The organism is Leptolyngbya sp. AS-A5 (assembly GCF_039962495.1).
GTDB lineage: Bacteria > Cyanobacteriota > Cyanobacteriia > Leptolyngbyales > Leptolyngbyaceae > Leptolyngbya.
In genome coordinates this window covers 1-57671 of record NZ_JAMPLL010000016.1, presented here as the reverse complement: position 1 = coordinate 57671, position 57671 = coordinate 1, and the positions used below count along the sequence as shown (strand labels likewise).

General features: G+C 48.6%; 45 protein-coding genes, 1 tRNA gene and 2 pseudogenes (1 of these 48 running past the window's edge). 24 read left to right on the top strand and 24 right to left on the bottom strand.

Annotated features, from left to right (window positions below; translation table 11 throughout):
• On the bottom strand, nucleotides 1-2312 hold the 5' portion of the coding sequence (gene topA / locus NC980_RS17445; RefSeq protein ID WP_190376461.1) for a type I DNA topoisomerase. 400 nt of this gene lie to the left of the window's left edge; 2312 of the gene's 2712 nt are visible here — the first part of the coding sequence; the start codon lies at nucleotides 2310-2312; the stop codon falls past the left edge of the window.
• A 498-nt stretch (nucleotides 2313-2810) separates the two neighbouring features.
• Between topA and NC980_RS17440 the strand changes: the two genes are divergently transcribed.
• Nucleotides 2811-4397 (top strand): NAD(P)H-quinone oxidoreductase subunit N, encoded by a 1587-nt coding sequence (locus tag NC980_RS17440; RefSeq protein ID WP_190376460.1) that lies wholly within the window; start codon nucleotides 2811-2813, stop codon nucleotides 4395-4397.
• Nucleotides 4398-4501: 104 nt separating this feature from the next.
• Here NC980_RS17440 and NC980_RS17435 read toward each other — a convergent pair whose 3' ends face one another.
• The gene (locus NC980_RS17435) at nucleotides 4502-6301 is read right to left on the bottom strand and encodes an ATP-binding protein (protein WP_190376459.1); all 1800 of its coding nucleotides are present in this window, start codon (nucleotides 6299-6301) and stop codon (nucleotides 4502-4504) included.
• A gap of 23 nt (nucleotides 6302-6324) precedes the next feature.
• Nucleotides 6325-7140 carry an alpha/beta fold hydrolase gene (locus tag NC980_RS17430; protein ID WP_190376458.1) on the bottom strand — a complete coding sequence of 272 codons (816 nt, stop codon included), beginning with the start codon at nucleotides 7138-7140 and terminating at the stop codon, nucleotides 6325-6327.
• Nucleotides 7141-7555: 415 nt separating this feature from the next.
• Here NC980_RS17430 and NC980_RS17425 point away from each other — a divergent pair, with 415 nt between their 5' ends.
• The 3 genes and pseudogenes from NC980_RS17425 (at nucleotide 7556) to NC980_RS17415 (ending at nucleotide 9910) form a co-directional block, all read left to right on the top strand.
• The gene (locus tag NC980_RS17425; RefSeq protein WP_190376457.1) at nucleotides 7556-8005 is read left to right on the top strand and encodes a DUF6328 family protein; all 450 of its coding nucleotides are present in this window, start codon (nucleotides 7556-7558) and stop codon (nucleotides 8003-8005) included.
• A 134-nt stretch (nucleotides 8006-8139) separates the two neighbouring features.
• A pseudogene (locus tag NC980_RS17420) lies at nucleotides 8140-9021 on the top strand (alpha/beta hydrolase); the annotation flags it as partial.
• Between the two features lie 379 nt (nucleotides 9022-9400).
• Nucleotides 9401-9910 (top strand): nuclear transport factor 2 family protein, encoded by a 510-nt coding sequence (locus tag NC980_RS17415; RefSeq protein ID WP_199298478.1) that lies wholly within the window; start codon nucleotides 9401-9403, stop codon nucleotides 9908-9910.
• Between the two features lie 77 nt (nucleotides 9911-9987).
• Here NC980_RS17415 and NC980_RS17410 read toward each other — a convergent pair whose 3' ends face one another.
• Complete coding sequence (locus NC980_RS17410; protein ID WP_199298477.1) at nucleotides 9988-10977, bottom strand: chlorophyllase; 990 nt, start codon at nucleotides 10975-10977, stop codon at nucleotides 9988-9990.
• Nucleotides 10978-11133: 156 nt separating this feature from the next.
• Nucleotides 11134-13389 (bottom strand): glycoside hydrolase family 3 C-terminal domain-containing protein, encoded by a 2256-nt coding sequence (locus NC980_RS17405; protein WP_199298476.1) that lies wholly within the window; start codon nucleotides 13387-13389, stop codon nucleotides 11134-11136.
• Nucleotides 13390-13648: 259 nt separating this feature from the next.
• On the opposite strand from NC980_RS17405, the gene NC980_RS17400 reads away from it, so the two are divergent.
• The 3 genes from NC980_RS17400 (at nucleotide 13649) to NC980_RS17390 (ending at nucleotide 17943) form a co-directional block, all read left to right on the top strand.
• A complete protein-coding gene (locus NC980_RS17400; RefSeq protein ID WP_190376454.1) occupies nucleotides 13649-14110 on the top strand; it encodes a cupin domain-containing protein in 462 nt (153 codons plus the stop codon).
• Between the two features lie 315 nt (nucleotides 14111-14425).
• The gene (locus NC980_RS17395) at nucleotides 14426-16159 is read left to right on the top strand and encodes an ABC transporter ATP-binding protein (RefSeq protein ID WP_190376503.1); all 1734 of its coding nucleotides are present in this window, start codon (nucleotides 14426-14428) and stop codon (nucleotides 16157-16159) included.
• A complete protein-coding gene (locus NC980_RS17390) occupies nucleotides 16156-17943 on the top strand; it encodes an ABC transporter ATP-binding protein (RefSeq protein WP_190376453.1) in 1788 nt (595 codons plus the stop codon). The genes NC980_RS17395 and NC980_RS17390 overlap by 4 nt, the downstream gene beginning before the upstream one ends.
• Nucleotides 17944-18000: 57 nt before the next feature.
• On the opposite strand, the gene NC980_RS17385 is transcribed toward NC980_RS17390, so the two are convergent.
• The 5 genes from NC980_RS17385 to menA form a co-directional block, all read right to left on the bottom strand.
• Nucleotides 18001-18082: transfer RNA gene (locus NC980_RS17385), tRNA-Leu, on the bottom strand.
• A gap of 62 nt (nucleotides 18083-18144) precedes the next feature.
• The gene (locus NC980_RS17380) at nucleotides 18145-18477 is read right to left on the bottom strand and encodes a hypothetical protein (RefSeq protein WP_190376452.1); all 333 of its coding nucleotides are present in this window, start codon (nucleotides 18475-18477) and stop codon (nucleotides 18145-18147) included.
• An 80-nt stretch (nucleotides 18478-18557) separates the two neighbouring features.
• Entirely contained in the window at nucleotides 18558-19862 is a 1305-nt protein-coding gene (locus NC980_RS17375; RefSeq protein WP_190376451.1) for a 2-succinylbenzoate--CoA ligase, read from the bottom strand.
• The gene (locus NC980_RS17370) at nucleotides 19838-20794 is read right to left on the bottom strand and encodes an o-succinylbenzoate synthase (RefSeq protein ID WP_190376450.1); all 957 of its coding nucleotides are present in this window, start codon (nucleotides 20792-20794) and stop codon (nucleotides 19838-19840) included. The genes NC980_RS17375 and NC980_RS17370 overlap by 25 nt, the downstream gene beginning before the upstream one ends.
• Nucleotides 20794-21693 carry a 2-carboxy-1,4-naphthoquinone phytyltransferase gene (gene menA, locus NC980_RS17365; RefSeq protein WP_190376449.1) on the bottom strand — a complete coding sequence of 300 codons (900 nt, stop codon included), beginning with the start codon at nucleotides 21691-21693 and terminating at the stop codon, nucleotides 20794-20796. Before menA ends, NC980_RS17370 begins: the two co-directional genes overlap by 1 nt.
• 253 nt (nucleotides 21694-21946) lie before the next feature.
• Between menA and NC980_RS17360 the strand changes: the two genes are divergently transcribed.
• The 7 genes from NC980_RS17360 (at nucleotide 21947) to NC980_RS17330 (ending at nucleotide 25769) form a co-directional block, all read left to right on the top strand.
• The gene (locus NC980_RS17360) at nucleotides 21947-22681 is read left to right on the top strand and encodes a phycocyanobilin:ferredoxin oxidoreductase (protein ID WP_190376448.1); all 735 of its coding nucleotides are present in this window, start codon (nucleotides 21947-21949) and stop codon (nucleotides 22679-22681) included.
• Between the two features lie 52 nt (nucleotides 22682-22733).
• The gene (locus NC980_RS17355; protein WP_190376447.1) at nucleotides 22734-23216 is read left to right on the top strand and encodes a hypothetical protein; all 483 of its coding nucleotides are present in this window, start codon (nucleotides 22734-22736) and stop codon (nucleotides 23214-23216) included.
• Nucleotides 23217-23322: 106 nt separating this feature from the next.
• Nucleotides 23323-23517 (top strand): photosystem II reaction center protein PsbH, encoded by a 195-nt coding sequence (gene psbH, locus NC980_RS17350; RefSeq protein ID WP_059000601.1) that lies wholly within the window; start codon nucleotides 23323-23325, stop codon nucleotides 23515-23517.
• A 135-nt stretch (nucleotides 23518-23652) separates the two neighbouring features.
• A complete protein-coding gene (locus tag NC980_RS17345; RefSeq protein ID WP_190376446.1) occupies nucleotides 23653-23949 on the top strand; it encodes a TatA/E family twin arginine-targeting protein translocase in 297 nt (98 codons plus the stop codon).
• Between the two features lie 6 nt (nucleotides 23950-23955).
• Nucleotides 23956-24573 carry an aminoacyl-tRNA hydrolase gene (gene pth, locus NC980_RS17340; protein WP_190376445.1) on the top strand — a complete coding sequence of 206 codons (618 nt, stop codon included), beginning with the start codon at nucleotides 23956-23958 and terminating at the stop codon, nucleotides 24571-24573.
• Nucleotides 24574-24581: 8 nt separating this feature from the next.
• Nucleotides 24582-24845, top strand: coding sequence for a DUF3146 family protein (locus tag NC980_RS17335; RefSeq protein WP_190376502.1), 264 nt, complete (start codon nucleotides 24582-24584; stop codon nucleotides 24843-24845).
• 93 nt (nucleotides 24846-24938) lie between these two features.
• A complete protein-coding gene (locus tag NC980_RS17330; RefSeq protein WP_190376444.1) occupies nucleotides 24939-25769 on the top strand; it encodes a slipin family protein in 831 nt (276 codons plus the stop codon).
• A gap of 98 nt (nucleotides 25770-25867) precedes the next feature.
• On the opposite strand, the gene NC980_RS17325 is transcribed toward NC980_RS17330, so the two are convergent.
• The 10 genes from NC980_RS17325 to NC980_RS17280 all read right to left on the bottom strand — a co-directional run bounded on the left by NC980_RS17325 (nucleotide 25868) and on the right by NC980_RS17280 (nucleotide 38024).
• Nucleotides 25868-26596 (bottom strand): glutathione peroxidase, encoded by a 729-nt coding sequence (locus NC980_RS17325; RefSeq protein WP_190376443.1) that lies wholly within the window; start codon nucleotides 26594-26596, stop codon nucleotides 25868-25870.
• A gap of 170 nt (nucleotides 26597-26766) precedes the next feature.
• Nucleotides 26767-27654 carry an alpha/beta hydrolase gene (locus NC980_RS17320; protein ID WP_190376442.1) on the bottom strand — a complete coding sequence of 296 codons (888 nt, stop codon included), beginning with the start codon at nucleotides 27652-27654 and terminating at the stop codon, nucleotides 26767-26769.
• A gap of 153 nt (nucleotides 27655-27807) precedes the next feature.
• Nucleotides 27808-28158 (bottom strand): DUF1815 family protein, encoded by a 351-nt coding sequence (locus tag NC980_RS17315; RefSeq protein ID WP_190376441.1) that lies wholly within the window; start codon nucleotides 28156-28158, stop codon nucleotides 27808-27810.
• Nucleotides 28159-28595: 437 nt separating this feature from the next.
• Nucleotides 28596-28808 carry a DUF2839 domain-containing protein gene (locus NC980_RS17310; RefSeq protein WP_190376440.1) on the bottom strand — a complete coding sequence of 71 codons (213 nt, stop codon included), beginning with the start codon at nucleotides 28806-28808 and terminating at the stop codon, nucleotides 28596-28598.
• 32 nt (nucleotides 28809-28840) lie between these two features.
• Nucleotides 28841-30364 carry an ATP-dependent DNA helicase gene (locus NC980_RS17305; protein WP_190376439.1) on the bottom strand — a complete coding sequence of 508 codons (1524 nt, stop codon included), beginning with the start codon at nucleotides 30362-30364 and terminating at the stop codon, nucleotides 28841-28843.
• 104 nt (nucleotides 30365-30468) lie between these two features.
• Nucleotides 30469-31359 (bottom strand): hypothetical protein, encoded by an 891-nt coding sequence (locus NC980_RS17300; protein ID WP_199298475.1) that lies wholly within the window; start codon nucleotides 31357-31359, stop codon nucleotides 30469-30471.
• 76 nt (nucleotides 31360-31435) lie between these two features.
• Nucleotides 31436-32038, bottom strand: a complete 603-nt coding sequence (locus tag NC980_RS17295) for a DUF1517 domain-containing protein (protein ID WP_190376438.1) — start codon at nucleotides 32036-32038, stop codon at nucleotides 31436-31438.
• A 287-nt stretch (nucleotides 32039-32325) separates the two neighbouring features.
• Nucleotides 32326-34467 carry a TonB-dependent receptor gene (locus NC980_RS17290; RefSeq protein ID WP_190376437.1) on the bottom strand — a complete coding sequence of 714 codons (2142 nt, stop codon included), beginning with the start codon at nucleotides 34465-34467 and terminating at the stop codon, nucleotides 32326-32328.
• Between the two features lie 285 nt (nucleotides 34468-34752).
• Nucleotides 34753-35469, bottom strand: a complete 717-nt coding sequence (locus NC980_RS17285) for a hypothetical protein (RefSeq protein ID WP_190376436.1) — start codon at nucleotides 35467-35469, stop codon at nucleotides 34753-34755.
• Between the two features lie 407 nt (nucleotides 35470-35876).
• Complete coding sequence (locus NC980_RS17280) at nucleotides 35877-38024, bottom strand: polyribonucleotide nucleotidyltransferase (protein WP_190376435.1); 2148 nt, start codon at nucleotides 38022-38024, stop codon at nucleotides 35877-35879.
• A 399-nt stretch (nucleotides 38025-38423) separates the two neighbouring features.
• Between NC980_RS17280 and NC980_RS17275 the strand changes: the two genes are divergently transcribed.
• The 4 genes from NC980_RS17275 to tpiA all read left to right on the top strand — a co-directional run bounded on the left by NC980_RS17275 (nucleotide 38424) and on the right by tpiA (nucleotide 45775).
• A complete protein-coding gene (locus tag NC980_RS17275) occupies nucleotides 38424-41483 on the top strand; it encodes a DEAD/DEAH box helicase (RefSeq protein WP_190376434.1) in 3060 nt (1019 codons plus the stop codon).
• Between the two features lie 4 nt (nucleotides 41484-41487).
• Nucleotides 41488-42294 carry an SWIM zinc finger family protein gene (locus NC980_RS17270; protein ID WP_190376433.1) on the top strand — a complete coding sequence of 269 codons (807 nt, stop codon included), beginning with the start codon at nucleotides 41488-41490 and terminating at the stop codon, nucleotides 42292-42294.
• Between the two features lie 381 nt (nucleotides 42295-42675).
• On the top strand, nucleotides 42676-44952 hold the full coding sequence (locus NC980_RS17265; RefSeq protein WP_190376432.1) for an FG-GAP-like repeat-containing protein: 2277 nt from the start codon (nucleotides 42676-42678) through the stop codon (nucleotides 44950-44952).
• Nucleotides 44953-45049: 97 nt separating this feature from the next.
• Nucleotides 45050-45775 carry a triose-phosphate isomerase gene (gene tpiA, locus NC980_RS17260; RefSeq protein WP_190376431.1) on the top strand — a complete coding sequence of 242 codons (726 nt, stop codon included), beginning with the start codon at nucleotides 45050-45052 and terminating at the stop codon, nucleotides 45773-45775.
• 154 nt (nucleotides 45776-45929) lie between these two features.
• Here the strand turns inward: tpiA and NC980_RS17255 are convergent, their stop codons facing one another.
• Entirely contained in the window at nucleotides 45930-49001 is a 3072-nt protein-coding gene (locus tag NC980_RS17255) for a plasmid replication protein, CyRepA1 family (RefSeq protein ID WP_190376430.1), read from the bottom strand.
• A 258-nt stretch (nucleotides 49002-49259) separates the two neighbouring features.
• On the opposite strand from NC980_RS17255, the gene NC980_RS17250 reads away from it, so the two are divergent.
• From NC980_RS17250 to msrA, 3 genes are all read left to right on the top strand, one after another.
• On the top strand, nucleotides 49260-49460 hold the full coding sequence (locus NC980_RS17250) for a hypothetical protein (protein WP_190376429.1): 201 nt from the start codon (nucleotides 49260-49262) through the stop codon (nucleotides 49458-49460).
• Between the two features lie 237 nt (nucleotides 49461-49697).
• A complete protein-coding gene (locus NC980_RS17245; protein ID WP_190376428.1) occupies nucleotides 49698-50777 on the top strand; it encodes a hypothetical protein in 1080 nt (359 codons plus the stop codon).
• A gap of 91 nt (nucleotides 50778-50868) precedes the next feature.
• Nucleotides 50869-51513, top strand: a complete 645-nt coding sequence (gene msrA / locus NC980_RS17240; RefSeq protein ID WP_190376427.1) for a peptide-methionine (S)-S-oxide reductase MsrA — start codon at nucleotides 50869-50871, stop codon at nucleotides 51511-51513.
• Here the strand turns inward: msrA and NC980_RS17235 are convergent.
• The 3 genes from NC980_RS17235 to NC980_RS17225 all read right to left on the bottom strand — a co-directional run bounded on the left by NC980_RS17235 (nucleotide 51498) and on the right by NC980_RS17225 (nucleotide 54110).
• Nucleotides 51498-53177 (bottom strand): MBL fold metallo-hydrolase, encoded by a 1680-nt coding sequence (locus tag NC980_RS17235; RefSeq protein ID WP_190376426.1) that lies wholly within the window; start codon nucleotides 53175-53177, stop codon nucleotides 51498-51500. The two genes, msrA and NC980_RS17235, sit on opposite strands and share 16 nt — an antisense overlap.
• 93 nt (nucleotides 53178-53270) lie before the next feature.
• Complete coding sequence (locus NC980_RS17230; RefSeq protein WP_277881347.1) at nucleotides 53271-53393, bottom strand: hypothetical protein; 123 nt, start codon at nucleotides 53391-53393, stop codon at nucleotides 53271-53273.
• Between the two features lie 231 nt (nucleotides 53394-53624).
• Nucleotides 53625-54110, bottom strand: coding sequence for a hypothetical protein (locus NC980_RS17225; protein WP_190376425.1), 486 nt, complete (start codon nucleotides 54108-54110; stop codon nucleotides 53625-53627).
• Between the two features lie 300 nt (nucleotides 54111-54410).
• Between NC980_RS17225 and mgtE the strand changes: the two genes are divergently transcribed.
• From mgtE to NC980_RS17210, 3 genes and pseudogenes are all read left to right on the top strand, one after another.
• Nucleotides 54411-55763: a magnesium transporter gene (gene mgtE / locus NC980_RS17220; RefSeq protein ID WP_190376424.1), complete on the top strand. Its 1353-nt coding sequence runs from the start codon at nucleotides 54411-54413 to the stop codon at nucleotides 55761-55763.
• A gap of 32 nt (nucleotides 55764-55795) precedes the next feature.
• Nucleotides 55796-56977, top strand: a complete 1182-nt coding sequence (locus NC980_RS17215; protein WP_190376423.1) for a DNA double-strand break repair nuclease NurA — start codon at nucleotides 55796-55798, stop codon at nucleotides 56975-56977.
• Nucleotides 56978-57009: 32 nt separating this feature from the next.
• Nucleotides 57010-57471: pseudogene (locus tag NC980_RS17210) on the top strand (DUF29 domain-containing protein).
• Nucleotides 57472-57671: the final 200 nt, after the last annotated feature.

Genomic DNA, 57671 nt, shown 5'->3' with positions numbered 1-57671 from the left:
TCGAGCGTAATCGTCGTTACATCATCGCCGGCTTTGAGCGATCGATAATCTTTTTTCGGTTTACCTTCTTCGTCTTTGCCCAAATCATGCACGATGTAGGGACCAAAACGACCGATCGCGGCTTGAATTTTCCGTTCCGTTTCTGGGTGAACCCCTAACGTTCTCGGCAAAGACAGCAATCCGACTGCCATCTCTAAGGTTACGTCTTCGGGCTTCACTTTTGGCGGGATCGAAACGTTCTTAGGTTTCGGATTCTCGTCGGTTTTGTCGCCAAGCTGAATGTAATGACCATAAGGCCCAAGCTTGACGTAAATTGGCTCTCCAGATTCGGGATGATACCCTAGCACTTTCGGTCCTTTTAGCAAGACCTCGACCTGTTCGGGGTTGAGATCCGCAGGTGGCATATCTTTCGGCAAATTGATGTTTCCGTTCTCGGATTCGATGTAGGCTCCGGTGCGGCTAATCCGAATTTTTGTTTCTAGATCGTCAAGATGAATCGTTCGGGCTTCTTTGGGATCAATATTACTGTCGCGCTCTTTGACCTGAGTTTCAAGCCCGTGATCCCCAAGATAAAACTGCTTCAAGTACGGCAGCCAATCGACTTCGCCCGAAGCAATGTCATCTAAGGCTTGCTCCATTTTGGACGTAAACCGCAGATCTACAATGTCCGGGAAATGCTTTTCGAGCAGATCTACGACCGCAAACGCTGTAAAGGTTGGAACGAGAGTATTGCCGACCAGTTGAGCGTATCCTTTGCGCTCGTCGGTAATCGTACCAATAATGCTGGCGTAGGTCGAAGGTCGTCCAATCCCTTCACTTTCTAGCGTTTTGACTAAAGAAGCTTCGGTAAAACGGGCGGGCGGTTGGGTTTCATGCCCGATCGCTTCTAACTGATTGCACTTGGGATGGTCGCCAGCCCGCATCGGCGGCAGGATGATTTCTTGGTTCTCGATCGCAGCATTCGGATCGTCTGATCCCTCCACATACGCCCGGAAGAATCCTGGAAAATCAATCCGCTTACCGCTCGCTCTAAATCCGGCATCTTCGACCTGAATCTGTGCCGTTACTTGAGTTTGGCGTGCTTCTGCCATCTGAGTCGCAACGGTTCGCTTCCAAATCAAGTCGTACAGTTTTAATTCGCGATCCCTTAGCCCACTTTCTCTCGGAGTGCGGAAGGTACTTCCCGCAGGACGGATCGCTTCGTGTGCCTCCTGCGCGCCTTTGCTCTTAGTGGTGTATTGGCGCGGTTGGGGACTGAGGTAATCGGTTCCGTACATTGCTTCAACACAACTGCGGGCGGCTGCGATCGCTTGCTGCGATAAATGCACCGAGTCCGTTCGCATATAAGTAATGTAGCCTTGCTCGTACAGGCTCTGCGCCGTCCGCATCGTATCCCGCGCCGATAAGCCTAATTTACGGTTCGCTTCTTGTTGCAGCGTCGAAGTCGTAAACGGAGGCGAAGGTTTCCGCGTGACGGGACGTTCTTCTAAATCCGAAACCGTCCAAACCTTGCCGTCTAATCGGGCTTGTAAGGCTCTTGCTTCTTCTTCGCTCAACAATACGACGTTTCGACCTGCGACAATTTGTCCGGTCGATTCATCGAAATCCGCACCCGTCGCAATTTTGCGTCCCGCTAATGTAACGAGCTTCGCTTCAAATTCTTGTTTTGGAGCGGCATCCACCGCCAGCAGCGCTTTTAAATCCCAATACGTCCCTTTGCGGAAGGCGCGACGTTGACGCTCCCGATTCACTAGCAACCGCACCGCGACCGACTGCACCCGACCGGCTGATAGGCCATAGGCAATCTTCTTCCAGAGCAGCGGCGACAGCGTGTAGCCGACCAAGCGATCGAGAATCCGGCGCGTTTCCTGAGCGCGGACTAATCTCACATCAATATCGCGGCAGTTATCGATCGCGCTCTTGATTGCGTCTTCGGTGATTTCGTGAAAGACCATGCGCTTGACGGGCACTTTCGGCTTGAGAAGCTGAAGCAAATGCCAGCTAATACTTTCACCCTCGCGATCTTCGTCAGTCGCCAGCACCAATTCATCCGCCTCTTTCAGCGCATCTTTTAAGGTCTTGACGACTTTCGATTTATCCTTTGGAATAAGATAAATTGGCTCAAAGCCTGCCTCAATATTGACACCAAGTTCCCGCACCCGTTTATCGGTAATCGAATCGGGGACATCGCTCGTGGATTGAGGGAGATCGCGCACATGTCCCATCGATGCCTCAACGCGGTAGCCGCGAGGCAAGTAGTTGCGAATGGTGCGGGCTTTCGTCGGAGATTCGACAATGACAAGAGTTGGCATGAGTCTGTCTAACTAGAAATCGCTGTTCAACAAGAATCAGGGCGTATTGATACCAATATCACTCACTTTGATCGATCGTGGGGTACGGAAAACCACGCTTGAGGCGTATAGCAGCCGTGATGCCACTCGCTTCTAACTTATAACCATACCCAACTGCTCAATTTGATTCACCCAAAAATGATCAAATCCAGAAGAAATAGACCAGTCGAAATAACTGTCACAAACACCTAAGTCTATGACTGTAGACGATCGACGATCAATCGTCTATCTTTTGGCAGAAATTCATTCTGAGGGCAGTTGCTTGATCAATATAGATCACACTTGATAGGTGCATCATAACGATCCCAATTACAAGATGCACCAGAGAAGCGAGATTCAACGAGAACGAGGCAGCCGTTGCACGATAGAATCCCTAGAAGGCGAAGTATTCGCTTGACTCAAATGAAAGTGCGCCTAGCATAAATTTTTGTTAATTCCTGCTCCTACGGACTTCGTGCTATGGATTTTGCTTCTCTCGTGGCTCAGCTCAATGCTGGGACGATCCTTCCAGAAGTGATCGTGATCACTACCATCATGGTCGTCATTGTGGGCGACTTAATTGTAGGGCGACAAAATTCCTCAAAATGGACACCCTATTTTGCGATCGGCGGGCTGCTGACGGCGGTAGGGTCATTGTTCACGCTTTGGGATAGCCCCACCCCGATCGGGTTTCTGGGTGAATTTAATAGCGATGACTTGAGCATCGTGCTTCGGGGGATCGTTGCGCTCTCGGCAGCCGTCACGATTCTGATGTCAGTGCGCTATGTCGAGCAGTCGGGAACCGCACTGGCTGAATTCCTCACGATTCTGCTTACGGCTACGCTAGGCGGAATGTTCCTCTGTGGCTCGGATGAATTGGTTTCGGTGTATGTCTCGCTAGAAACGCTCAGTATCTCGTCTTATTTATTGACGGGCTACACCAAACGCGATCCGCGATCGAACGAAGCCGCGCTGAAATATCTCTTGATCGGCGCATCGAGTTCGGCGATTTTTCTCTACGGGGCATCCCTGCTGTACGGGCTGTCGGGTGGTGAAACTCAACTCTTGGCGATCGCCCAAAAAATCTCAGTTGCAGGATTAGACCAGTCGATCGGGCTGGTAATTGCGCTGGTGTTTGCTATTGCGGGCATTGCCTTCAAAATTGCAGCCGTTCCATTCCACCAGTGGACACCAGATGTGTATGAGGGTTCGCCAACTCCGGTGGTTGCGTTCCTGTCAGTCGGATCAAAAGCAGCTGGATTCGGTTTGGCGATTCGCTTGCTGGTGACGGCGTTCCCCCAAGTCACGGATCAGTGGCATTTGGTGATGACGACGCTAGCGATTTTGAGCATGGTGCTTGGAAACGTGGTCGCTCTGGCGCAAACCAGCATGAAGCGACTGCTGGCGTATTCGTCGATCGGTCAAGCAGGCTTTGTGATGATCGGGTTAGTCATCGGCTCAGATGCTGGTTATGCCAGTATGCTGTTCTATCTGATGATTTATCTGTTTATGAACTTGGGTGCGTTCACCTGCATCATCCTGTTCACGCTACGGACTGGAACCGACCAAATCAGCGAATATTCGGGCTTGTATCAGAAAGACCCGCTGCTGACTTTGGCGTTGAGCGTGTGTCTGCTTTCGCTCGGTGGCATTCCTCCCTTGGCAGGCTTCTTCGGGAAGCTGTATTTATTCTGGGCAGGTTGGCAAGCGGGAGCTTATACGCTGGTGATTTTGGGCTTGGTGACGAGCGTGATCTCAATTTACTACTACATCCGAGTGGTGAAGATGATGGTCGTGAAAGAGCCGCAGGAAATGTCGGAAGTGGTCAAAAACTATCCGCCGATCGTCTGGAATCTGCCTGGGCTGCGTCCGCTGCAAATCGGTTTGATTCTGACCCTGATTGCGACTTCGATCGCTGGGATTCTCTCGAATCCTCTGTTTACGCTGGCAAATGATTCGGTAGTAAAATCACCGCTCTTGCAGCAAGCAGAAGTGAAGAGCCAACCGATCGCGGCACAGCCCCGTCAAGAGACGGCTGAACTACCTCAAGCTAAAATTCGCGGCTAGGCTTAGGCGAAATTTAGAAAGCCGGCTGATTGAAGTCAGTCGGCTTTTTTGCTGCAAAGTAGATTTTATGCCAAATCTCTCGATCCTTGAGACGCGCCCCAGATTCAGGCTTGCTGATTCAGTGGGAATTGCAGGATGAATTTCGTAAGACGATCGCCGCTCTCAACCCAGATGATTCCACCCAGTCGAGCGACTAATTTCTTGACTAAGGATAGACCCAATCCTGTGCCGCCATGCTTCCACGGATCATGTTTGGGAATCCGATAGAACTTATCGAAGATGCGATCGTGCTCTATTGCAGGAATTTCGATCCCTGAATTGCTCACTTCAAGCAGGAAAGCAGTATTGAGATTGTCTGTTTCTAAGCGGGCTGCGATCGTAATGGTCTCGCTGGGGGGCGTATATTTGAAGGCATTGTGCAGTAACTCGGTCAGGATTCGTTCTAGACACACCGGATCTGTTGTGAAGAGGGGCAGATCATCGGGAATTGAGAGCTTTAGGTGTTGCTCTTGATCGGCGGTGTGTTGAAGAAAGGGGACAGCAACCTGATTAACCCAAGATTTGAACTGAATCGACGTGAGGTTCAAGGGTTCTGCGCCAGAATCAATTCGAGTCAAATCTAGTAGGTCATTGATCAGACTAATCTCTCGTTCACATTCCGTCTGTAGAATTTGAAAGTAGCGGCTAATCGAATTCGTTTGTGAGTTCAGCAAGCCCAACGGGCGCAAACGGATATCGAGCATTTGAATCGCCATCTTCATGCTAGAAATTGGTGTTCGCAGTTCATGAGAGACCGTACTGAGAAAATCATCCTTCAGGCGGTTCAGCCGAGCGAGTTCTTCTACCTGTACCTGAACCGCCCGATAGAGGCGTGACTGGCGTAGCGCGATCGCGCATTGATTGGCAACTTGTTGAACTAATCGGACTTCTTGCTCGTTAAACTCTGCTTCACAAGGCTTAAACAGCCAAAGATCACCTAATACTCCTTGGTCATCCATCAAGGGACAGGCAAGCACAACCAGAAACCGCTGATCGGGTCGCACTGAATCAGACGTAATATCGCAAAACTGGCTCACTTGTCCCTGTAGCAGACGTTGGAAAACTCCAGCATGAGGACTGTTTGAGAGTGACATGGTTGGTTCTTGAGCGGGTGCAAGGACGTGACTGACCTCGTAAACAATGGTTGAGGTTGTCTGATCTGCGCTGTAAATGCCCGTGTCACAGCAAAGCGTTCCTAACCCTTGTGCTAGTTCTCGCACTGCCGATCGTAGAATCTCTTGTTCATCTAAACTATCCCGCACTTTATCGGTAATGCGTTTTAGAAGCGCTTCAAACTCTAAGGCTTGCTGAAGTTGAGCCGTTCGTTGCTGAACCAACTCCTCAAGCTTTGCATTGAGTTCCAATAATTCGGTTTGTTTTCGCTCCAATTCGATTTGAGATTGCTGCAACAAAGCATTTGTCTGCTTTTGAGCACAGATTGCTACTTCTGCATCTTTTTTTGCCTGGAGCAGTTCATCCTCGTATCGATTTCGCTGGTGCATCAGGACGCAAACACAATCATTTACAGTCATATCCGCATGTTCCCGACGCACTGCATTGATCAAGATAGGAAGCGCATCTCCCTGTTTAGACTTCATGGAGATGTAGACTTCCTCTACCTTGCCGTGCAGCTTGAGCAGCGGGAAGAAATGGGTTTGATAGAAAATGCGACTAGCGATCGGCAAAATGACTTCTATCTGCTGTCCTCGTAGTTCGTCTAGCTCATAGCCGAGTAAGTGCAGCAGCGTCGCATTAACTGCCACAATTCTACTATCTTCGGTGAACGTGAGAAAGCCACAGGGTGCAATATTCAGCGCTCCATCCAAGGGGTAACTGGCTCCTAATGTCACACAATCAGATTGCATAGATCGCATAGTTAGATAGTTAGTTAGATTACATAGGTTGTTGCTAGATAGTCTTTAATCAGATCAAGGCTTTCCTGCGGGTGGCTCATATGCGGGCAATGCCCTGTCGCTTGCATGATTCGGAGTTCACTTCTATGCAAATAGCGGTGCACATACTGACCAACCTCAATCGGCGCGATCGCGTCTTCTGAACACTGTAGGATGAGGGATGGAATGCTCACTTTCAGCAAATCGCGGCGATTATCAGAAAAGAAGGTGACTTCAGCAAAACGGTGAGCAATCACGGGATCGGTTGAACAAAAACTGGTTTCAAGCTCATTAATAAGCTCAGGGCGCTCCTTATTTTGCATGATCATTGGAGCCAGAAAATTAGCCCAGCCGATGTAATTTTTCTCCATTAGGTCTAGGAGTCCCTCGATATCTGATCGATCGAATCCTCCCAAGTAATCGGGCAAGTCATTGATGTAGCAAGGAGAGGGGCAAACAAGAATCAGGCGGCTGAAGTATTGAGGCGCTTGAATCGATGCCAATATACCAATGATGCTGCTCACCGAATGCCCGACGAAAATCACATCAGTTAGATTTAGTGCCTCACAGATTTCAAGCACATCTTCAACATAGCCATTGAGGTTGCTGTAGCGCTCAATGTTGTAAGCATTCAAATCAGATTTTCCAGAGCCGACATAATCGAATAAGACTAGCTTATGAGCGTTCTCAAGGTCTGGTGTTACAAATCGCCACATATTCTGATCACACCCAAACCCATGAGCAAACAGCATTGGCTGGTCACCCTGCCCATGTATCGTTACATGATTGCGCGTAAGAATTGTTGAAGCCACATGAATCGTCCTAACACTTTGTCACCTTATCGTACTCATCTCAGGCTTTGTGTATAAAAAACGATTTAAAGCTTAACTAAACGGAAAATATTGACCATATCATCGCCGCTCTAACGGAGGGTATTGAGTAAGAAACGACACTAGTTAGACAGGAATTAAAAATCCATAGCAATTATTCTCTATGGAGCATTTGAGGTGAGCATTTGAATAGTTAGCCTCGAATGGTTAACACAGGGAGCGGTTTGAATTCGTGAAGTCTATCTACCGCAAGACACGCCAAATCATTTCTTTAATCTATTCTTAATGTACACTTTACCCTGTGAACTCGAATTTTAGGTTCGCAGCTTGCAAGCAAGAGGACAGACTCCGTACACAACAGACTACACCGCTTATTGCCCAAGATTCATTAACTCCAATGAATCCTGGTGAGCATGACGAGCAAAGCTTGAACGAGATGTTGCAGGAATTGCGAGTCTTGCAACAGGGAAGTCAGATATTGACTGGATTCCTCATCTTACTTCCGTTTAGTGAGGGATTTTCTAAGATTGCATCGTTTGAGAAGTGGGTCTATATTGTTGCGTTTATTGGCGCGATCGCGAGTCTAGTTTGCTTCAGCGCACCAGCCGCGCAGCATCGAATTCGACGACCTCTGAGGCATCGGGGGCGATTTAAGCGACTGTCGAGTCGGATCATTGTCGTAGGGACGATCGCGCTCTCGATCTCGCTGATTTCAACGACGCAATTGGTGATGAATGAAGTAGTTGGACAACCTTGGTCAACTGTTGCCACTGCCACCATCGGATTTTTAATTGGCATAATTTGGTGGCTGATGCCTCTCACTCATAAAGTGAAGAAGTCACATTAGTCAAAAACATAGGAGCTTTTATATCGCACGAAAATTCAAGCAAATTACAACTAATTTAACCCTGAGACTGATTCTGTACTAAGACAGGAATTGCACCATTGAGCTTGCACCAAATCAAGTCGGGGTTCATTTTTATGTTTATACCACCTGGATTTGGAACACGATCGCTCAAGACTTCGCTTGGTCAGATCGTGTACTACACTGCCGAAGAAAAGCTTTGGAGCCAAAACTCTGCTTCAGAACCATTGGTATTTCTCCATGCACTAGGCGGAGGTTCCTCGGCTTATGAATGGTCAAAGGTCTATCCAGCGTTTGTTGCTGACTATCGAGTTTTAGCACCAGATTTGATCGGGTGGGGGCGATCGGCGCATCCCGCTCGCAACTATCGCGTTGAGGACTATGTACAAACGATCGTCGAATTTATCAAGCAAACGTGCGATGCTCCAACTACAGTGATTGCGTCAGGACTGACCGCAGCCTTTACGGTTCGAGCCGCAGTGGAACATCCCAAATTATTTAAGTCGCTGATTCTTGTAACTGCGGCGGGATTGAATGACTTTGGACATAACTATAGTGAGAATCTGTTTGCTCAAATCATCAAAATTCCGATTCTTGATCGTTTCTTCTACAGCGCTGGAGTGGCAACTGAAGCAGGAATTCGGGGATTTTTAGAGCAACGGCAATTTGCGAACCGCGATCGCGTCTATCCCGAAATTGTTCAAGCTTACTTGCAATCTGCACAACAGCCGAACGCAGAATATGCAGCCCTTGCCTTTGTGCGCGGCGACTTAAGCTTTGATTTAGCGCAATACATTTCCAAGCTCACCACACCAACTGCTTTACTTTGGGGACAGAAGACCGAATATACCAATCCAGAGTTGGGGGAGCGATTTGCTCAGCTCAATCCGACTGCAATCCGTAGTTCTGAGACGCTTGAAGAAGGTCGGCTCACGCCGCATCTTGAACTGCCGGCGGTTGCGATCGGACTAATTCGGAAGTATCTAACACTGCTCAATTCATCAGGAGAACAGCAAATGACTCATCACATCGAAACCACTGATTTAGATTCAACCCTTCATCTGCTCCAACAAGATCTCAGTGCGGCTGATCCTGCGGTTGCCATTGCGTTGATTGAGCGCTGGGAAATGCAGCTTCAAGATACTCCTATATTTGGAAAGCTGAGTGAACTGAAGCAAGCCATTCTAGAATCACGCACAACCACGATCGCGGCACTGCTTGAAGAATTAGGTCAAGCAACCTGTGCAACTGTTGCTCAGGATCAAGGGGCTGCAAAAGTTGATCAGTTGGGACAGATGCTCACCCAAGCAGGTCGATCGCTGCACAATGAGTTGCCAACACCCTAACCTACAAAGATTTTGAAGGAGAACTTTAATCATGCAATCGAGTGAACGAATCTATCGCGACCAAGCCCAACAGGATGATTTCTTTGATGCAGATCTTACGGATGCTCGCTTAAAAGTCAATCCTCAAGCTGCTCATGCTTCATTCCACGCCAAAAGCAGCGAGAGTTTAGCAACTCGCTTTATGCAAAGCTTACAGCAGGCAGAAGCGACGAAAACAGTCGCTTCCTTAGTAGAATTGTTTGCCGAGAATGCAGACTTAAGCAATCTGGCAATGCACGAACCAATTCGGGGAAAAGAAGCAATTCGGCAGTTTTGGCAGAACTATCTATCCGTGTTCGAGCAAATCCGCTCTCACTTTACGCATACCAGCGAAGGCAGTGGGACGATCGCGCTAGAGTGGACTTCTGAAGGCACATTATCTTCTGGTGAACCGATTCGCTATCGAGGTGTGAGCATCCTCGAAACTCAAGCCGGACAAGTGCAGCATTTTCGGACGTACTATGATTCTGCTGCTTTTCTGCCACAGGGTGCAAAAGCATAAGACTGAATTTGGATTGTTAGTGTTCAACGCATAGCGTCGTCTGATGCGATCGCTATGCGTTGATTGCTTCATTACATCTATTTGGCACTGGTTACACTAACATTACTATCGTAAGTATTTCCCTGTTTGTAGACGCGATCGAAAGCAACTGGATCATTCAGCAAGTGTGCGCGTAAAAACCAAGCACTCCATCGAGCGATCGTCGTGTTCGACTGAGTTTGAGTTAGGGTGGGTCGGCTTGGATCACGGGGATTATCTTCATTGGTAATGCCATAGTGATTCGCTCCCTTAACTACAATCAGGGCTTTCGGCAGAGTTTGAATTTGCCGGTAAGTTTTTTGGGTTTCGTCTAGGGTAGACACACCATCTAGACTGCCAGCAATTAAAGCTGTCGGAATGTTTTGGTTCGCGATCATTGGAAAGGTGCCTGTGATCGGGGGCGTTCGGAAATTGGTGCCGTAAAAGATTCCTGCTTTTAGCGCTGGTGGTCGAGTAAAGCTACCCGTGCAAACGCCTGGAAAGCACCGATTTTGGATTGCGCCTAGTCCAACATACCCCCCAAACGAATGTCCTAATAGTCCTAGCCTAGTGATGTCTACTCGGTTAGCAAGGCGGGATTTAGGATTGGCATTTTCGGCAATCATTTGTTTCAGCACATCGTTAACTTGCTGTTGTTCAGATGCTAGTCCGCTTATCGTTTGTCCATTTGGAGCCGTCAGCGATCGCGTATGATTGGGAACCACAACAATGAATCCATAGCGGGCAACTTCAGTGGCGAAGGTTGAGTACGCTGATTTATCAACTAATGCGCCTTGCAGGAGTAACACGATTGGAAATTTCTTAGGGGTTGCAGGGGTACTAGGAACGTAAATATCTGCTGGATCTGGGGTTTGTTTAGAAGCTTGGAGAGCGATCGTGATAGTGCTGCGCTCTACTTGTTGAAACAGAGGAACCGGATCAGGCGCAACAGCTTTGGGAAAGGGTACAGCAGAGGCTTGCTTTGGATTAAACGGCATATTTGTGAGCAGACAGGCACAAGTCAAAGCAGCGCAAATAGACTCTCTCATAACTTTTGCTCCTAAGTAAGACCAGGTGTTTCTCTAGTTTGATAAAATTCCTCAATAAATTCCACTGATGCTCATCTAAGCAGCATCTGGCATAGATACAACCTCTCGGAAGTGTTAGCTTAACCGATCGTGACTGAAGAAGGTCACTCCCACTGCTTACCCCTGGTTAACCTCTTCGAGCATCTGTTGTAGTTGTTGCTCAGTTAGCAGACCCATAACTACCAGCTTGGCAATTGGCATATCTTCGTAGAAGCGCCTCATTGAATCAGCGGCGGCTGCATCCTCCGACATCTTTGCCCGGACGAACAATCGATTGTGAATCGGTTGCAGCATCTGTCTTATCGCCGGAGTGCTCATCCATTCCCCAAGGGAAGTGAGACGGTCATATTGGTGGGGTCGCGATCGAGTGGATGTGAGAGCCACGGTTATCTGGAGGCGGATGTCACGCGAGGATGCGCCAATCAGGATGTCGAATTCTCCACTATCTGTCACCCACGCTTTAACGTCAGGATCGTAGTAAGCAAAGGCACGCGGACTTAACTGCAACTCAACTTTCTTTTCTTCTCCCGGTTGAAGTAACACCTTCTCAAATGCTTTGAGTTCCTTGTACGGACGACATAAGCGCGGCTGTTTCGGATGCACATAGAGTTGCAAAACCTCCTGACCCGCCCGCAAACCTGTGTTCTTTACCTTGAGAGATACGGTAAGCGTATCGGTATCCTTAAAGGTCGGCTGGTTTACCTCTAGCTCCGAGTAGCTGAATGTGGTGTACGACAAACCGTGACCGAAGGGAAACAACGGCTCGATATCGCGAGCATCGTACCATCGATAACCAATGAACAGTCCTTCTGTATAGATAGCTTGCCGTCCCTGACCCGGAAAACTGAGATACGAGGGAGTATCAGCAAGCTTGATCGGGAATGTTTCCGACAGCTTACCTGAAGGGTTAACCCGTCCTAACAAAACATCCGCCACGGCTGCGCCACCCGCCTGACCGCCCAACCACCCTTCGATAATTGCAGATACCCGCGACACCCACGGCATGGTGACTGCTGCACCGTTCGTCAGCACGATCGCAACATTCGGTTGAACATCGCACACTGCCTCAATTAACTCATTGTGCGCCTGGGGTAAATCAATGTGTTCGCGATCGTATCCTTCACTCTCGAAGGACGGTGGTAGTCCGACGAAGACAACAGCAACTTTCGCTGCTTTAGCAACAGCTTGTGCTTCCCTCAAGAGCACAGAGTCGGATTGCTGGTCTTCAGTGTAGCCATCAGCGTAAGCGATCGCCTCTCGGCTTCCTATCAGACGAATTAACTCGTCGTGGGCGTTCTCTACTTTAGTGGGTACGACTTGCGAACTGCCTGATCCCTGATATCGGGGCGACTTTGCAAAGCGTCCGATTAGCGCAACTGAAGACAGTACCTCACCTGCAAGCGGCAATAAATTACGATCGTTCTTGAGCAGGACAATACTCTCTCCAGCGGCTCGGCGGGCAAGCGCATGGTGTTCCTCAGAATCAAAAGTCATGGCGGACTTACGAGCAGTATTCACCTTAAGGATAGCTTCTAGTAGCTCGCTTACAATCTCGTTGAGCTGTTCTTCAGGCAGCTGACTTGACTTCACTGCCGCAACGATCGCGCCCACGCTTGAACCTCCACCGGGCATCTGGAGATGAAGCCCCGCTTTGATACTCGCAACCCGGTCGTTGACTGCACACCAATCCGATATCACGATTCCTTTGTAGCCCCACTCCTTCCTGAGAATGTCCTGCAAGAGGTACGAGTTCTCGGAGGCGTAGGTACCGTTGACCTGATTGTAGGCTGCCATCAGCGACCAAGGATTCGCATGAGTAATTGCGATCTCAAAGGGGGTGAGATAAACCTCGCGTAACGTCCGTTCATCAACCAGACTGTTGGAGTACATACGCCCCGTTTCTTGCTCGTTTGCTACAAAGTGCTTGAGCGAAGTGCCGATTCCTTGCTCTTGTACTCCATTGATTGTTGCTGCTGCCATCAAACCACTGAGAACGGGATCTTCGGAAAAATACTCGAAGTTGCGTCCGCCCAATGGAGAGCGCTTGAGGTTGGCACCCGGCCCCAGTAACACTTGGACATCGTGCGTTTGGGCTTCGATCGCAATCGCCTTGCCAACCTCATAAGCTAGGGCAGGATTCCATGAGGATGCGATCGCGGACTCAGTAGGAAAGGCTGTTGCTGGTAAGCTACTACCGATTCCCACTTCTGTTGAACTAGGCGATTTACGTAGTCCGGTCGGGCCATCAGAAAGCCAGATCGGAGAAATATTGAGGCGCTCAATGGGTACTGTTGTCCACAAGTCCTGTCCGACAGTCAACGCCGCCTTTTCTTCCAAAGTCATGCTCTCTAGCAAGGTTTCAAGTTGGGACATGGTACACATTCTTCTAAAAGTAAACAAAACAGAACATTGCCAAAGCTTCTTGAAGACATTTTCTGTTCATATTGAAGTTTTAAAGCGACTAACCCAAAAGCTCCATAGAACATTCATAACATCTATTAGGGATGAGCGAAGAAGATTGTAAACCTGACGATATCCTTATTCCAGGGGCAAGGTTAGCAGGGAATCAGTTATTGTTTGAAATTAATGCGATCGCAACAGTTCCCAACACCCTGATACTTAGGAGTAAACCATGTCGCTTCCTCTAATTTTGCAACCTGGTGAAGGACGATCGGTACAAATTCGCACGAGCACTTGTACATTCAAAGCAACAGGCAAAGAAACTCACGGGCATTTTGGCTTGTTTGAGTTTGTGATGGAACCCGGAGCGAATGGTGCTAGCCCTCACATTCACAAAGAATTGACTGAGATGTTTTATGTTGTAGAAGGTGAGGTAGAACTGGTTTTAGGTGAGCGCCGAGTGGTTGCTGAGCCGAAAACCTTCATTCTTGTCCCGGAAAACACTCCTCACGGATTTTCTAATGCTGGGCAGACCCAAGCAACATTGCTGATTATGTTTTGTCCTGCTGATTCACGTGAGCAGTATTTTGAGGGATTAGCTGATTTGACAAAAGACGGAAGGCAACCTAGCCAAGCGGAACTACTCGACTTAATGCAACGGTTTGATCAATACCCAGTTCCTGAGAATACATAAGCTTCAAATCGAGAGAAAATTTAAGTCTGAAAGGCTGTTCAAAATAAAGTAGAAGACCCGTCGAACTGACGTTACTTTCCGTTTAGCTGCAATGCATTTAGCTGCAATACATTTAGCTAAATGTTCAGTCTATGTACAATTGAAACGTTTTTCAACAGTTGTTTGTGTTGAATTAAACAATGATGCAGCGTGTTTAACCAAAATATGCCTGCCCTAAAGCAGATGTTAGACTCGCTTTAGTTCCATAAGATCGCACAGTTCAACTGTTAAGGGTGGTGTCGTTTGACTCAACTCCGTGAAGACGAACCTTCATCAATGGCTCCACTCAGACGAGTGTTGCAAGGTTTAAAGGCGCATCGATTTGTGGCGATCGGTGCTGTTTTAAGTCTGCTGCTGTTAACTGCTGCAACTGCTATCACTCCCCAAATTTTTCGTTGGGGCATTGACCAAGGCATTGCGGCAAAGAACTTCACCGTGGTGTGGGAAAGCGCAGCCTTGATGGTGATTGCCGCGATCGCACGGGGATTGTTCAACTTTGGGCAAACCTTCTGGTCGGAAGCGACCTCGCAAGGTGTGGCGTATGATCTACGCAATCAATTGTTTACCAAGATTGAGACGCTGAGTTTTAGCTACCACGATCGCAGTCAAACTTCACAGTTAATCACTCGTGCAACTAGCGACATTGAGCAGATCCGAGTGTTGATCGGAACAAGCTTAATTCAAGTGATTGGAGCCGTGATTACGCTGGTCACGATCGCCACAATTCTGCTGGTGATGAACTGGCAGTTAGCACTGATTACACTAATCGTTGTGCCGATCGCAGCTTGGCTATTAACGCGATTCTTCAGTCGGAATGGCAGTGTGTTTCAGCGAGTACAACAGCAACTCGGTGATCTAAATGCTGTTTTGCAAGAGAATCTCCTCGGTGTGCGCGTGGTGAAAGCGTTTGTCCGAGAATCACAGGAGAAAGCGCGTTACACTGCACTAAACAATGAATTGATTGCTATCAGCATGAAGACGCTGTATGCAATTCGGAATACGTTTCCGTTGATTTTCCTGTTGAGCAATTTGATTACCGTTGCGGTTGTTGGATATGGTGGCGCACAGGTGATCAATCGACAATTTTCCATTGGTGAACTGGTTGCGTTTAATTCATATTTGCTGTTCATTCTTCAACCAATTTTGCTGATTGGATTTGCTGCACCTGCGATCGCTCAAGCAGCAGCTTCGGCACAACGAGTGTATGAAGTTCTTGATGCTGAAATTGAAATTCGCGATCGACCCAATGCGATTCCGTTTGTGAAATGTGGCGGCAGAATTACGTTTGAAAATGTCTCATTTCGCTATCCCGGCGCAACGACTGAAGCCCTGAGAGGCGTTTCCTTTGAAACGAAGCCGAATGAACTAATCGCAATTCTTGGCATGACCGGATCAGGCAAAAGTACGATCGTCAATCTACTGCCGCGATTTTATGACCCGACTAGAGGTGCCGTCAGAATCGATGGGCATGATGTGCGAGAGTTCAGCTTGACGAGTTTACGATCGCGCATTGGGATTGTGTTTCAAGAAACAACCTTGTTCGCTGGTACGCTGCGAGAAAACATTGCTTATGCCAAATCGGATGCGTCTTTATCAGAGATCGTCGAGGCTGCAAAAACCGCGCAGATTCATGATTTTATTGCAGGACTACCGGATGGATACGACACGATCGTTGGAGAGCGGGGTGTCGGACTATCCGGCGGACAGCGCCAACGGATTGCGATCGCTCGAACATTGTTAACCGACTATCGCATTTTGATCCTCGATGATAGTACCTCAGCCGTTGATGCTAAAACCGCTGCAGAAATTCAAACGGCACTCGATCGATTGATGGAGCAAAAAACTTGTACTGCATTTGTGATTGCCCAACGGATTACCACGGTGCGAAATGCCGATCGAATTTTGCTGATGGATCAAGGTGTGTTAGTCGCACAGGGAACGCACGAAGAACTAATGCGGACTAGCCCGCTCTACAGCGCAATTTTGGAATCTCAGGTGAAACGGTCATGAACAGTCCTTTAGCAACCACCGAAAAGTCAACCCGCCAGGTGTCAACATTAAGGCGGTTTTTGAACTATGCTCAGCCGTATCGTAAACAAGTTCCGATCGCATTGCTGTGTGTGTTAATCGGAGCCGCATCACAGGCAGTTGGGCCGTTTTTTATTGGATGGTCGATCGACCACTTGATCACACAAGGGAATCTTCAGGGCTTATTACTCGCTCTACTGGTACTGACACTGATTTACTTTATTGGTGTCCAAGCAATTCGTGAGCAGATTGTCCGAGTCGGTTGGATTGTGCAGCACGTCCTCGCGCAACTCCGAGAAGACATTTTCGTGAAGGTGCAAAGTCTACCGTTGAGCTACTTCGATCGTAGCGAAGCTGGAGATTTGATGAGTCGATTGTTGAATGATGTTAGCACTGTGAATCAAGCTTTCGGTCAAACCGTAGCGCAAATGCTCGGTAACTTATTTAGCTTGGTTGGCATCATCATTGCAATGTTATTGATCAATCTGCAATTGGGGCTAGTCAGTAACTTTGTTGTGCCGTTGATGATTCTAACTACAGCAGTCTTTTCACGTTGGGCACGATCGCGCTTTCGAGTCACCCGAAAAACGATCGGAGAACTATCTACTAAACTCGAAGAAGACATTAGCAGTGTGCGCGAAGCTCAAGCGTTTAATCGTGTGCAACTAAACATTGATGAATTCGTCCATCTCAATGCTGCAAATCGCGATGCGAACATTCAAGCGGTCGCAATCACCGCAGCCTTTTTACCGTCGATCGACTTTCTCAATACCTTAGCAACCGCAGGTGTACTGGCATACGGTGGCTATTTAGCGGTGAGCGGACAAGCAACAGTCGGGGTTGTGACTGCGTTCTTGATTTATGTTCAACAATTCTTCAGACCGATTCAGATTCTGAGTCAGTTTTACACCCAGGCTCAATCCGCGATCGCCGGACTCGAACGAATTTTTAGCTTACTCGATGAACCCTCACAGCTTAATGATGCTCCTGATGCGATCGAGATGCCGCCCATGCAGGGTGAAGTGCGATTTGAGAATGTTTCTTTTGGCTATACCGCAAATCAGCGCGTCTTAAATCAAGTCAATCTGCTGGCTAAACCGGGCCAAACGATCGCGCTTGTCGGTGCAACTGGAGCAGGAAAAAGCACCATCATTAACTTAATTCTTCGCTTTTACGATGTGACTGGTGGAACAGTAATGGTTGATGGCATTGATGTCAGAACTGTGACTCAAGCTAGTCTGCGTCGCCAAATTGGGATTGTTTTACAAGACACGATTTTGTTTAGCGGAACTGTTGCCGAAAATATTGCGTTTGGTCGTCCCACTGCAACTCAAGCCGAGATTGAAGCCGCCGCTCAGATTGCAAACGTGCACGAACTGATTACCACGCTGCCACAAGGATATTCAACCTATTTAGGGGAACGGGGAGCAATGCTGAGTCAAGGGCAGCGTCAGTTGATTAGTATTGCGAGAGCAGTGTTGATTCAGCCGCGAATTTTGATCCTGGATGAAGCAACGAGCAGCGTTGATACGCGCACCGAAGCACTGGTGCAGGACGCGATCGCACGACTCCTTCAAAATCGCACAAGTTTTGTGATTGCTCATCGCCTCAGTACGGTGACTCAAGCGGATCAGGTGCTAGTGGTACAAGGCGGACAGATTGTGGAAAACGGAACGCACTCGGAACTGCTGGCACAACAAGGAATTTACGCTAATCTTTATGCACTGCAACTTGGCTCAACCACTCCCACACCGACCGCTCCATAATAGTGAACGAATGTCCAACTTACGGTTAATGTACAGTACAGGTAGAGAGTTCAGAAATGCGGATGAAAGGACTTGAACCTTCACTTCTTGCGAAACCAGAACCTAAATCTGGCGCGTCTACCAATTCCGCCACATCCGCTTGCGATATTTATCATAACAGGAGAAAGGAGAATTGACTCATCCTTTCTCCCGATATTCGAGTTAAGGCATACTGCCGAGGCTGAGCGGAATAAGATTGCCCTCGATCGTAAGCCCAAGCAGAATTTGATCTCCAGAATGTATCGGTTTGCCAGTCAGGGCGCAGCGATCGTCGGTTTGGGCGGTGGCGGAGAGGGTGGCGCGAATATCGGCGGGAGAGAGTTCTGGGGTGTAGCTGCCCGATCGCTGTTGGACGTAATTCCACAAAATTTCGCGAATGAGCGCTTGATAGCCTTGGTTGCCAGAAAGTGCTTTAAGCTGCTCCTTCAACTCACGTTCTAAACGGATGCTCGTCACTTCCATTTCCGTTGTGCTGGTGCGAGTTAAGGTGTGCATGATGGTCTCCTTACATAAGTGTGGACAGGTTTATAATACAAGTGTAGTATGTGGTTTCGTCAACGGTGAAATCTTTCGGATCATTTGAGAATTGCATCGATGCGGTCGGACTGAATTTTTCCCTGAGCCGTTCGCGGAATTTGAGCAACTTTGATCCAGTGCTTCGGCTGTTTGAAGGCGGTGAGGCGCGATCGTAGAGCGGCTTTGAGTTGGTCGATCGTAATGGCTTCATCACTTGGAACGAAAATTGCCGTGACGCTTTGCCCCCAAATCGGGTCAGGTGTGCCTAAAACATAAATATCCTGGACGAGGTTTGTGGATCGAACTGCCGCTTCAACTTCAATCGGGAAAATATTTTCGCCGCCACTGATGATTTTGTTGCCGTCTCGTCCGAGCAGGTGCAAAAAGCCGCAATCGTCAAAATACCCCAAGTCATCGGGAGCGAATTTCGGCTCGGTGAGCAAATTCGGGTAGTAACCGAGCATTAAGGACTTGGCTTGAATGCTGAGCTTTTGATCGACGATCGTGATTTCAGCATGAGGCAGAACGCGCCCACAGCCTTGAATTCCACTAAGAAAATCGGCAGGTTTGAGGGTGGCAATTTGCGAAGCCGTTTCGGTCATGCCGTAGGTGGGTGCGATCGGAAAGTTCTGCGATCGGGCTTGTTGCAGCAAATCTGACCACGCAGGCGCACCCCCTAGCAAAATTGTTTTGAATCTCGCTAACCAGTCCCAGTAAGGCATCAATTGCTGAAGCTGGGTCGGAACGAGTGAGATAAAAAAGTCTTGTGGGTCGAATTGAGTCTCTAGCGTTTTCCAGGATTGAGTAATGAATGTGCCACCTGTGAGGAACGATCGCATAAATTGCATCAGTCCGCTCACATGATAAAGCGGCAGGACACAAAGGGAGTTAATCGATTCAATCTCAAAATATTGACGAAATCCTTGCACCGATGCGCTGAGCGTATCCCATGTGTGCATTGCAAATCGGATTTTGCCTGAAGTGCCACCTGTTGGAATCATGATGAGTGTTTTCATCGCCAATTTTTGCCGACTGAAATCAAAGTCCCCCACAAGTGGGGGATTTAGGGGGCTTTCCAGGGTCTCTGCAACCTCCGAAGTTCCCCAAAACAAGCTCGGTTTAACCAACTCTAAAACCTGCTGCCACTCCGTCTCACCCCAATCTGGATTACACAAAAACACTTGACACGGAACCGAGCAAGCCGCAACAAACCCCGCAAGAAACTGCACCGGATCGCGATCGCACAATAAAATCACTGGCTTCTCAATCTCCAGCAATTCCCAATACCGCAGTCGAGCCAATTCCACTAATCTCTCAACATCCGCAAAACGGAATGATTCTAATCGACTGAGAGGCTGTTCCATAGCTCCTCAAAGTTCTCACTGTTCAATTCATTAAACCAATGTGCCGTACCGTATCCCACGGCTCGATTGCTCAGTTCTGCTGCAAGCTGCAATCCCATCTGTCGCCCGATCGCCGTCTCAAAAACAGTCGAAAACACAGTATCAATTTGGTGCTTCTGACAAAATTGACGAAGCTGTGACGGAAATCCAGCGATCGCAGGCTTAATCACAAAGATTCCATGCCAGCCGCGATCGTAGCAATCTCGAAGCTGTCCAAGCGTTGCAACCGATTCATCTAATGCAATTTGAGTTCGATATTGCTGACTTAATTTCAACATAATCTCAAAATCATTTTCTCGCATTGGCTGCTCTATAAATTCGATACTGCTATAGTCATCACAAAACTCTAGCCATTGGCGTAATTCAGATTCATTCAATCCCATGTTGGCATCGAGTCTCAACGCTGTATCTTTTGGTAATTGACTGAGTAATGATGCGATCGTTGTAATTTCTGTTTCAATCGGCGCGATCGCAATCTTCAATTTAAACGTTCGATACGCCTGGTTCCAAAGTGTTTTCCAATCTTCCACCTGAGAAAGTAATCCACTGTGTTGAAGCACTTTCCCACCTTCAAAGTCCCCCACTCGTGGGGGATTTAGGGGGCTTCCCAACGCCATCAACGCAGCCGATTCAAACCCAAATTGACAAGCAGGAAGAGGAATCTCTCGAATCCAATTCAAATCGATCGCGCTTGGTGCATTCCGACAAAGCGCGATCGCATCCTCGATCGACTCCGAGCCAAACCACTCCAAGGGCGCAATCTCCCCAAACCCAACTTGCCCCGCTGCATCTTCCAATCGAATCAGAATTCCCTCTCGTACCGTCCAAACTCCATGATGCGTTTTCAACGGCTGACGGAATCGCCGACGATACGGGCGAAACTCAAACTTCATCACGGAAGCAGAAATCCTAATCCAAACAGCAAGCCGTACCAAAAATGCAATTCAACCGCAATCAATCGACAACGCAACAGTTTATGCGGGTGATCATAGTGAGCTTTAATCACTTGACATAAACGTTTTGCAACTGGAAAGCTCAGTAACGACAGCAGCGTCCAGAACGGAAACACTTTCAAAATTACAAACAAAATCGTCAATGCGTAAAAACTGCCACAAATCCAAGGCAAAAGTTCCGCCGATCGCTTTGCACCCAAGCGCACAACCGGAGATTTTTTACCGATCTCGGCATCATCTTTCACCTGATTAAAATGCGAACAAAACAGCACCAAACTCGTCGCGGTTCCCACGCCGATTGATGCCGCAAAATTCACAGTTGACCAAGCTTTCGTTTGACTGTAATAAGCTGCCGCAAATGCCAAAGGGCCAAACGCCACGAAGCACAACGGTTCACCCAAACCTTTGTAGCTCAATCGAAAGGGTGGGCCTTGATAGACATAGCCGATCGCACAACACAGCAGAATCAATCCAATCACTGTAAAATCTTGCTGCAACAGCGCGATCGACAAAATCCCCGAAAGCCCAGCCACCAAGCAAGCGTTGGCAATCCAAAAGACGAGCGGCTTATTTCCGGTCAAGTTAACGACCGAATTCGCTTTATTCACATCGACCCCAGTTTCCGAGTCGAACACATCATTACTCAGATTTTCCCAAGCCAGGATCAAGATCGCAGACACCAAAAATACGAAGAAAATTGCTGGATTGAGCGATCGAGTTTTAGCAAACGCTACCGCAGACCCAACCCAAATCGGCATAACTGCCACACTATACATGGGTGGCTTAATCGCGGCATACCATAATTTCTTTTTAGCAGGCTCCACCGATCGCAGGGTCATCCACTTGCTCCTAACTACAGCCAATGCTTGTAATAACGCACTTTTTTCAGTGTCTCACTCGGGTTTGATCAACGTGGCGATCGATTATAGAAACGTTACAGATTGTGCCAACAATTATCAAACGCTCAACCTGGAGGAGGCAGAGAAACCCTATCCCCTACCCCCGCATCTAAAAATTCCCAGTTGCAAACTGATATCCTTGGTAAAAGAGAAGAGTGAGTAACACCTTATCCTCATTCTTCATTGATTTAATATGACTTCGATTTCGCCTTCTCTACGCCAACAGCAACACCCTTTAATTCGCAATTTAGCCAACATGATCGAGCGCGTGTGGCAGCAACACTTAGATCTGTCACCCTACGACCTGCCCGAAGATTTAGGCTACGTAGAAGGACGAATGGAAGGTGAAAAACTGGTGATTGAAAATCGCTGCTATCAATCGCCGCAGTTCCGCAAACTTCATCTCGAACTGGCAAAGCTTGGAAACTCGCTGGATATCTTGCACTGTGTCATGTTTCCGCGTCCAGAGTATGCGTTACCGATGTTCGGAGCCGATCTAGTCGGCGGACGTGGCGGACAAATTAGCTTAGCGATCGCCGATCTCTCTCCAATTAGTGCCGATCGCCAACTTCCCGAAGACTATCAAACCGCACTCAACGCCGTTCCTGAAACTGAGTTTGTGCAGCGACGAGCGGTTCCAGAATGGGGTGATATCTTTTCTGATTTCTGTTTGCTGGTACGTCCGAGCAGTCCAGAAGAAGAAGCAGCATTTTTAGAGCAAGTACGATCGTATTTAGAAATTCACTGTCAAACGGCGATCGCCACTGATCCAACTCCAGAGCAAAGCGCCGAAATTCTGGCGGGACAGCGATACTACTGCACTCAGCAGCAGCAAAACGACAAAACCCGCCGAGTGCTGGAAAAAGCCTTCGGCACAGCGTGGGCAGATCGCTACATCACCACCGTTTTGTTTGACATGCCTGAGTAATGCTTCGAGGGCGCGGGGAATCTTAAACAAAGATTTCTGCGGTGCTACCACGATGTTAAAAGCTAAATCGGCTCTTTCCTGGGAATGTTCGGCTCAATCGGCTTTCGTGCCGCTCTCGTATGAGGGTGAGATCGTTGGATTTTGCCATCCGAAAAATGCAGCAGCGATCGCCAAATCGCTCAATGAAGCAGAACTGTTTCGCAAAGCCTTGTATCTTGCGTGTTATGACCTAATCGCCCGCACGGGTGGATCATCCGATCGTGTTGGCGACCTTGTGCAGCAATATTTAGCAAAGGTTGGAAGACCCCTACAAGGAAGCGCGCTGATCGCAGTCATGCTGCGGGAACGGCAAACCGATCTAGACCTGACCGAAGAAGAGTTTGCAAAATTCTGTGATTCTTACCGCCTATCTCGCGTAGAACTCCGGGGAATCTATCAAGGTGCAGAAGTAGAAAGTCATCAACTGATTCCACTATCTCGGATTCTTGGAAAGACCGTCGATGAAGTGATCGAAGCGTGGAAAGGAGAAGCGTAACTTATATCCGCTTAAACTATCCGCTTAAACTTGTCGTTAACAGTGTTACGCGAAAGTGGTAGTGTGAGTTTAGATATTTGTCGAGACTAACTTAACAAGGTGGGCTATGGCACAGCGGACTCGATTGGGAGACATCCTCAAACCTTTGAATTCAGAATACGGTAAAGTCGTTCCCGGATGGGGCACAACGCCTTTGATGGGCATTTTTATGGCGTTGTTTTTGGTCTTCCTGCTGATTATTCTGCAAATTTATAACCAAGAACTCATTCTCAACGGTTTTGATGTGGATTGGGGCGGTTAGAACGATCGCCGCATGGTTAGCATATGCGCTCCCGGATTCGTCCGGGATTTTTTTTACAAAGCGCATTAGAGACGATCGTGAAACTCGACAGAACAACCTTCTAGAATAGAAGCTACCCCTTACTCGGAGATTGTTATGAACTTTTTCGGCATTGGCTTACCGGAAATGGTCTTGATTTTGGTGGTTGCATTACTGGTGTTTGGTCCGAAAAAGCTTCCCGAAATCGGACGCAGCATGGGTAAAGCAATTCGCAGCTTCCAAGATGCTTCAAAAGAATTTGAAAACGAATTTAAGCGCGAAGCTGAGCAAATCACTACCGCTACGCCCCAATCGATGCAAGCGACCTTAGAAGAGAAACCGACGCTTGCCCCAGCGGAAACCGATCATGACAAAACCGACGAGCCAATTACCGCGACCGTCGAGAAAGATTAGAGTTTTATGTCCGAAGTGCCTCAGTTAGCTCAATTGCCTCAATTAATTGTCGGCTTGGGAAATCCCGGCAGCAAATACGAAAATACCCGCCACAATGTCGGATTTCTCGCGCTCGATCGCCTCGCCGATCGCTGGCAAATTCGCCTCTCTGAAACGAAGAAGTTTCAGGGCTTTTTTGGAGAAGGTATGAGTCCTGCGGGCAAAATTCGCTTGCTCAAACCGACCACCTACATGAACCTGTCTGGACAATCGATCCGGGCTGTAGTGGATTGGTACAAGCTCCCCCCCGAATCGGTGATGGTAATTTACGACGATATGGATTTACCCGTCGGTCGGCTGAGAATTCGTTTGTCGGGTTCGGCGGGTGGGCAAAATGGCATGAAATCGGCGATCGCTCATTTGGGAACGCAGCAGTTTCCTCGGTTGCGAATTGGTATCGGCAGTGCCAAGTCGAGCGAGAAAGATGCGGTATCTCATGTACTAGGCACTTTTGCGCCAAACGAGAAAAGCGCGATCGATGAAGTTTTGGACTTGACCGTGAGCGCGATCGAACTCAGCCTCAAGCAAGGGGTTGAAAAAGCGATGAGCCTTTATAACAATCAGATCGTAGAGCCGAAACCGTAAATCATCCAATTGTGAGCAAACGTTTACCAGAAACCACTGCCCATGTCCGCATTCTCCGTCAGTCCTGGCAGCAGGGCAGCATCGAGGGTGAAGTGCGGGCAAATGAGTATGAGTGGCAGTTTCACTGGCATTTTCGGCGCGGCTTGTTGAGTATTCAACCTTCGTTGGGGCGTGCTTTGATTAAAGAGCCGCTGGGACGATTTCTCGAAGCTAAAGACTATCAGCTTGAACCTGGTGGAGATTATTCGTTCACGATTCGAGCAGAGTTGTAGATTTATCAAATTTAAGATTCTTACGCGGGTCAAGTGGGGTACTTCGTCGATCGTGCGTGTTAGAACAAAGCTATCCCTTTAAGAAACACGATTATGGGAAGCTTTGTTACAGTCTTTTTTACAGCGTTGGTGATCCTGGCGCTGAACGGGCTGAAGGTCGATCGAGAATATCAGCGCGGCGTGATTTTCCGGTTGGGACGTGCTAAAGGCACGATGGGGCCTGGAATGTACTGGATTATTCCCTGGGTTGATCAGAAAGTTCAGGTAGATATTCGTACCAAAACCGTCAATATTGAACCGCAAGAAACGATTACCGCAGATAGCGTCACTGTTCGCGTCAATGCTGTTCTGTACTATCGAATTCTTGATCCGACTAAAGCGATCAACCGTGTCGAGAATTATGAAGTGGCAGTGTATCAAGTCGCTTTAACCAGCTTAAGAAACGTGGTCGGTCAGAATATGCTGGATGAAGTGCTACAGCATCGCGACAAGATCAATTCGCGGGTTCAAGAAATTGTGGATGAGATTACTGAGCCTTGGGGAATTGTGCTAGAGCGAGTTGAGATCAAAGATGTCGAGATTCCAGCCAGTATGCAACGGGCGATGGCAAAAGAAGCGGAAGCGACACGGGAAAAGCGATCGCGCTTGATCAAAGCTTCGGCAGAACAAGAGGCATCGCTGAAACTGGCAGAAGCTTCACAGAATATGAGCCAAAATCCGGCGGCACTGGAGCTTCGACGCTTGCAAATGTTGACGGAAATTGGGGCGGAGAATAATACGACGACGATCATAATGATGCCGTCTGATTTTATTAATGCCGCACGTCGCTTAGCAGAGCCTTCAACTTCCTCAACGAACGGGCAGGAGGCACAGCCTTTTCACCCCGAAGTTCTCTTCACACCGAAGAGAACGGATCGAGAATAGAGAAAGTTTTGAATTTGTGCAGCACTGCGCTCGGAGTTTGAGTAATTGATTATTCGTTGAACCGGTAGAAATCTCTCTACCGGTTTTTTTGTCAACGATTACGCCAGATATGCCTCTAAATCTTCAGATCCACCAACCAGTACGCCATCGACAAATACCTGCGGCACTGTAGTTGCACCCGTTACCGCTCGTAAGGTGCGAGGGCTGGCATCCCGACCCAAAATGATCTCTTCATAGTCGAGGTCATGCTCTTTCAGCATTCGTTTTGCTTTAGCGCAGAACGGACATCCAATTTTTGTGAACAGTGAGATCGCTTTTGGTTTCTCTGCGGTTTCATTAATGTACTTCAGCATCGTGTCAGCATCTGACACTTTGAATGGGTCTCCGGGTTCGTCGGGTTCGATGAACATTTTCTCGATCGTTCCATCTTTTACGAGCATCGAATAGCGCCATGATCGTTTTCCGAATCCAAGATCGCTTTTATCGACCAGCATCCCCATGCCGTCGGTAAATTCTCCATTCCCGTCAGGAATCATGCGGACGTTTTCGGCGTTCTGAGATTTGCACCATTCAGTCATCACAAACGCATCATTCACAGAGATGCAAATAATATCATCGACACCATTCGCTTTGAATACCTTTGACAGTTCGTTGTAGCCAGGAACGTGCGTTGATGAACAGGTTGGTGTGAATGCTCCTGGTAGTGAGAACACAATCACTGTCTTACCTGCAAATAATTCATGTGTTGTGATGGTGACCCATTCATTGTTTTCGCGGGTGCGGAAAGCGACATTCGGAACTTTTTGCCCGGAGCGATCGATGAACATAAGCGCTTCTCTCTTTTTAAGTTGCTTTATTTCTTTAGAAAGCGTACTCGGAATGAGTACGACTTGTCAAGCGTAGAACGATCGTTTTTGCCACAACAAATGATTTCACAAAAAAAGAACGATCGCCATAAAGTGCACGATCGTTCGCTGAATGACAATTTGCGGCAATGTTACGCCCAAGCAGGACTTCTGAGAAATTCAAGCAGTTCTCGATTCACGGTTTGCGGGACTTCCTGCTGAATCCAATGCCCACAGTGCGGGATCAATTTGAACTTAAACGGAGCCGAAATCCACTGCTCGATCCCGTCCATCAACTTCGGACTGAGAATCGAATCTTCGTCACCCCAAAGCACCAAGGTCGGAACCGAAATCGGATCGGGCGATCGCATCCAATCCCGCATCCAGTGCCCGGATAAAAATAGCTGACGATAGTAATTCATGGCAGCAGCGATCGCCCCCGGTTTTTGCAGCGCTGTTTGATACTTCTGAACCAGGTCTTGAGTAAACACTCCCTTGCGGACGGCTTGCTCTTGCAGCATATTCTGCACAAATGCTCTCATGTTCGACTGAATCAGCCACTCTGGTAAGTTAGGAACCTGAAACGCCAGCACATACCAACTCCGACGCAGTTGATCCAAGTTGCCGAGTAAATCTTTGGCGAATCGCTGCGGGTGTGGAGCGCTGAGGAGCGCCAAGCGATCGAGTGAACTCGGAAATTTCTGCGCCAATCGCCACGCGATCGCACCGCCCCAGTCGTGCCCCACCACATGAGCGCGATCGTAGCCTAAGCGATCGATCAAGCTACGAATATCTGCGCTTAAGGTATCGAGGTCGTACCCGCTCGCGGGCTTTTCTGAATCGTTATAGCCTCTGAGATCGGGAACAACTACCTTAAAATGCCGTGCTAGTGCTGGAATCTGATAGCGCCATGAATACCAAAACTCAGGAAATCCGTGCAGTAGAAGAACTAAGTCTCCCTCTCCTTGTGTCACATAATGCAATCGGATTTGGTTGGCTTCAATGAATTGATGCTGCCAATTAGAGTCAGGAACGGTCATAAGTTATCTTTATAGCAGCCCCGGATGCGATGGCACTTTGGCGTGAGGCGCAACGGGCTGCGTTAACGAATGCACCTCGCTTTCTGCCAAATTATCTCATTGAAAGCGCACCCGCAGAAACGAGGAGATCACTGACCGTTAAATGATGCTGGCTTATCGTAAGCTTTCGACAGGTGCGATCGGGCGGTAGTCGGATGGCTTAATCTGATACTTCACCAAGTTTGCTAACTCTTGAAGCTGGCTGATCGCTTCCGCGCCCTCAAGCTTCATTAATTCTCGATCGTCACGCATTTCCGTCCAGGTGATGCCATAGTCGGATACCAAGAACCGAATCAGGTGGTTATTGCCCAGACTCACCATAAACGAAGCGCTATTCATTTGACCGCCACAGGTGTAACAAGATGCCAAGTAACCCCGGTTCTCCAACACGGTTGCTAGTGCTTGGAGATTCATTACCAGATCTTGAACAAATTGACGGTGTTGCTCTGCTAGTCGTAAGAACACAATTGTCCTCCAATCACCACGATTAATTCTAAACCTTATCTTAAGAATTCAACGTTTATTTCCCTGATAATATAGCGCGATCGCGCAAATACCGAAGAAAATAGGTGTTAAATAAAATACCTTAACGAGAGTCATATTACCCGACTGAACCACTAGCTAAAGTAGCGAACGCAACAAGCCCAAGAAAGCATAGGGCTCTTAATATTTCGTACTATTGTTTAGGTAAAGTTTGAAGCTTGTTACGCTTGCTAACTTCGAGAAGTAATCAAGCCCCCTGACTGAAGCTGTCCTCATTGTAGATAGGGGATCACGCAATTGGGGGGAATTGATCCGTAGAGTTCATCGAATCAATACGAAATTCTTATTAAAGCAATAAAGGGGATCAATTGATCCCCTTTATCAACCAATAAATCGCCTTTTTCCTGTTAGAAATAAATCTAATTGGCTTGCCACCAACCCGCCGCAGGGCCAACAAATCGAACGACAATCCACGCAACTACAAGTAGGGCAATGCCAGTCCAAGCTCCGGTGGATGTCCACTTCATAAACTGCTGCGTTTGGGTTTTGGTTAGGGGCAACCAGGGCGCAATTCTGGATTCTTTACCGTAATTGTCACCCAATGATTCTTTCCGACGTTTTGCTTCTCCCATAGATTTTTATGCGTTGAGGTGTATTAATGCGATCATATCGCGTTTGATTCGTCGCCTACATCGCTGAAGAGCGTGTCATCCAGGTAGTTAATGCGGGCGAAGGGACTGAGTGCAGTTAAGACTTGGCTGCCGTAGCTGCGGTGAAGAACGCGAGTATCGAGCAATGCGACGACTCCCTGACTTTCGCGCACCGGGGAGACAGCGCGTTGAAGTTCGCTCAGGGCTTGCGGTAAGAGGTAGAGCCGAAACCAGTCTTGACGATGCTGTTTATAGTGAGCAACGCGACCTGCAACTAGAGGATGCTCTAGTGAGGGAATCGGTAACGTGGCGATCGCTAGCATTTGGGGCGCAGGTAAAACGCCTTGATGCTCCCGCCAAAATTCCCAGCCGGTGACTAAAATTCCGTTGTCCTCAAGACAGGTACGCTCGACTTGGACTCTAGAGCCAAATTCCGCTGCCAAAATTGACCCAACTTGAGATTTTAACGGTGTATCGCCGACAAGAATGACGGAAAAGGCTTGAGAAGAAATTGCGAGGAGCGATCGCAGTTCTCGCAGCAATGCTCCCTGAAATTGGGGTGTATTCGGTAAAGGAATACCTTCAGGCTGATAAAGCTGAACCAGGTCTTCTTGGCGATCGAGCGCAAATTTCAAGCAGGTTAAATCGGCTTCGAGACCGATCGAGGCTCGATAGATCGTGGCATCCGAGTCCAGGTCTAATGCTCCACCGATGAGTACAGTCGGTTGCTGTGACCAAATCGGGGCAAGCGATGAAGCTACTTCGACCGGAGCGCAGTGGAGGGAAAACTGCCCGGATTGGCGCGCGATCATTACCCAGGTCAAGCGCTCTGCTTTGTTGAACTGCTCAAAAAATCGTACCCAGTTCGGCGGCAAAGATTCGGTTAATTGCTGATGGAGATCGGTGAGAATGTCGCGTTCGGATTGCTCGAATAGATAACACTCGTAAGGGTTTGCAGGGTGCTGAAAAACAGCGCGAATCAACTGAATGCGCGCATCTCGAATCAAATCGACCTGAGCAGGACAGGCAAGCATCAGCGCTTCCCAATCAGCGGATTCGATATTAAAGGTCAGTTGCTCTCGCGTCCAGGCTTCTAGATCATCCACGCCGTCGATGATTGTGGGAATTCCGGGGGGGAATCTGCTCTCATTGTTGAGTCGATCGCTCAGCCACGCTTGTGGAGTGGTAATTAAAATCCCTTTGTAATCGGGAGAAGGAGCGCGATCGCTAACCTGAATCGGTTTTGGGTGAGTGATCCACTGATGCAGCCGGGGAACTTCAACTCTTAAAATCCGCTGCTGGATCATTTCAGGCACAACCAGAACCACAGGTTCGTGCCACATCAAAATCGGCACAAGATAGCTTAAACGGTAGCGTCCCTGAAGATCTGAGGGTGCGCCCGTTTGAATCAGGGCACTCCGACCGATACGAAGCGCCCGTGCGACCAATCGTGCCATTGTCAGATGGTGCGACCAGTACAATTCGCCTTGCTCTCTGAGAAAGGCTCGCAGTTGTTGATGGACTTCTACCTCAATCACACGCTTCGCTCACTGCGGAACTAAACCATCATTTTGACACACTGATAAAAAACCCTGTGGCGAGATAACTTGCCACAGGGTTTTTTAATTTCTAATCGTTGCGATTAACGGCGGCGACCGCTACCAAAGGAAGAACGCGATCGTGTTCCGCTACCAAATCCACCCGGACGGTTGACTCGGCTGGGTGTAGAGCGATTCGATCGGCGTAAGGTGCTGGTTCCATAGCCCGATCCGGTGGGTCGATCGTTGCTAATCCGGGGACGCGCAACACGCGGATTATTAAATCCAGGCGATCCAATGCGTCCGGTCGAGCGGAAGACCTGACGGTTGCGTTCGACCGCAGGCGGTGCTTGATAGCGCTGCTGATAGCGATTGACGGCTTGACCGTAGGAAGAGCCATATCCGCCAAATCCTGTCATCGGCACTCCGGGCTGATAGAACGGGGGCACGTAATATTGGGGACGGAAGAGGAGGCTACCGATCGCTTGACCCGCAACTGCGCCCGCAAACGGTGCCCAGAAATTCGGTTCTTGTCGCACAACGACTGTCTCCGTTCGTCCAGTTTGAGGATTGGTGACGTTTTCCGTGACGTTGTGAACGTACTCGATTTTGAAGTCTTCGGGAATATGCAGTGAAACTTGTCCGTTTTCGGATTTGAGATAGCCTTTTTGACCCGCACTTACTTCTTCTGGAGTGAGTTGAGCCAAGGGTAAATTCTCCGTTCTAAACGACGAATTGACTCCTGCAGGTGTGTCTCTCAGCAGTACGGTATATTCACCAGTCCCATCATCGAAGGTCGCTTGCTGAACGGCGAACTTTCCATCCGGTAGTTTTTGAGTAGCGCGGCTGGTTGCGGCTGGGCGATTCGATTCAGTCCGGATCGGGTCGCCGATCGACGAGCTGCCACAACCGACCGTTGTCCAGCAGAGCGCAACTGACATGGAGAGAGCAAGAAATTTTCGCATCATCGATCGCGCGAGTTTAATAGAGAACATTCGGCTTTACCTCTTTACCGTTCTAGAGTCTTTTTCTACACTATTCAGCATCCTAACGAGAGAAGGCTGTGTATTTCTAGAGGGGGATCAGTTCGGGGAAAAATTCCAGCAAATGATCGGAGTTGAGTTCGTCGCCGAGACGCGAAGGAGAAAAGTGAACTTGAATCGCTCGTAATCGCTCTTGGTAGTGCAGGTTAATGATTGCCTTGAGTCCTGTCGCCATCGCTCTAAGATCAGCAAGGTCAGTTTCGAGCTCAGGAACTTCTCCTTCTGCTGCGATCGTAATCATTACGATCAAATTCTGCGTCACGGGTAACGTCAATGGATCGGTCGTAGTTCCCGTATCGGGTTCAAGTTCGGGGGCACTGAGATAACGCTGGGCTGAATCGGTGAATAGTTCATTCACATAGTCTCCCGCTTCGCCTTCATCCGAAATCGCATCGCCTTCGTTTGCTGCCGATCGCCAATAGGTCTGATATTGCAGCAAACTCTGACAAATTTCGACCAAGCCTTCGCCTAAGACTTGCAGATCGCCTTCGGACTGGAGCGCTTTTCGACCTGCTTGGTTGAGGATACCGAGCAGTGGCGCAACTTCATCTCCTGCTAGATGCAGGAAGATGCGGCAGACCACAAAGCGATTTCTACCTGTAAATCGATTAAACCGATCACGTAAACTCATAAAAACAACCTGAATTCTATTTATAAACAAGGGACAACGTACTAAACTTTCGGAATGAGAACGTCTGTCATAAGTCAGGCGTTTCTTGCGCTTCACATTATCTTGTGCGGATGACTTTGAGGAGCCAGACCGTGTGATAGAGAGGCACTTAAGCGCAGCCGCTCATTTCTTTTTAGTTGTGACCGCCATTTTCACTCCATTAATTCTTCAATCACAGCTGTCGAGCTGATTCTCAGCACTCGCGTCTTAGTAAGGCTAGAACATTATCAAACTTAAGCCTCAACACTCTAGAAATCTGAGACTAAACCAATTCGATAGGTTAAACCCGGTTGATAGATGCGATTGACTTTTTCATAGCTGCGATCGGCAAGATTTTCGAGAAACACGGTGAGACCCAATCCACGCGTCACCGGAATCCGCAAGCCCAGATCAAAACTAATCCAAGATGGTGAAAACTCGCGGGGATTATCATTTACTAGCGTGAATAAAGCACGTCGTGCGCCGCTAAAGTAGTTGGCATATAAATTCACTTCCCAACCGTTTGAAGCATAACCGATGCCAAATCGTGCGACCGAAAACGGAATCGTACTTAACTGCAATCCTCGTTCTGCACCACTACCAATCTTGGCATCGGTGTAAGTATAGTTCACAAAGGTAGACCACTGTGGGGAAACCTGCCAGCGCAATGCTGCCTCAATGCCATTCGTATTGACCAAGCCAACATTTGTCCATTGTCCCGATTGAACGGCAATGCGATCGTTTAACCGACTACCAAAGTATGTGAACTGCGCTGCGAAGCTTTTCGCGAGTTGCACATCCAATCCAGCCGTCCAAGACGATCCGATTTCAGGCTTGAGGTCAGGATTCGGCAACCAGTTGTGAACCGTATCAAACGCATACAGTTGATCTAAGCCCGGATTGCGATGGACAGAGCCCCAACTTCCCCGGAGTGCAAGACCGGATGAGAGTGCCCAACGCGCTCCGACACTGGGATTGAGATAACTCCCAAATTCGCTAGTAAAGTTCTGGCGCAATCCAAATTCTGCCTGGAAATTGTTGGTAATCTGCCAAGTATTCAAGGCAAACAAGGCAGCTTGAATGCGATCGCGATCGAACTCTCCATTAAATCGAGCCAATTGCGGCAGTGTACTAAAAGCTTCTCCGTTGAGCAGCGAATTTTGCAGATCTACACCCCAACGCAGATTGTTCGTTTTGCTCGTTTGCCAATTGTGTTCGACTCTGGCATTCAAGCCGCGAGAGTTCAGAATGCCACGGCGAAAGAATGTGGTTTGTGTCGGTCCGTAAGTACTAAAGTAGTCTTGATTAAACGACAACGTGGTATTGAGCGTAGAGTCTTGCCTGTTTCCTAGCAGGGCTTTCCAAGCTAAGCCGACATTCACCGTGTCGTGATCTAAGCGATCGCGCTGTAATGGAAATCCAAAGTACAAGAGTCCGCGCCGACTTGTGACTGTTGAGACATCTAAGCTGACCGAGTTGCGATCGCCAAGGTCGAAACTCAGATTGCCATAGTAATTATCTTGAGTCGAATCGCCGTTAAACAGTCGCCCATCCAAGCCCCGATTCGCAGCTCCAACCGGAACACGATAATCATTGTCCGCCTTGAATCGCTGATAGCTCAATAGATAGTTCACGTCTCCGAATGAGCCAGAGTAGATGCCGCGATAGTTCGAGGAGCTAAACGATCCTAACTGAGCAAAGCCATTGAACTGTGGAAGACCAGTCCCTTTCTTTGTGACGACATTCACCACACCGCCGATCGCTTCAGAGCCGTAGAGAGTCGCGGCCGTTCCGCTCGATAGTTCGACTTGCTCGATCGCGCCTGTAGGAATTGAGTTGAGATCAGTGCCACCGTGATAGATATTGACATTTGTTCCGATCGGTCTACCGTTGAGCAGAAACACGGATTGATTGATCGAAGCCCCCCGGTAAAAGGTTCCAGTGTGAATATCCGCACCAAAGCCGACATCATTGACAGCAAATCCAGGCAATCCCCGCAAAATCTCGGCTAAACTATCCGAACTCTCACGCCGAATTTCGTTAGAGTCGATCGTATAAACCGGAGTTGAGGTTGGCTTTTGAAGCTTCTCGACTCCAATAATTTCTTCCTCTTCTTCTTCCGCAGCGGAATCTGGAGCTTGACTATCTGGAGCTTGACTCTCTTGTGCAATTTCTACGGTGTTATCACTTGTTGATGAAAAATCGAATTGCAGTAAACGAGCATCAGTCAGTGGCTTTTGAAAGTCACGCAGATTAGCAAGTGTGGATGATGGTTGTGAAATCCTAACGTTCTTTAAAGAATGATCTGAAGCGGGGTTTGCTGATGCTTCTGAACTATAGCTTAATTCTATAATCGTGCAAAACCATGCCGCGCCAGATATAAACGCGATGCCAAGTGAATGAAATTTCATCAGGATTGTGATGTGACTAGATGCTTAAGTTGCTATTTAAGCTTTGAGCTTAGTAATGCTATGTAGTCACTTGTATAGAAGGTTGTCAGGCGCGCTGTCAAACGACACCGCGTCGTAGTTCAATCGTCAGGGAGGACGATTCTTTTGCTTCTTTCTTGTCGCGTTCGTCTGTCGACGTTGCGTAGCAATCGCCATTTTCACCAGTATTGTCAACTTAATCCGAGTCGTGACAGCAGTGCGATATTACCTGTAATGGGTTGATGGAAGCATTTCGTCGGAGCGTCTCTAGCCGATCGGGACATTACGAAAAACACGGACGTTTGGAATATCCAAATCAATGCGATCGAGATCCTTCGGCACTCGCACTGTCACCGAAGCATTGACTGTCGCGCCCGGACTTAAGCTTGCCATTGTGACGAACTGACTATTCGGGGTTTGGGCACTCACTGCTGTGTATTTCTCGTTGGTGCGAGTGTTCAGCGCGTAAGCGTTGGGTAAATCGATTTCTGTGAGTCCCTGTGCGGGTTGATCGAGGCGACGAATCCGGAGTTGAATTGTGGCGAGATTGGGATTTCCAGACTGGGTGACTCGGTTTGCCGATAGAATTTCAACTTCGCCCGATTGATCTAGGGTCGGTTGGCGATAACGACCGGGTTCGACTTGTTGAAATCGATTTTGGGCAATCATCGGCGCGATCGGACGACTAATACCTTGATTGGGCGAACCTGACTGCGCTGGATTGGGTGCAGGTTCACTTTGTCGCCGCAGACTACTTGCTTGAATTGCGGCAAAGCAACTAAGAAAGAAAGCAATCACCGACAGCAAGAGGGCTAGACCCGAAGCAATGTCAGTCATCGGTGTGCCTTGATGTGAATTCACCCTAGGCGGAACCGGTAGGGGATCGGCGCGACGTGGAGAATCGAGATCTGGTTCTAAAGCTTTTCGGGGGGGAGTGTTCCGTTCTTGCACCATCATGCTCACCATCAAGGGATTGTCGCTCAATTTTATGGGTGAAACCGCATGACTCGTCCTCCCCCGTAGAAGGATCTTTTTTGCTGCGATCGGGTTTGGTGAGTTGATTGATGAGATGGCGATCGCTGTTTTAGTGCTCCAGAGAGCTATTTCAGTGATCTGGAGAGCTGTTTTAGTGCTCCGGCGAGCTGTTTCAGTGGTCGCGATCGCTATTTCAGTGCTCCGGCGAGCTGTTTTAGTGCTCCGTTGGGCTTGTACTGCTCACGAATGATCGTTCTTATCTCTTTATTGATCGTTCGTGAGCAATAAAGAGATAAGAACGATCAGCACAAAAAATCCGCAGACCTGCTCATTGTGAGCGATCGTGCGGATTCCATGTTTCGGTAATCCTACCTTGGGATCAGGAATCGTTCTTGGAATAAACAATTCCCGAACTGTTATTTCGCGGCGGCTTCCCGCGCTGCGCTGGCTTCGTCGGGATGAATGCCCAAACGAGTAAGATTGACTCGACCCCGGTTATCGATTTCGCGGACTTTCACGACCACTTCATCGCCCACCATCACCTCATCTTCAACCTTACCGACGCGATGATCGGCAAGCTGCGAAATGTGAACCATGCCTTCTTTGCCGGGGAGAAACTCGACAAATGCACCGATCGGGATAATCCGCGTCACTTTACCCGCATAGATATCGCCTGCATTCAGCTTGCGCGTCATGCCTTGGATAATCGCTTTAGCGCGTTTGGCTTTCTCGCCTTCGATTGCCGAAATTGTCACCGTACCGTCTTCAGCGATGTCAATCTTGGCTCCGGTTTCCTCGGTGATGCCTTTGATCGTCTTACCACCAGGTCCGATGATCATGCCGATTTGATCAGAATCGATCTTGATCGTCAGCAAGCGGGGTGCATACGGCGAAAGCTCTGGGCGAGGTTTGTCGATCGCTTCGAGCATTTTGTCGAGGATATGCAGACGGGCGGGTTTTGCTTTGTGAATTGCATCAGCAATCACGTTCATCGGCAACCCACTAATTTTCATATCGAGTTGCAGCGCCGTAATCCCTGTATCAGTTCCAGCGACTTTGAAGTCCATGTCGCCTAAGAAATCCTCAATCCCCTGAATATCAGTGAGGATGCGGATTTCTTCGCCTTCTTTGATTAGTCCCATTGCCGCACCACTAACGGGCTTGATAATCGGAACTCCGGCGTGCATCAGTGCCAGCGTTGATCCAGACACAGAACCCATTGAAGTGGAGCCGTTTGAAGACAAGACTTCAGACACAACTCGAATCACATAGGGAAACTGTTCTTTGGGGGGAAGAACAGGAATAAGGGCGCGTTCGGCTAATGCCCCGTGACCGACTTCACGCCGACCGGGCGATCGCATCGGTCGCGTTTCTCCTACCGAGAAGGGCGGGAAGTTGTAGTGGTGCAGATAGCGTTTCTCGGTGTCGGGGTGCAAATCGTCCATTTCTTGTTCATCGCCCGGACTGCCAAGAGTCGCGATCGATAACACTTGGGTCAGTCCGCGATTGAATACACCGCTACCGTGAACTCGCTGCGGCAGAACGCCGATTCGACAAGAAATCGGGCGAATTTCGTCGAGCTGGCGACCATCGACGCGGACGTTATCTTCGACGACTTGACGACGCATCAGCGTTTTGGTCACGTCTTTGAAGGTGTTGCTGAGGGCTTTGGCATCGGTGGATGCTGCCGCTTTGACTGGATCATCTTCGGGCAGGGCTTCGATTTCAGCGACCAGTGCGGCTTTGACTTCATCAAGTGCTGCATCGCGAACGGTTCTGTCTTTTTCTAACCGAGCAAGAATCTCTTTGACCGGAGCCGTGACGCGATCGCGGATAAAATGCTCCAGCGTTTGATCAATCACCGGCGCTGCTTCTTGCACTAACTCGATGCCGAGTGCTTCAATAAACTCACGCTGCGCTTGAATCAGATCGCGCACCGCTTCGTAGCCGAAATCGATCGCTTCGATCATGTCCGCTTCGGGCAGTTGATTTGCGCCCGCTTCGACCATAATCACGCCGTTCGGAGAGCCAGCAACGACTAAATCTAAATCACCCGACTCGATCTCTTTGTAAGTGGGGTTGATCACAAAATCATCGCCGACTAAACCCACTCGCACCGCTGCCATCGGGCCATTGAAGGGGATTTTAGCGAGCAGGACTGCGATCGAGGCTCCGGTAACGGCAAGTACATCGGGCGGCACTCGTTCATCCATTGACATCGTTGTGGCAACCACTTGAATGTCATCGCGTAACCAGGCGGGGAATAGCGGACGCAGGGGACGATCGATCAAACGACTGGTGAGAATTGCTTTTTCTGGGGGACGACCTTCGCGCTTAAGAAATCCACCGGGGATGCGCCCGGCTGCGTACAAGCGCTCTTCGTAGTCCACGAGCAAGGGCAGAAAATCGATGCCCTCTCTTGCTTTTGCACGAGTCGCAGCCACCAGAACTGCTGTATCTCCTGACTCGATTAAAACTGCTCCTCCAGCTTGGGGGGCTAACAAGCCGACTTTGAGCCGAATATCCCTACCATCAAAGGATATTGACTTCTCGAACTCTTGCATGAATTATATTTTCCTTTCTTCTCTTTTCCTACTACCGCAATCCTAACATCGATATACTTTTGCTGACCTTTTTGTTTGCAATAGAGTGGAGGGATTTTAGTTGAAGAAGTGGGGGATGGAGAGTGGGAAGTGGGTCGAGTTCATGGGGGTTTGGAGACGAAATCATCGCTGAAACGATCGCGGTAGAATGAAGCGAGGGAATTGAATTTGAAGGCAGGATTACAACTTGTTAGATTGCTTAAAGAATAGAAAGCTTTCTTGATTTTGGAGCGTAAAGATTGCGATCGATGAGATTAAATTTTGCAGCAGATTCTTACTTAGGCGGGGCGATTTCTTAGAAGATTCAGAAGTGGCTTGCCGAAAGTTGAGCTAGTTCGCTTTTATTTTGAGTAGTTTGGCATGGCAGTTTTACATGGTGGATGGTTTGCTCAAACGCCCGACTCTGAAGGGGGCTTGTTTCTGTGGGGGGAAACGTGGCGCAGGTTGGAGGCGATGCCAACTGATGCAGGCGTTCTGGCGCACCCCTACGCGATGAATCAAGCCGAACTGCTGGCGTTCTTAGAACCGTTGGGATTAAAGCTGCCGCAGATTGAACCTCCGAAACGCGGACGTAAAAGCGCAGCGAATTTAGAAAACTGGACGGTGCGATCGCTCTCGTTACCAAAGGACGGAGAAGCACCGCAGCTTTCTGCGTCTGCGATCGCGGAATGGGTGCTGTATCCCTGGAAGGTTGAGGGGCTGTGGTTGAATTCGGCTCAGGCGTTTGAGTTTCTGAATTCTTTGCCGTTGGGTGCTTTGGGAGATGATTCGTTTTTGGGTGGGGATTTACGATTTTGGTCGCATACAGCGCGGTGGGCGTTGGATTTGCTGGCGCGATCGAAGTTTTTACCGGATTTGACTCACTGGGAAGCTTTGCTGGATAGCTCAACGGATCAAGCGAGGTTGCGTCACTTTGCGCGCCAGATGCCTTCAGTTTGTCGGTTGTACCAGAATTGTGAGGAGATCGCGATCGATTTGCCGATCGAACCTCAAGATTTACTCCGAGATTTTCTCAATCAATTGATTGATGCTCAAGTTCGCAAATCAGTTACGACACCCCGGAATCCATCAATTCTACAAGCCTGGATTCAAGGACTGGGTACAAAATCATCAACGCTAGACGAAACGGAATCGAAAACGCTATCGACGGCATTATCGAATTGGAAAGCGCCACTACAGAAAACGCAAGCACAATTTCGCGCTTGCTTGAAGTTGATTCCACCTACGGAAAGCTATCAACGCTGGAAGATTGAATATCTGCTGCAAGCGATCGACGATGCAGAGTTCACCGTTAGCGCTCCGATTATCTGGCGCAATCCGGTCGAGCAACTGAATCATGAGGGACGAATGATCGATCGACCCCAAGAAACTTTGCTGATGGGATTGGGATTAGCATCACGCTTATATCCACTGATCGAACCGAGCCTGCAAGAAGCTCGGCCGCAAGCCTGTTTACTCGATCCAACTCAGGCTTATGATTTTTTGATGAATGTTGTGTGGCGCTTGCAGGATAGCGGAATTGGTGTGGTTCTGCCACCCAGTTTGGCAAATCGCGGTGGACTGGCGAATCGATTAGGATTGCGAATCAAAGCGTCAACGCCAACGAAACAGAAGAAAGGCAAGCTGGGATTACAAAGTTTATTGAATTTTGAATGGGAATTATCGATCGGCGGTCAAAGTTTGACGAAACGTGAGTTCGATCGATTAGTGGCGCAGAATTCGCCTCTGGTTGAAATTAAAGGTGAATGGGTAGAGTTAAGAGCGCAAGATATTAAATCTGCACAGTCGTTCTTCGCGGCACGAAAAGATCAGACAACGCTATCGCTGGAAGATGCACTCCGAATTAGTACCGGGGATACCCAAACGATCGAGAAACTTCCGGTTGTGAGTTTTGAAGCATCGGGCGCATTGCAAGAGTTAGTCACAACGCTAACGGGAACCGGAACGCTAGAGGAAATAGAAGCGCCCAAGGAATTTAGAGGTGAATTAAGACCGTATCAAGCTCGTGGTGTAGCCTGGCTACAGTTTCTTGAAAGATGGGGCTTGGGTGCTTGTTTAGCGGACGATATGGGATTGGGAAAAACAATCCAGTTAATCGCCTTTATTCTGTTACTGAAGCAGAACAAACAACTGGAGAACCCTATCTTATTAGTCTGTCCAACTTCGGTTCTCGGCAACTGGGAGCGAGAAGTTAAAAAGTTTGCGCCGACGCTAAAAGCGATCGTGCATCACGGAGATAAACGATCGCAAGGACAAGCTTTCGCCAAAGCTGTGCAATCCTGCAATTTAGTGATTACCAGTTACACACTTGTACAGCGCGATTTGAAAATACTTCAGCTTGTTTCGTGGCAAGGAGTTGTACTCGATGAAGCTCAGAACATTAAAAATGCAGAAGCAAAACAGTCTCAAGCTGTGCGAGAACTAGAAGCAGAATTCCGCATTGCATTGACAGGAACGCCTGTCGAAAACCGGTTAACTGAACTGTGGTCAATTCTCGATTTTCTCAATCCGGGTTACTTAGGACAGAAAAACTTCTTCCAGCGACGATTTGCGATTCCGATCGAGCGTTACGGCGATACCACTTCACTGCAAACGCTGCGATCGCTAACTCAGCCTTTCATTCTCAGGCGTTTGAAAACAGATCGCTCAATCATTCAAGACTTGCCGGAGAAACAGGAGATGCCTGTTTACTGTGGATTGTCTGCGGAACAAGCAGCGCTCTATCAAGCAATAGTCGATCGCTCCCTTGCCGAAATCGAAGCAGCAGACGGTATTCAGCGCAAAGGCATTATTCTTGCACTGCTTACGAAGCTAAAGCAAATCTGCAATCATCCTGCATTGTTCAATCGAGAAGAAAGCATCCCATCGAACCGATCCGTGAAGTTGCAACGACTCGAAGAAATGCTCGAAGAAGCGGTTGCAGAAGGCGATCGTGCTTTAATCTTCACTCAATTTGCAGAATGGGGAAAACTGCTGAAACCACATTTAGAACAACAACTAGGACGTGAAACGCTGTTCCTCTACGGCAGCACTTCAAAGAAACAGCGCGAAGAAATGATCGATCGCTTCCAAAACGATCCGCAAGCTCCTCGAATTTTCATTTTGTCGCTCAAAGCAGGGGGAGTCGGCTTGAATCTCACTCGTGCAAATCATGTGTTTCACTACGATCGCTGGTGGAATCCAGCAGTCGAAAATCAAGCCACCGATCGCGTCTTTCGCATCGGACAAAAGCGGAATGTGCAGGTGCATAAATTCGTTTGTACTGGAACGCTTGAAGAACGCATTCACGACATGATCGAAAGCAAAAAAGCCTTAGCCGAACAAGTCGTGGGTACAGGTGAAAACTGGCTGACTGAATTAAATACCGATCAGCTTCGAGATTTACTCTTGCTTGATCGTAGCGCTGTGATAGAGGATTAAACCGATGAGTGATTCTTACGTACAACCTAACCGTGAATGGTGGGTACAACAGTGGATTGATTTGTTAGAGCGCATTGGATTTACACAGCGATTAGCACGAGCGAGAAACTACGCGCGTCAGGGAAACGTTCTCAGTCTCGAATTCAACGGCGCAAAAGTAATCGCAAAAGTGCAAGGAACGGCACCCGAACCGTATGAAGTGTCATTTTCGCTCGATCGCTTTACTGATGAAGAATGGGGCTATGTGATCGAATCGATGGCAGAACGGGCAATCTTTTCTGCCAAACTCCTAGCTGGAGAAATGCCGCAGAACATTCAAGATGTCTTTATTGCTAATGGATTGAGCCTATTTCCATACGACAAATCCGCGATTCATAGTCGCTGTTCCTGTCCTGATCCGGCAAATCCTTGCAAGCATATTGGAGCCGTTTACTATTTGCTGGGCGATCGCTTCGGAGAAGATCCGTTTGTGTTGTTCCAACTGCGCGGACGCAGCAAAGAAGAAATTATTAATACACTGCGTCAGATTCGCAGCTCCGGAGAAGAAAGCGCGATTGCATCAGAGAACGCGATCATTCGAGCGATCGCCCCCCTGAATCCTGATCAATTTTGGAACTACAGCGATCAGCTTGAGCCTTCCTTAATCGTCATCACTCCGCCGCCTAGCAGCGAAACGGTTTTAGATGTGTTAGGAACAATTCCGCTCAAAATCGACCCGCCTGCGAATCAAGCCGCAATGGAAACCCTGAAACTGATTTATCAAACGGTCAGTATGGGAGCAGTGCAAATGGCAATGGCACTGAATCTGTAAAGATTTCTGTGCTGTAAGGAGATTCAAATTTCTTATTTAGACTTTCAATAACTTTAACAACTTCGATTAGAAAAAATCAGTTTCTGCAAGACCTAATATATTCATCAATCAACAATGTTGATTGATGAATATTATTTCTTCTCCTATTGCTGAAACTTTTCAGTAGAATGGCTTAGACACTCGAATCCTCTCCATACCGCAAGCTCAGCGCCTAATTTCTAAAGATTTTTTGAGACAATGTGAGTTTTTAAAGCAGAGATAAAGCACCTGCTTTTCCTACACGATCTGTTTGAAAATTCAGTGTAGGCTGTACGGATTTCGATAAAAAGAACTCGCCGAAAATGGTAATTAGAAAGAGTACAAAATTTTTGGCTCTAGATAATGGCAGGACAAAATATCCTTACTGAATCTTTCAGAAATGCAGATGTTAGCCAATTCAATTGGCTCCCTGGTATCAGTCAAGCTGGAGCACTTCCCCCAATTTTGACCGCTCGTAGCAGCAGTTCTGCTTCCCCGGGTGGAATTGCTGGCGGTGGCGCAGATGCTCCCGGCAGTGGCGCACTCCGCCTCACCAACAATACCCAGGGTCAAGGCTCCTTTGTGATCTACAACAAACCCCTGAATGCTGCATCAGGGCTGTCAGTCGAGTTTGATTTATACGCTTATGGGGGAAGCAGTGCTGATGGTATCAGCTTCTTTTTAATCGATGGCACTCAGAGTCCCACTGCAGGCGGTGCAGTGGGACGCAGCTTGGGCTACTCCTCAGACTCGTCTACTGGTGCCGTCGGAATTGTGGGCGGATATTTGGGAGTCGGCTTTGATGAGTTCGGTAACTTTTCGACCAGCGAAGCCGGAGCAGCGGGGATCGGCAACAGACCTCAATCGATCACCGTTCGCGGTCGAGAAGGACTGAACTATCCACTCCTACAAAGCGTTGCTCTACCTGCTGGAAGCCGCATTGATGTTCCCACAGCCACAAGTCGAGAGGGCAATGCTCGGCGAGCCAAGATTGATCTGACGACTGCCGGGCTGCTTTCTGTAGCACTCGATGTCAATGGCAATGCTGTTTTCGACAGCGGTGAGACCTTTATTTCCAATCTCAACGTTACCCAGAATCTCAGCTCAGGCGATAGCCCCCTGCCCACGACCTTCAAGTTTGGCTTTGCGGCTTCAACAGGAGGATCCACCAACTTCCACGAAATCAATAACCTTTCGATTAGCACCTTTTCTGGAACCTACACGCCGCTGGTCGAATTCCCCACAACGACCGGCGTGATTTCGTCGCGTAGCTCCACGATCACAGCAAGTATTGATGTCGCGACCGACAAAGCAGTCACTATTCCGCTCCTTGTCGGTGGTACAGCCCAGAACAACATCGACTATCGGCTTTCGTCACAAACGATCACGATCGCGCCTGGACAAACCACAGGCAGCATCACGCTCACCAGACTGAACTCGCCAACCGCTGCTGATAAAACGATTCAAATTAATCTTGACACTCCGACCAATGCTGACAGAAGCCCACGGAACGCAGCGGTAAACCTCGTACTTGCACCTGGGGTGACATTCACAAATCCTACCGACTGCGAGATTCCCGATTTTGATGGCAACGGCGGCGTTGATTTGCCCTGGCGCAATGTGGCAACGACTGAGAGTGCAATTTGGTTGATCAATGGGACGCAAGTAAGTGCGACTGGCCTTACGACGACAGCTGGACCTAACTGGGAAATCGTCTCCACCCGCGATTTCAACGCCGATGGTAGAACCGACCTGCTCTGGCGCAATGGTGTTACAGGTGAGAATGCAATCTGGTTAATGAATGGCACGGCGATCGGGCAAGCCGTCTTTATCACACCACAAGCTGATCTCAACTGGGAGATTGTGGGTTCACGCGACTTCAACAACGACGGGCAAGCCGACATCTTCTGGCAAAACTCCGCCACAGGACAAACTGGAATTTGGTTGATTGAAAACGCCGTCGTTACGAGTCGCGCATTTCTCACGACTACTGACACAAGCTGGGAGGTTGCCGATTTTGCCGACTTTAACGGCGATGGCAGCGCGGATATTGCTTGGCGCAATGCTGCGACCGGCGAAAACGGAATCTGGCTGATTAACGGGACGACCCTCACTAGCGCTCAGTTTCTCCCGGTGACCACTGATTTGAATTGGGAAATCATTGCAGTGCGGGATACTAGCGGCGACGGGAAATCAGATTTCGTTTGGCGCAATCGAGCGACAGGTGAAAATGCCGTCTGGTTAATGGATGGAATTACCGTAACGAGTCGCCAACTCCTGACGACCGTTTCAGATCTGAACTGGCAAATTGTTGATGTCTGCGACACCAGCGGGGATGCCAAAGCAGATTTAATCTGGCGCAACACTGCCACGGGTGAGAATGCGGTCTGGCTTCTAAATGGCGCGACGACCTCGAATCAGGGTCTCCTGACTCAGCTTCCTGACTTGAATTGGGAGATTATCGGCGCACGCGATACGAGCAGAGATGGCAAAGCTGATGTGATTTGGCGGAATCGATCGACCGGTCAGAACGCGATCTGGTTGCTCGACGGAATCACCATTACAAACGCACAATTTGTGCAAACGGTTGAAGATCCAAACTGGCAGATTCAAATTCGTCCGGGTGCGCTAGCGCTCTAAAGGCAACAGAATCGGGAGCGATCGCTCCCGATTCCACTCCAAAACTGTCCCCGCGAAGCCGTAGACTGGAAAATGCAATTTAATAAGCTGACAGACCGTGCGAAAAATTATCATTGCTGGCAATTGGAAAATGTTCAAAACCCAGGCAGAAACGCTGGAGTTTTTGCAGGGATTCATGCCTCAGTTGGAGAACACACCTGACGATCGAGAAATAGTGCTGTGTGTGCCGTTTACTGATTTAGCAGTGTTGTCGAAGAATTTGCACGGAAGTCGGATTCAGGTCGGGGCGCAGAACGTGCATTGGGCAGAGACGGGAGCCTTCACGGGCGAGATTTCAGCGTCGATGCTGACAGAATTAGGAGTTCGCTATGTGGTGATCGGGCACAGCGAACGGAGACAGTATTTTGGCGAAACGGATGAGACGGTGAATCTGCGGCTGAAAGCGGCTCAAAGTGCTGGATTGAAGCCAATTCTTTGTGTGGGTGAAAGTAAGCAGCAACGGGATACAGGTGAGACTGAAGCGGTGATTTTCGCTCAGCTTGAGAAGGATTTGGCGGGCGTGGATCAAGACAATTTAGTGATTGCTTATGAGCCGATTTGGGCGATCGGAACTGGAGATACTTGTGAATCGATCGAAGCGAATCGCGTGATCGGGCTGATTCGCAGTCGGTTGAGTAATCCGAATGTCACGATCCAATATGGTGGATCGGTCAAGCCTGAGAATATTGATGAAATTATGGCGCAACCGGAGATTGATGGTGCTTTGGTGGGGGGTGCAAGTCTTGATCCAAAAGGCTTTGCTCGACTTGTCAATTTTCAGTAAAAGCGATGAAGCTTCGGAATGAGGTGATGGTTCTAGCAAAAGAACTAAATCGGAGCTAGAACCATCACCCTCATCGAACAACTTCAGCTTATCCCAGATCCTAGCCAGAGCAGGTAATCGCACCCTTCCCCAAGCACAATGGGGTTAGGCGGGGCTAGGCAGATTGCTCAATCCACTCATCGATCTCCGAGAAATCATTACAGCCTGTAACTTCCATCAGCGTTTGTAGCATTGCAAGATCCTGCTTTTCCCATTCCGCCAGAATTGAGTCGCGATCGTCTTGGGGTGGAAAGTATTTGTAGATTCGCAATCCGCCGCGCCGTCCATCCGGTGCAACAGCTCGACCTGTACAGGTGAGTTTGACTCCAATTTTGCCGAGTAGGGTTTGAACAATCGCGATCGGTGCCAGCTTCTCGGTCACGGTGAAACTAAAGAGCGCTTTCATGTCGTCGCGGCACTCTAATGCCGTTGTTGCCACGAATTGAACCAAATCATCGGTTGCGAGAATCTTCTCTCCGGGCTTGAGAAATTCTAGGATTCTTAGCGATCGTAATGCTTCGACTTGAGCGGTTAGGAGTTTGACATCCTGAATGGAGATTTTGCCGTCTCCGCGCTCTAGATGGTCTTCGATCTCTTGCATATCGTGGAGTCGGACATATTCTGGATTGCGAGTCAGGTAGTAATACAATCGCAATTGTGTATACCAGCCATCATCATCTTTGAGTTTGATCTCTGGTGTGATCGTTTCAACGTTGTATTTACGCTTCAGTTCATGCTTGCGTTTACTGTAGCGTTTCTGAACGGTTTGTTCTGCTTGTTCTTTGAGTTCGTAATATTCTGCTGGAGTGATTTCTGGAGAATCGGAAACCGCGATCGCTTCTGCGGTTTGATTGCGAGTCCGAATCGCAGAAATCACCTGAGCAATGCGATCGCACACTTTCAAGTCATGCCGTGCTTCCAAGAACTCAAAGCCTGGAATGTTCAGAACGCCCGTCTTTAGTTGAGTCACCATTTGATCTGTGATCGGTAACTGTCCAAACATCTTCGTTAAATCGTCTGTGACTAATGTCACTGTATGACCTTCGAGCAGTAGCCCATTGCGAAACTCGCGCCGATAGCGCCACAGAGACGCATTCACTCGTGCCGCCATTTTCGCCCAAGTCCGCAGCGCGATCGGGTTACTCTGCTCATCCAAATCAAAATCGATATCTTTTAGCAATGCAATGTTGTACTGAACCGATTTCGTCACCGATTGCGCGACATCGCGGTAGTTACAGCTTCCATTACCAATTTTTCCAGGGCCGAAATGTGCTGCCCAAATGTAGCGAGGAATCGGTTCACGGACTCTCGCTAAAGCTTGCCGGGACTCCGAATCTGGAGTTACCCCTTGGAAGATACCGAATACCCCTTTGAAGTGATTGCGGACATCGATCGAGACTCCCGTTCCGATCGTGGGTGTTGCTAAAACGACATCGTAATTACCCACAACATCATTAATGCGTTCAGCAATGTGATAAGCAGCATGATCCGGATCGGAAACAGTTTCGCTATCAATTCGGAGAATGCGCTTTTCGGGAAACTGCAATCTGAGGTAAGTTTCTAAATTCTTAGAACTCCAGCGACCTCGGACTTTCTGAGAATCGACGCAGACGAAAACGGCTCCAGTTTTTAGAACGGATTCCATGCGATCGATCAAAGGTGCAGGATTTTTCGTGTCGTATAGCGAAACATTCCAAGAAATTTCTGGCTTCCATTGATTCACCACAACCCAGGGTGTTACCGGAGTTTCTGCCAATCCGCGTAAGTAATCGATGCTGACATCTGACAAGTCTGCGTCTTGTGCAATCACCAATCCATCGGTTGCCAGTACAGTCTCAATTAATTCGCGCAGGGTTTCGAGAATTCTGACGCGCTGATTGTAGCAAGTTGCACTATTGAGCGCGTGCCATAACACTTGTTCGACTTCATCGAGAATGACGATCGCACCTTCCCACTCTGCCGCATTAAACCGGATGCGCGAGTTCGGATGCAGCGAATCAATACACAATCCATAGCTGCCCGGATTTTCCGAATTCAGCGCATCAGTAATCCAATCAATCCCAATACTTTGACAAATTGCTTTACCGAGTTGAATGCGGTGGGTGATCACCAGAACTTTGCGGGCAGCTTTCGCTGCGCCAGGGGCAACGGTTGCCGTTTTGATTAATCCTTGTAGAGCTGTTGTTTTCCCGGTTCCTTTAGCACTTTTAATACAAGCTAAACCAGATTCGGGATAAGGAAGATCTCCTAAATACGGCTGATTTAATGTAAGTGAGGGTGTATAGGTTAGTGACCATAATTTTGATGCCTGCCAAAACTCAAGCTCAACCGCTGATTCATATAGTTTTGCAAATGCAGCATGACCATGAGCCACAATAAAATCGTCAACGCCTTTTTCAGCACCTGGCAGTGCAATAACTTTAACCTGACAGCCCGCATTGGTTAAGAGTTGTCCTAAACGAGAAGTCGCAAGGAAAATATTTTGTAAGGTTCGCGGTTTTGTTTCGTAATCGAAGCAGATATGAACGGTTCTTTGAGTCGTGGCAAAATGACCGAGTTCTGCGATTAGTTGCCGAGTTTCGCGCCGATAGCCGCTAAAAATTCCGGGAAGCGCGATCGCGGCATACCCCAAACTCAACAGACAACCCGCTTTCTTCTCGCCTTCGGTGAGCACGATCGGCAAATTATTGCGCCAAACCCATTCCCAAAAGTTCGTTGCTCCAGCAATTTCGATCTCAAACCGTTCTGCAACCTTCTGCCAAATCTGCATGGGTACATCGAGCAGAATCAATCGGCTAGACCCTTTACCCAGGCTGGGACTGAGATATTTTGCGGGCTTGCTTTTCGTGCGATCTACGATCGGCGTATCGGCATCGGGCTTAAACCGTCCCCACTCCATCCGCTGCCAGTTGTTAAGTGGATCAATTCCGCTTACCCACCAGCCCCGCACCGATTCCCGCGCTTGTTGACCAAATCGCGTCACTTTCCAATTCAGCCGCTCAGCGATCGGATAGCTTGCCTCGCGAGTAAATGGATCAAAATCGGTATCATACAGCGATCGTACATTCCGGCGAATAATCTCCGAATCGACACCGCTCATTAACCATTCTTGTTCGTGATCGGGCGCAAGGTAGCCCTCGATCGATTTTGCCACTTCAGAAGAAGCAATTCTGAGGGAAGTTACCATCAGTCCTGCTCCTTCTGACATAAATTCGCACACGAACCTGGCGCAGACGTGCCGCACCTGATACAATATCTAGACATAGAAATCAAGCCCAATCTTTTTGGGCAAACAAGGTTATCAACCCCTTTGGCTGACTGTGGTAGGGAAGCTTGAGGGGTTTTGCTTATGCAATTGAAATTCTAGATTGGCGGACTTCTTGAAGCGGTGGTAGTCGCCTGAAATCGCGCAATCTAATTCGAGACAAACAAGGTCAGTCGGGTCATGCAGGTTAAACATTACCGACGTGGAAAGCAGATTAACACTGATCCAGCAGAGGCTCAAGAGGGGATGGATCAGCGATCCGGGGGAGTGATAGGTGAGTTAGAGGCACAAGTTAGGTGGGAAGTTGGACGGGGGAGGAATAGGCAGTGGGAAGTGGGGAGCGGGGGAATTAGGGAGTTTGTGAGGGATGCGATCGCGTAAAATAGCTTCACCCCTGGATCGAATCAACGACAGAGTTACAGGGAAAAGATCGACGCGGCAGTTACAGAGATCGCGATCGAAATCAGACGCAGGCGTTACAGAACTGAGTGAAATTACTACTAGCGATAGGGGCAGCCTGGATCATTCCGGCACTAAATCTCCAGATATAGCGTTTAACCTCTAGACAAAACTCCGAGGGTAGGGCACTATATGTGGGGTCTAGAATCTTCGAGAGCGATGAAACCACTAGAAGCAGCCTTTCCCGTCGATAGTCAACTTTTGATGGTGTTGCCCAGAGCCAGCGCATCCATCCGCAATCCAGATGTACGACTGCCGATTTTGCGATCGGATGCTAACGGCTATTACTTGGAGATGCGGGTGGAGGCGGATGCTCAGGACGAAAGCGAATTTGCTGTGATTCGTCGAGTGCCGCTAGAAAATTTGACCGAAGAAGAGTTAATAGAATTAAAAACCGAATATGCCAAGCTCGATTGGGCGGCTTGTATCCGGAAAGGCGTAAGCAATGGATTAGAAAAAGTCCACGATCGCCGGATTCAAAGAATGTTTATGGCGTTGATGACGTTTCTGAATCCGCGTCAGATTTCGATCGTGCTGTATCTCTACAAATTGGCAGCCCAACAGCAAAACGGCGGAACAGTGACGTTTCGATCGAATGATTTACTTGAAAGTTTGGGATACACCCGCACAAAGGATGGCGGATTTGCGTCGAAGCTGCGCTCGCAACTGAATCGAGATTTGGTCACGCTGCATCGAACCGAATTAGTATTAGCGCAATCGTTCAAAAAAATGCACCAAAATCGTGGCGCAAAAGTCATGATTAAAAGCATTCTGCGAATCAAAGATTATGAAGTAGATACTGCTCCGCGGGATTTTGATATTACAAAAGCCGCAGATTACACTTATGAATTGGCAGATTCTTACACGATCTCTCTAGAGTTTTTTGACGGTTCTCGAAACGGGGATTGTGTCCTTTTTCCGAATCAGTTCGACATTACTCAACGACTGGGTACGAACGCGAAGTGCGATTATAAGACCAAGCTTCTCATCTATCTAGCAAGTCGAATGAAATGGGATAGCTTAACCGATGGACAATTCATCTCTGTTTCTAAACGATACTTGTTCAAAAACCTTGATTTACTCGGCAGTAATTCTTCTCGAAATAACCAAATTCTTTGGCGCACTGTGGACGAACTCAAAGCAGATGGCTACCTCTTGGGCGCACAAGAACTCTCAGGAAAAAGTCGCATTTCTACGATTCAATTCCAGATTGATTCAACCAAATTGAAGTGCAAATAGTCTACTCCCCACTCTCCACCCCAGATAACCCTACAAATCCCACCCAAGGTTCACGCTAAAATTAAGAAGTATGAACCTAAGAGAAAAAGCAATGGTGTTATTTGGATTTGGCAAAAAACTGGCGATTCCTACTCCCGATGAAGCGCTAAAAGGTCGATCGGAACCAATGCCCGTGCCCGCGAAGCATTTCGTCAATGGCCATCCGCTCAAGCCTCCCTTCCCGCCTGGAATTGAAACCGCCGTCTTTGGTCTCGGTTGCTTCTGGGGTGCAGAGCGAAAATTCTGGCAGCAAGAAGGCGTTTACACGACTGCCGTTGGTTATGCCGCAGGGAGCACTCCAAATCCGACTTACCAAGAAGTTTGCTCTGGCATGACCGGACATAATGAAGTTGTATTAGTGGCTTACGATCCGAAAGTCATCAGTTACGAGCAACTCTTGAAAGTATTCTGGGAAAGCCACGATCCGACTCAAGGAATGCGCCAGGGAAATGATGTCGGCACTCAGTATCGATCAGGAGTCTATGTCTACAACGACGAACAGCGCAAGGCAGCAGAAGCTTCTCTGAAGACCTACCAGGAAGAACTCGCAAAAGCAGGATACAAAGCAATTACCACTGAGATTCTAGACGCGCCTGAATTCTATTACGCTGAAGCTTACCATCAGCAGTATCTCGCTAAAAATCCCAATGGCTACTGTGGTTTAGGCGGTACAAAGGTCTGCTATCCCGGAGCTTGATCCACATCTTCGCGAGTCGGCTCATTCGCTTCGCTCCATGTAGTGTTTGCGCTTTGAGCCGCCTCAAACGCTGGACAATATCCATCCGGTGTCACCTTAAAATTAAACAACGGTGATCTCGGATTCCAGCAGCGTTGCCCCCGAAAATGCCGACAGCGAAAACAACAAGCTTTCTCAGAGCTATCCATCCAAGACGGCGATCGTTCGGTATTTTGCGTCATTAACTCGCGCTGAGACAACCCCCGCAAGACTAAATCCTGACCCTGCCAACGCGCCTCAATCAGCCCAGTGTCAGAAATCGATCGCCATCTCGGGTCGTTTGTGATTGCCTCCGGAAGCGTGATCGTCACCACCGTTCCAACCTCGGCAAGTTCACCTTCATAAGTTGTCTCCGGCGGAGCAGGCTGAAGGAAGGTTTCTCCGATTGGTAACTCAACCAAGTTACCTGAAGCAGGGGAATGTAGATGATAGCGGTTGTGCAATTCCTCTAATCCAGCTAAATCCGATAGATAGTTCGGATCACCGTGAACGAAAATAACGTGTTGGGGACGCAGATTGTGAATAAACTGCGTGGTACTTGCCCCATCACAATGTTGTGCTAGCAGATACGTTTCGATCGCATACTTCCGTGGGATATCAATCAATCCTTCTTCTAGATGTTGCGGCAGTAGGATTAACCAGCGCTCTGGCGTATCCTCGCAAAATTCCTGCCAATCTGTTGAAAAATCCGTCAGCACAATACAAGGCGACTCACCGACTAACGGTCGTTGTTCTGGATGCAGTCGTCGCACCCGTGGACGAACGCGATCGTCCCAAAACAGCGATTGATGCTTGGCAAAGTTCTGCACCGAAGCAGGCAAGTGCGGTAAAAGCGCCAAATAGGCATCACACCCAGACGCGACCCGACCATCCACCCAGATATCTAAATCGCGTCCGGTAAACGAGTGATGGCTCCTCAGCAGCATCAACAATTCTTGCCCAAGTCCAACCATCGGCAGCGGCAAGAGAACCGACCGCCGATCGCTCAACGCCCGACTCATTCTTTCAGCGATCTGATTTTCTTGTTGCCGTCGATGTGGAAATCGTGCCGTTCCATACGAGCCTTCGATAATCACCACATCCGGGCGCAATCCCCGCAGTTCCTCTAGCCGCAAGCCTTCTACTAAGCGGGAATTCGATAAAAAGAAATCCCCCGTATATAAAATCGAGTGCGATCGACCCTGATGCGGCGTATACGTCAGCAAAATCGCCGCTGCTCCGGGAAGATGACCCGCCGGAAATAGTTCAGCCGTTAGCCCATCCTGAAACTCAACCGGCGATCGCCAAGGCAGGGCATGAACAAATTGCGGAATTAGACCCGGTTGATCCAGCCAGTTAAGCGGTAATAGCTCTGTCGTCACTTCACTGGCATAAATCGGTAACTGCGGAAAAGCGCGATGCAAACTGAGTAAACCTTGAGCGTGATCCGAGTGAGCATGACTGCACAACACCACATCTGCCGGAGCGCGGTCAGGAGGATTTAAGACTGCACTCCCATCCGTGAGCGCAGAAATATCTGACAGCCCGCAGTCGAGCAGAATCCGATAGGGACCCATACGAACGAGAAGACAGACTCCTTCTTCGCCATGTCCCGCACCGTAAGGAAAACAGTCCAATTGCGTCACGTATCCACCCTAGAAAAACTCAGAATTCATACATCCTGAATTTGGAATCCAGGGTAGATTTTTCACCCTGTCTTCCGCGTTCTGGCTCTGATGCTAATGCGCTGAGCCATTGCCATGATAGTTATCTGTATCATAAAAACCGTTGCGCGTCCCAAAGAAAAGACAGGCAACCGTGAACACACCGGAGAGTACCAGTAGGACGAGCTTTACATCCATATTGCTTACAACCCTTAACCTTTATTATCAAGTGTACAAGAACGAAAATACAAATCGATACCGAGCATCCTAGAGCGAGTTTGCCCATAGTTTAAGAAATCACAGATTGATCTTAGATTCTCCCAAAGACAGAAATAGCGAAATCCCGTAGAGACGTGATTAATCACGTCTCTACGGGATTTCGGGTCAACGCAGAATCTGTGGCAGCATTTTTTTGAATCGATATGAACTCTACCTCGGTTTGATTAATTGACCCCGATCGGTAAATCGCACCGACTTAATCTTTAAAGCGGGATTTTGTGTCAGCGTTCGCCGCACGCTACCAAACAGCGATAACTGCTCGCAATTTGCCAGCGAGAGCAGCGATCGACGCGCATTTGGAATCGGGCGGAAATCAACAGTCGCAACTCTAGATGCCACTTTGACCCGATATCCTGCCACTCCTAAGCTTTCACTATTTGCCTTTTCCAATGTTTTCGCGATCGCCTGAGTCACAGGTTGATTCGCCACGATCGTCTCTTTTGAGGTGATGAATTTGTTGCACTGGCTATCTAGCTGAAAAATATTTACCGTAATCGTCCTACCACCAGGTTTAGGAGACGCTTTGGAAGTCGCGACAGTCGGAGAAGGGGAAACTGCAACTGACGGGGGTTCGGGCGATCGGCAACCGCTAACGATAAACCAGACTAGATTAAAAAGAACAAATCCTCGAATCATTTGTGTCGCAACTTATCCTGTTTTTGTGACCCGTAGCTGGAAAGAGAAATGATACCAACTAGGGTAGATCCTTGATCGCGCTATGGTGCTTCCAAAGACGGGATTTCGCTCTCCGTGTTCTCGGAAACATTGTGAAATTGCTGTTTCAGAGTTAGCATAAACGTAGCAATCCCCGCTAGGGGTATTGATGTTGAATTCTTCAAAGTTCATGGACGAAGTCCATTTATCTATAACAAAGTACACTTTCTAGCCTGGATGCCTTGGTCTTCCAGCGCGAGGAAGATCGAGGAGGAAAGTTAAATGCTGACTCAAGACAGTCGAGCAACGCTCAGAGGAATTTCGGATCTCAACCGTCTGAAGCTCGAACTCAACGAACTGCCTGCGGTTGATGTAGGCGACTACATCACCGGACTCGAACCTGAAAAGCAAGCGATTACGTTTCGGCTTCTGAACAAAACTCAGGCAACGGATGTGTTTGAATATCTGCCGCCCGAAGTTAGAGAGTCGCTGCTGGGTTCTCTGCATAATGCTCAGGTGTGCCAAATTGTTGAATCGATGCGTCCGGACGATCGGGCAGAGTTGTTCGATGAGTTGCCTGCTGGAATTGTTAAACGCTTGGTGCAACAACTCAGCCCGGAAGAACGGCAAGCCACAGCGACGATTTTGGGCTATGCCGAAGGAACCGCAGGTCGGGTAATGACGACCGAGTATGTTCGACTGCGGCAAGGTTTAACCGTCGGAGAAGCATTGAGCAAAATTCGACTGGCTGACCGGGATAAAGAAACGATCTACTACGCCTATGTCACCGACAACAACCGCAAGCTTAAGCAAGTTGTATCGTTGCGGCAGTTAGTGTTCTCGATCCCCGATGCCAAAATTGAAGACATTGGCAGCGATCGCGTGATCAAAGCGCGGACGGAAATGCAGCAAGAGGAAGTGGCGCAATTGATGAAGCGCTATGACTTATTAGCGGTTCCAGTGGTTGATCGTGAAGATCGGTTGGTTGGGATCATTACCGTCGATGATGTGGTGGACATCCTTGAACAAGAAGCCACCGAAGATATTCAAAAACTCGCGGGGGGTGGCGGTGATGAGTCATCGCTTTCAACCCCGATCGAAAAGCTGCGAAATCGTGTGCCTTGGCTGTTAGGGATTATGGCGCTGTATATCGGGGCTTCTAGCGCCATTTCGCCGTTTCAATCGACGATCGCAGCCGTTCCGGTGCTGGCGGTGATCATGCCATTGTTCTCGAATACTGGGGGAACGGTTGGCATTCAAGCGCTGACGGTCACCATCCGATCGCTCGGTATCGGTGAAGTCACTTCTCAAGACACAATGCGAATTCTGCGAAAAGAACTCCTTGCAGGACTCGGAACCGCTTTGGCATTGGGTCTAACGATGTTTATCTTGTCACTGATTTGGACAAAGCCAGAAGAACGCTGGGTCGGAGTTGTGGCGGCGATCGTTATGGCATCCAATAGCATTGTTGCCGTGACCCTCGGAACACTTTTACCAATGGGATTGAAGCGGTTGAAGCTTGATCCGGCTTTGGTTAGCGGGCCGTTAGTGACAACCTTATTGGATACGATCGGCTTTATCACTTTCCTCACGCTGATTACATTCAGCTTAAACGTACTGAAACTTCCAACTTAGCTCTAGGATGAGGGTAGTTCGCAATTACTGTCATGCTAGATCTGACAAAACTGGCTCAACAGATGCAAGGGATTAGTCAACAGCTAACCCTAGAAGCAACCGCAACGCGGCAACGGCTCGATCGCGCAAACTTGCTGATGGCACAAGCGTTCGATCGCCAAGCCGAACTAACTGAGATGCAGCAATTGTGGCGCGATCGGCTGAGTTTTACCGCAGCGATCCCGATCGAACCGTTGGATACGCGGATTGCGATCGATCCTGCTCCCTTTGCTCATACCGTGATCGCGACAGATGGCTCTCAGATCGCACCCAGCCATCACGAAATTGCTTATTGCTATTTGATTAATGTGGGTCGCATCATTCTGCATTACGGGCAAAGTAAACTCCCCTTGCTCGATAGTTTGCCAGAAGTGTTTTATCGTCCTGAAGATCTCTACGTTTCTCGACAATGGGGCATTCGGACTGAGGAATGGATGGGCTATCAGCGAACCGCGTTAGAAGTGCAGATGCTTGCAGAATTAGCGCAGGCAATCAGCGATGAAATGAGTGCGCCGACGATTTCGCTGGTAGATGGATCGCTGATTTATTGGTTTTTGGAGCAGTTACCAACTGAGGCTCGCGATCGTATTCTTGCGCCGATTCTTGCAGCTTGGGATCAGTTGAGAGCGATCGAGGTTCCTTTGGTGGGTTATATCAGCGCATCCCGAAGCGGAGAAGCTATGAACTTTTTGCGGCTTCAAAGTTGTGCATATCTTGCTCCTGATTGTGCGACGCATTGTAGTGAAGTGGTGGATAGAGCGCCTTGCCAAGTGTTAGATCCGCTCAAAGATGCGGCAATTTGGGGGATGTTGTTGGAGCCAGGTCAGCGCAGTCCTTTGTGGAAAAGTTCGGCGCGAATTCAAGAGTTTTATGGCGATCATACCATTCATTTTTGCTATGTGAATGTAGGCAGTGAGATTGCGCGAGTTGAGGTTCCTGCTTGGGTGGCAGAGAACTCAGCACTGTTGAATTCTGCATTGAGTTTGGTTTTAGCTCAGGTGCAGAAAGGATATGGTTATCCGGTTGCTTTGGCAGAGGCGCACAATCAGGCAGTCGTGCGAGGGGGCGATCGTGCGCGATTTTTTGCCTTGCTGGAACAGCAGATGATTAAAGCCGGTTTGCGAAATGTCGGAACCTCTTACAAAGAAGCTCGAAAGCGCGGCAGCATTGCATAGAATTGCGAGAATTACAACGCGGTGAGGTTCACATGAATACAGAGCTGAAGGTCAGCCAGTCAGAACTGTATGAAGCTGATTATTATTTGTGGATTCAAGACACAGTTGAAAAGCTGAAACATCAAAACTATGACCAAGTTGACTGGACAAATCTACTCGATGAAATTGAGGCGATCGGGAGAAGTTGGCGATACGCTTTAGAAAATAATTTAGTCGTTATCTTATTACATCTATTGAAATGGCAGTATCAACCTGAGCAGCGCTCAAGAAGTTGAAAGTTGAGCATCGAAGAGCATCGAAGACGAATTAGAAGATCGCTGAAAGATTCACCAAGTCTCAAACGCTATCTTGAGGAAGTGTTTGAAGAGTGCTACGAAGATGCAGTTAAGCAAGCGAATATCGAGACAGATATTTCGGTTAAGGTTTTTCCAAACGGATGTCCTTACTCGATCGCTGAAGTTTTAGAGAGTGATTTGTTTGACTTCGATCGCTAAAATTCACGATTCAACATTAGATTCCTGGAGGTTTAGATGAACACAGAACTTGAAGTCAGCCAGCCAGAACTTTATGAAGCAGATTATTATAGCGGTCGCCTGTAAGTTTGCGGCAGCGATAGTTTTGAGATTAAGCGGTTGCATCTTTGAGCACTGCTTCCATTGCATCGCGCAATGAGGGAGCTTTATCTAAGCACCTG

Coding starts and splice junctions, on each gene's coding strand:
- NC980_RS17280 (WP_190376435.1), bottom strand. CDS start 38,024: ATGCAAGAGTTCGAGAAGTCAATATCCTTTGATGGTAGGGATATTCGG.
- NC980_RS17380 (WP_190376452.1), bottom strand. CDS start 18,477: ATGCACACCTTAACTCGCACCAGCACAACGGAAATGGAAGTGACGAGC.
- NC980_RS17225 (WP_190376425.1), bottom strand. CDS start 54,110: ATGATTCGAGGATTTGTTCTTTTTAATCTAGTCTGGTTTATCGTTAGC.
- NC980_RS17310 (WP_190376440.1), bottom strand. CDS start 28,808: ATGGGAGAAGCAAAACGTCGGAAAGAATCATTGGGTGACAATTACGGT.
- NC980_RS17410 (WP_199298477.1), bottom strand. CDS start 10,977: ATGAGAGAGTCTATTTGCGCTGCTTTGACTTGTGCCTGTCTGCTCACA.
- NC980_RS17230 (WP_277881347.1), bottom strand. CDS start 53,393: ATGGATGTAAAGCTCGTCCTACTGGTACTCTCCGGTGTGTTCACGGTT.
- NC980_RS17300 (WP_199298475.1), bottom strand. CDS start 31,359: ATGTTCTCTATTAAACTCGCGCGATCGATGATGCGAAAATTTCTTGCT.
- NC980_RS17425 (WP_190376457.1), top strand. CDS start 7,556: ATGAATCCTGGTGAGCATGACGAGCAAAGCTTGAACGAGATGTTGCAG.
- NC980_RS17435 (WP_190376459.1), bottom strand. CDS start 6,301: ATGCAATCTGATTGTGTGACATTAGGAGCCAGTTACCCCTTGGATGGA.
- NC980_RS17415 (WP_199298478.1), top strand. CDS start 9,401: ATGCAATCGAGTGAACGAATCTATCGCGACCAAGCCCAACAGGATGAT.
- NC980_RS17250 (WP_190376429.1), top strand. CDS start 49,260: ATGCAGGTTAAACATTACCGACGTGGAAAGCAGATTAACACTGATCCA.
- NC980_RS17395 (WP_190376503.1), top strand. CDS start 14,426: ATGGCTCCACTCAGACGAGTGTTGCAAGGTTTAAAGGCGCATCGATTT.
- NC980_RS17440 (WP_190376460.1), top strand. CDS start 2,811: ATGGATTTTGCTTCTCTCGTGGCTCAGCTCAATGCTGGGACGATCCTT.
- NC980_RS17245 (WP_190376428.1), top strand. CDS start 49,698: ATGAAACCACTAGAAGCAGCCTTTCCCGTCGATAGTCAACTTTTGATG.
- NC980_RS17390 (WP_190376453.1), top strand. CDS start 16,156: ATGAACAGTCCTTTAGCAACCACCGAAAAGTCAACCCGCCAGGTGTCA.
- NC980_RS17345 (WP_190376446.1), top strand. CDS start 23,653: ATGAACTTTTTCGGCATTGGCTTACCGGAAATGGTCTTGATTTTGGTG.
- NC980_RS17215 (WP_190376423.1), top strand. CDS start 55,796: ATGCTAGATCTGACAAAACTGGCTCAACAGATGCAAGGGATTAGTCAA.
- NC980_RS17330 (WP_190376444.1), top strand. CDS start 24,939: ATGGGAAGCTTTGTTACAGTCTTTTTTACAGCGTTGGTGATCCTGGCG.
- psbH (WP_059000601.1), top strand. CDS start 23,323: ATGGCACAGCGGACTCGATTGGGAGACATCCTCAAACCTTTGAATTCA.
- NC980_RS17290 (WP_190376437.1), bottom strand. CDS start 34,467: ATGAAATTTCATTCACTTGGCATCGCGTTTATATCTGGCGCGGCATGG.
- NC980_RS17255 (WP_190376430.1), bottom strand. CDS start 49,001: ATGGTAACTTCCCTCAGAATTGCTTCTTCTGAAGTGGCAAAATCGATC.
- NC980_RS17370 (WP_190376450.1), bottom strand. CDS start 20,794: ATGAAGTTTGAGTTTCGCCCGTATCGTCGGCGATTCCGTCAGCCGTTG.
- pth (WP_190376445.1), top strand. CDS start 23,956: ATGTCCGAAGTGCCTCAGTTAGCTCAATTGCCTCAATTAATTGTCGGC.
- NC980_RS17270 (WP_190376433.1), top strand. CDS start 41,488: ATGAGTGATTCTTACGTACAACCTAACCGTGAATGGTGGGTACAACAG.
- NC980_RS17275 (WP_190376434.1), top strand. CDS start 38,424: ATGGCAGTTTTACATGGTGGATGGTTTGCTCAAACGCCCGACTCTGAA.
- NC980_RS17405 (WP_199298476.1), bottom strand. CDS start 13,389: ATGTCCCAACTTGAAACCTTGCTAGAGAGCATGACTTTGGAAGAAAAG.
- NC980_RS17355 (WP_190376447.1), top strand. CDS start 22,734: ATGTTAAAAGCTAAATCGGCTCTTTCCTGGGAATGTTCGGCTCAATCG.
- NC980_RS17360 (WP_190376448.1), top strand. CDS start 21,947: ATGACTTCGATTTCGCCTTCTCTACGCCAACAGCAACACCCTTTAATT.
- NC980_RS17295 (WP_190376438.1), bottom strand. CDS start 32,038: ATGAGTTTACGTGATCGGTTTAATCGATTTACAGGTAGAAATCGCTTT.
- NC980_RS17375 (WP_190376451.1), bottom strand. CDS start 19,862: ATGGAACAGCCTCTCAGTCGATTAGAATCATTCCGTTTTGCGGATGTT.
- mgtE (WP_190376424.1), top strand. CDS start 54,411: ATGCTGACTCAAGACAGTCGAGCAACGCTCAGAGGAATTTCGGATCTC.
- NC980_RS17265 (WP_190376432.1), top strand. CDS start 42,676: ATGGCAGGACAAAATATCCTTACTGAATCTTTCAGAAATGCAGATGTT.
- NC980_RS17325 (WP_190376443.1), bottom strand. CDS start 26,596: ATGTTCATCGATCGCTCCGGGCAAAAAGTTCCGAATGTCGCTTTCCGC.
- NC980_RS17400 (WP_190376454.1), top strand. CDS start 13,649: ATGTCGCTTCCTCTAATTTTGCAACCTGGTGAAGGACGATCGGTACAA.
- msrA (WP_190376427.1), top strand. CDS start 50,869: ATGGTGTTATTTGGATTTGGCAAAAAACTGGCGATTCCTACTCCCGAT.
- menA (WP_190376449.1), bottom strand. CDS start 21,693: ATGACCCTGCGATCGGTGGAGCCTGCTAAAAAGAAATTATGGTATGCC.
- NC980_RS17320 (WP_190376442.1), bottom strand. CDS start 27,654: ATGACCGTTCCTGACTCTAATTGGCAGCATCAATTCATTGAAGCCAAC.